Raw genomic sequence first — 56,118 nt, forward strand, 5'->3', positions numbered from 1 at the left:
GCAGGCGCCGTCGCCCACATGTCCCTTCATCTAAAACCTACAATGTCAAAGATCCACCAGACAAAAAACCCGGACAACCAGCATTCCCCGATTTTGATCTCGAGGAGCATGTTGCCCGTCATGTCTTGGCGACCGCTGCTAAACCAGGTGGTCCGCTGCGGTGAGAGGCCCTCTAGGACCCACTCACGATTCGGTCAACACGCTAATTTCAAAAAAACGACATTTTTCCAAAAACACACGGGTTTTCGGGATTTCTGGAATGCCCATCCTTCGATCGCCCTCGCCAGATACGATTTGGGCCGGAGCAAAAAGGGATTTGCTCCGGCCCAAACGATAACGATCCTGCTTCTGGTCCCGATCAGAGACCGGGAATCAAATGCCAGGCCTTGGCGATGCTGAAGGCGCTCGTGGCGATCAGGACGAGCGCGACCGCAAAAAGCAGCACGCGCGGCGGAATCCTCTTCGCCAGCAAGGCCCCGAACGGAGCTGCTATGACGCCGCCCACGATCATCCCGATCGTCACTGCACTGAAGGCACTGAAGCCCAGCGCGCCGATGAACGAGATCGAGATCGAGAGCGACAGCAGGAACTCGGCCGTATTGACGGTGCCGATCACCTTGGCCGGATCTCCGCCCTGTACCAGCAGGTTGGAGGTCACGACCGGCCCCCAGCCGCCGCCGCCCGCCGCATCGAGGAAGCCTCCGGTAAGAGCGAGCGGCCGGGTCATGCGAGGGTCTTCGAAGCGCGGCTTCGACATGCGGATCGCCTTGACCAGCAGATAGAAGCCGATGCCCGTCAGATAGAGCATGATATAGGGCCGGGCGACCGAGGCATCGATATTCGACAGCACATAGGCTCCCAGAACACCGCCCACGATGCCGAAGGGAACCAGCCGCTTGAACAGCCCCCAGTCGACATTGCGATGGACGATATGGCTGGCGCCCGAAGCCCCGGTCGTGAAGATCTCCACGAGGTGGGTGCTGGCCGAAGCCGCCGCCGGTGCGACCCCGAGCACGCTGACGAGCATCGTCTGCGAGATCACACCGAAAGCCATGCCCAGGGCGCCATCGATGACTTGCGCGGCAAATCCGACGACGATGAAGGGCACGACGTCCCACACGCCTATTCCTAGATCGAACATGAGGTTGTCCTCCCTGTTCCTGAAGTTGCGGAGATCAGAAGCCGTACCGGACGGTCAGGCCCCAGGTACGCGGGTCGGCGGGAAGCCCTGCGATCAGGCCGGTGTTGCCGGGACCGACGAAGAGCTGGTCGAAGTAGTTCTGATCGAAAGCGTTGCGGACCCAGCCATAGATGTCAAACCCGTTGTCCGTACGGAAGCCGAGGCGGAAGTTCGACAGGCTGTAACCGTCGATCCAGGTATAGGCCGAAGGCGACGGGTTCGACGAGAAGTTCGAGCGATAGCTGCCGTCATAGCCGAGGTAGACTTCGCCTTCCTGGCCGAGCAGGGTCGCCGGCTGGTTGACTTCCGCCCCGAACGAGAACGACCACTTCGAGACGCCCGGCAGGCGCTGGCCCGAGATGTTGCAGTTGGCGGGGCTGAGCGCACCCGGGACGCCTGCGGCTCCGGGGGTCTGCGTGCCGGTGGCGGTGGTGCCGCCCGAAAGCTCCGGCGGGCAAGGCGCATCGACGAAGCGGCGATAGGTCGCATCGGTGTAGGCACCGTTGACATAGGCATTGAAGCGCTCGCTCGGCCGGATCGAGAAGTCCGCCTCGACACCCTGCGAACGCACGGCGCCCGCATTGGCGAGATAACCGCGCAGCACGCCGAACTGGCCGTTGTTCACGTTGGCCTGGTAGTCCTTGATGTCGGTGCGGAAGATCGAGACGTTGAGCGTGGCCTTGCGATCCCAGAACTGCGACTTGATGCCCGCTTCGTAGTGGTTCACGTCTTCCGGCTTGACCGTGGCCGCCGCCAGGATCGGGTTGTTCTGGGTGTCGGTGGGGACGCCGTTCTGGTTGATGCCGCCCGACTTGAAGGACTTGGCATAGGTCGCATAGACCAGCACGTCCGGCGCGACCTTGTAGCTCGCGGTGAAATCGTAGCTGAAGTTCCAGTCGCTGAACTCGGGCGAGATTTCCTGCGGGGTGAAAATCGCCAGCTGCGCGGTCTTCACCGCACTCGACGGGCCGGTGGTGAGCACCGGGTTGCCGGCACCGTCGAACACGCGGCGCTGGTAATAGCCTTCCTTCTTGTCATAGTTCAGGCGCACGCCCGGCTGGATCGTCAGTTCGGGCGTCAGATGCCAGCTCAGCTGTCCGTAGAGCGCCGCGCTGGTGTTCTTCAGATACTGGGTATTGTAGGCGACGAGACCGTTGAGCACCGAAGGATCGTTCGACAGGGCATTCGACGGCGCGATGTTCCAGCGGCTGGATGCCGTGCCATGCGCCTCGGTGCCCTGGGTATCGATCCGCTGGTAGAAGCCGAAGGCGCCGACCACGAAATCGATCTTGTCGCTGCTGTAGTTGTAGCGCAGCTCTTGGGTGTACTGGTCCTGCTGCGAGGGGTTCTGCGACAGCGCGACGATCGGCAGGCCGGTGAAGTCACGGTCGTTCGACGGGTCCCAGTCCCAGAAGCGCCAGGCGGAGATCGACGTCAGCGTGCCCTGCCCGAGGTCCCACTTCACGCGCAGCGAGGCGCCGCCGATCTTGTTCTTGGCGCGCAAGTCGGTGTCGAGGTCGGTCAGGCGGTCGAAAGCGTTCCGGCTCGGCGGGGCATAGCCCAGCGCGGCGGACAGGGCTTCGAACTGGCGGTTGAGCGCCCGCTGGGTCAGCCCGGTGCGGACATAGACCGAGCCGCAGCAGTTGGCGTCCTGCGCGCTGAAATCCCCCGCGAGCGTGACTTCCAGATCGTCCGTGGGCTTCCAGAGCAACTGGCCGCGCAGGCCCAGGTTGTCCTGGCCCTGGATGTGCTCGCCGGTGACGACGTTGTAGATCGTGCCCTTGCGGCTGGTCGACGAGATCGCGAGACGCGCGGCCAGTTTGTCGGTCAGCGGACCGGAAACGGCGGCCTTGGCCTGCTTGAAATTGTAGTTGCCGATCGAGACCTCGGCCTTGCCCTCGAAGTCGAAGGTCGGCTGGTTGGTCGTGATGTTGATCGCGCCGGCCGTGGTGTTCTTGCCGTAGAGCGTGCCCTGGGGCCCGCGCAGAACCTCGATCTGGGCGACATCGAGGAAGTCGAACGTGGCCGAGGCGACGCGCGAGTTGTAGACGTCGTCGACATAGATGCCGACACCCTGCTCGATGCCGTCGTTGGTCAGGCCGAACGGCACGCCGAGGCCGCGGATATTGACCGCGGTATTGCGCGGGTTCGACGAATAGAACTGCAAGGTCGGCGTCAGCTGTTGCAGGCGGCCGACGTTGAACGAGCCGGTGGAGTCGATGTGCTCTCCGCCCACCACCGAGATCGCCAGCGGCACGTCCTGGCTCGATTCCTGACGGCGGCGTGCAGTCACGAAGATTTCGCCGCCGCGATCGTGGGCGCCGGTGCCGACCGAGGTCGGCGGCACTTCATCGTCGCCCGTACCTGACGCAGCGACAGCGGCTTCGGCTGCGGTCGCAACGGCAGGCGCAGCGGACTTCTCCGCCGCAGCCTCCTTGGCCAGAGCCGGCGTTGCGGCCAGCATCAGCGTGAACGACAGGCAGGCGAGCGGAAGCGGGGCCGGCAGCGGCCCGCGAATGGTCTTTCTCATGTGATCCCCCTTGTTGTTATGTCCGAGGGCCTCACATCCGGCGGTCCGGTCTGCGCGGCTGGGTGCGGTTCGTTCGGTGGCGCGCCTTACGAGGCGAAGCGCCGCCGTTCGGTGATGTCGAGCTGAACCAGCTTCCCATCGTGGACTGTCAGTTGGATGACGCCATAGCGCATCTGGTCCAGAGCATCGGCGACCACCTGAAGCGGTGCCGCCTTGGGATTGCTTGCGGATTCCCTGGCGAGGTGCAGTCCCGATCGCTGGTTGTCCGATGACGGTTGAGACATTGCGAATCTTCCTCCGAGCGCGGCTTTTTCGCCGCCATCCGCACTCGTATTCTCAACTTAAAAAGTTGACAATATCCCTAGCCGAAAGTTTCTCGTTTCCACGCCCAAGCAAAATCTTTTTACGCCGAAGCGATATCGCACTGCCCCGTTTGATCCGGGCGGCAAATTCGAGGGACCGCAAGTGCTGCCGTGCTAAAAATGCGCGGCAATTACTCATTTTATCAATAACTTAATTGAAAATGCGGTGCCCGGCAGAGACCCGGCAATGCTCAGTCCTCGCCGTCGGCCTGTGCCGGAACGAGTTCGATGCGATCCGACAGGCGTACTCCATCGAGCAGTTCCGCCGTGCGATCGCGCACTTCGAGCATCAGCGCGCGGGTGCGGCAATTCTCTTCTTCGAGGCAGTTCTTGCACTTTTCATGCGCGAACCGGCTGGCGCAGGGCACCAGGGCCAGCGATCCGCGCATCAGCCGGATCAGGTCGCCATACGTGATGTCGATCGGGGAGACCGCCAGCCGGTAGCCGCCGTCCTTGCCGCGCTGCGAATCGACGATGCCGAAGCGGCTCAATTCGGACAGGATCGTGGTCAGGAACTTGGCGGGAATGTTCTGTGCTTCCGCGATCTGCGCGAGCTGGATCGGACCCTGCCCGTAGTTGTCGGCAAGATGCTGCATGGCGCGGATGGCGTAGCGGGTTTTCTGCGAAAGCACGCCTCCGTCATGCCGCAGCACGCGCGCCCATGGCAAGGCCGCCCGGCGGCGAATTCGCAGATTGTCAGTCTCTTCGGTTGACAACTTGAAGCGGGACCGGGCGGTGGAAATTGTCCTCCGTTCCTTCGCGGCTTGACGCGGGAGGCCCTTGGCCGCCGCCTTTCGCAGTGCAAAAGCCGGATCGCCTCCCCACATAGCCCGTCCACGCCGCAAGGAACCCGTGAAAATCGCGATTTCTTGCATCCGGATAGCGGCCCGCCGGGGGCCTCCGATCAAGTACTTATTCGCAAATGCACAAGACCCATTCCACGCCCCGCGCCAGATTTTCCGTCAAGCGGCCACATGCACGAACGAGCCGCGCAACCGGGAATCGGTCTGACTTTGTTCGGGGAACTACCATGATCAGCAAGTCACGAATCGCCTATGCGCTCGCTTCGAGCGTCTCGCTTCTCGCGTTCGCATCGGGCACGGCGCATGCGGAAGACGCCGATGCAGCCGCTGCAGCGGCCGCCGTCGCGGCTCCGGCGGAAGGCCTCACCGATATCGTCGTCACCGCCGAGCGCCGCGACGTCAGCCTCCAGCAGGCGCCGCTCTCGGTCAGCGCGATCACGTCCGAAACGCTGAAGGCCGCAAACATCAACGACATCACCGGTCTCAACGGCACGGTTCCCGGCCTGGTCGTGGCCAAGAGCGGCGGCGGCGAGCGCATCATCACCATTCGCGGCGTCGGTTCGGAAACCCCGGAGAACACCAATACCCAGCCGGGCGTCTCCTATCACATCGACGGCGTCTACATCTTCAACTCGATCGCCGCGAGCGCAGCCTTCATCGACGTGGCGCAAGTGGAAGTGCTGCGCGGCCCGCAGGGCACCCTGTTCGGCCAGGGATCGACCGGCGGCACCATCAACGTCGTCTCGATCGAACCGAGCACCGAAAGCGTGAGCGGCAACGTCAATGCGGGCTACGGCAACTACAACTACATGGAAGGCTCGGGCGCGCTGAACGTGCCGCTTTCCGATACCCTGGCGGTGCGCGGCGCCTTCCAGTTCACCAAGCACGACGGCTATTCCCACGCCACTGAAGTGCCCGGCTTCCGCAAGTACGACCTCGACGATCAGGACGAGACCGGCTGGCGCCTCGGGGCCAAGTGGCAGCCCGCCTCCAACTTCTCGATCGTGCTGAACACCGTGCAGTTCACCAGCGAGACCAACGGCCCGGCGCAGAAGAACATCCTCGATCCGAACCCCGACCCGCGCGAGCTGACCCAGGATTATCCCGGCCGCTCGGTGGTGAAGACCCAGCTCTATACCGGCGTGATGAAATGGGAGACGCCGTTTGCCACGATCAAGTCGATCACCGGCTATCAGAAGCTTCACTCCGAACAGGCCTGGGACGCCGACGGGCTGGATACCACGCTGTTCTATGCCCAGACCTACAACCCGATCAGCTTCACCGGCACCGCCTACGACCACGTTCCGCTGTGGGAATCGGATACCAAAAGCTGGAGCCAGGAAATAAACCTGACCTCCAACGGCTCCGGCCCGTTCAGCTGGGTGCTCGGCGGCGTCTACCTGCACTCGTCGAACAGCCAGTACGTCAACGAATACCGCAGCGACGACGACAACTTCCTCCAGGAAGCCCTGCCCTCCGATACCGCCTGGAACGATCCGCTGGTCGCCAATCTGACCTATGCCGAACTCTCCACGATCAAGCGCGATCTCTACGCCTTCTTCGCGCAGGGCACTTACAGCCTGACCAGCCGGCTCAAGCTGACGGCAGGTGCGCGCTACAACCATGACAAGTCGACCGGCACTTACGATTCGATGTCCGGCGGTGCTTCCGGTCAGACTTCGGGCGCCTACCTCCAGCCCAGCCCGACCGGCAGCCGCAAGGGCGACGCCTGGACCGGCAAGGTCGCGCTCGACTACCAGATCACGCCTGCCAACATGGTCTATGCCAGCTGGACGCGCGGCTTCAAGCCGGGCGGCATCAACTCCGCCGCCTCCACCGGAGGCAGCTATGCGATCCTGCCGACCTATCGGCAGGAAACCGTCGATTCCTTCGAAATCGGCACGAAGAACCGCTTCCTGGGCGACACGCTCCAGATCAACGGCTCGGCCTTCCTCTACAATTACAAGAACATGCAGTTCCTGGAGGAAGACCCGATCCTCTACGGCGAAGGCATCAGCAACGCCCCCAAGGCGCGGGTCTACGGCCTGGAACTCGAAGGCTCGTACATCCCCACCGAGGGCCTGCGCTTCGATGCCTCGATGTCGTATCTCGAAGGCGAGTTCACCTCACACTACCTCGCGCTCGATCCGACCAATGCCGCCAATGCCCAGAATGCGGCGGGCTATCCGGACTACCTGTTCTGGAGCAATTTCTACCCGGCCATGCTCGCCCGCGACGCCGCGCGCGCGGACATCAAGGGCAACCGCGTCCCCAAACTGCCGCGCTGGCAGGGCAACGTGGCGGCGACCTGGAACGGCAAGGTCGGACCCGGCGAACTGACCGCCCGTGCCCAGCTGATCTATCGCGGCAAGTACCAGTACCGCCTGTTCAACGAAGGCGACGTGGACCTCACCCCCTCGTACACGCAGGTCAACGCCATGCTGAAGTACGAGCCGGAAGGCACCAACACCAACGTGACGCTGCGCGTCATCAACCTGTTCGACAGGAACGGCATCAACTCGCGCTTCTCGGACCCTTACGGCAGCGCCCAGGTGATGGACACCTATATCCCGCCGCGCCAGGTGATCCTCTCGGTGGGCTACAAGTTCTAAGCGTCCAACGGGTCGCACCGTTGCCTTTTCAGGGATGCGCGGGTCGCCGGACCCGCGCATCCCTTCGCTTTTGGACGCCAGGCAGCAAATCAATCCCGCGAAACCCCAAGCACGACAGGGACAGGAATGTTCGGACTGTCGGCCCTCCGGCCCGGACGGCTATCATCGCGCCGTCGCGGGGCCGGACCGGCCGCGCTCCGCTGCCATGGAGGCCGCCATGTCCGCCAGACTGAGCCTGTTCTACGGCCTGCTCGGCAAAGTGCAGCCCTATTTCCGCGGCGCCCGCATGGGCCGCTTCGAAGCCGCGCTGGCCCCGGCCACGGGCGCCCGCGTGCTCGATCTCGGCGGCACGACCGAGATCTGGAATCTCGTCCCGACACCGCTGGACATCACCATCGTCAACCTCCCCGGGGTGCCCCGCCACGAAGAGGTCGCGAGCCACCACCGCTTCACCTTCCTCGACGGCGACGCCACCCGGCTCACCCAGTTCGCCGACAATGCCTTCGACGTGGTGTTCTCCAACAGCGTGATCGAGCATGTCGGCGGCCCGGAAAAGGAGCGCCTCTTCGCCGGGGAAGTGCGGCGGCTCGCCCCGGCATACTGGATACAGACTCCCTCGATCTGGTTCCCGCTGGAAGCCCATACCGGACTGCCGTTCTGGTGGTTCGCGCCCGCCCGCCTGCGCGCCGCGCTGCACCGGCGCTGGGAACGCATGCTGCCCGCCTGGAACGAGATGGTCGCGGGCACCACGGTCCTGGGCCGCAAGCGGCTGCGCTCCTACTTCCCCGATGCCGAGCACGGCATCGAATGGGTCGCGGGCTTTCCCAAGTCCTATTTCGCCTTCCGCACCGCATGACCGGCCTTCTTGTTTCGCGGCAGCGATCAACTATCTAGGCGCGGGTCATCAAGAGTGTGCAGCCGCAGCATGAGAGCCTGCACGGCGTGTCAGTCCGGCGATTCCATCCCGGACGGAGCCCGCAGGAGTCGCAATGCCGCGCAGTGTCCTCGTCCTATTCGCCGCCTCGCTGGGCTTCTTCTTCGTGACGGCGACGACGTTCACCTCGCTGGGCTACGTGCTCTACACCATGGTGGCGCAACTCGGCTGGTCGAAGGCGGCGGCCGGTCTCAGCTTTTCGCTGCTCGGCCTCGCCTGCGGCCTCGCCAGTCCGCTGCCGCCGCTGCTGATGAAATCGATCGGCACCCGGCTGACAATGTTCGCGGGCTGCCTGGTGCTCGCCGCCGGGTTCTTCATCGCCTCGCAGATCGAGCACCTGACCCTGTTCTTCGTGGCGACGACGCTGATGGGCGTGGGTTTCTCGCTGATCGCCCCCTCGCCCGCCGTCTACCTGCTGGCGACGTGGTTCCCGCGCACTTCGGCACGGATGATCGGCTTCTACTTCATGTCCGGCGCGGCAGGCGGCATTGCCGGACCGCTGATCGTCGGCGCCATCGTCGGGATGACCGGCGACTGGCGCCTGCACTGGATGGTCATGGCGGTCAGCGCCGTGGTGCTCGGCCTGATCTGCCTCGTCTGCATCCGCGACGCCGTGAAAGTGGAAAGCGTGGAGCAGGTGAAAGGTGCGGGCCATGAGCAGGACGTTCCGGCCGAAAAGAGCCTCTGGACCGTGCGCCAGGCGCTGAGGACGCCGAGCTTCCTGATCCTCGCCCTCGTCATGACCGTGGTGCAGACCGCCGTGACCTCCGCCCACTCCATCCTCGTTGCCCATATCGCCAACCTCGGCGAGGGTGCCGCGCCCGGCGCGTTGGCCATGAGCCTGCTGGCTTTCGCGGGTACCGGCGCCAAGGGCCTGACCGGCACCCTGTCCGAGCGCATCGACCCGCGCCGCATCCTCATTGCCGGCCTGGCCTTGCAAGCCATCGCAATGGCCCTGCTGTGGTCGACCTCGATCGTGCTGGTGGCGACGGCAGCCGCGACGCTGTTCGGCCTCGGCTGGGGCATGGCCTGGCTTTCCGCCCATATCCTGCTGCTGCGCTACTTCGGCGCGGGCATCGCCGGCGACATGACCGCCATGGCCACCACCGCCACGACGTTCGCGGTGCTCGGCCCGATCCTGGCAGGTCGGATCGCCGACGTGACCGGCGGCTATTCGCTGGCGATCCTGATCTTCGCGCTGCTGCTGGCCGCCTCCACGGTCGTCGCGGTCCTGTTCCTGCGCGCTCCGGTGCAGCGTCCGATACCGGAAACCGACATGATCGAAGACGGCGAACTGGTTCCAGCCGAATAAAAGCGCTGCTCCTGCAAAGGCCCCGGTGCGCGCGACAGCCGCACCGGGGCCTTTTCGCGTTCGGGCACTCTGCCAAAAGACACTGCGCCCAGTGCAAAGCCCGCTCCGTCCGGCCCCGCTAGTCTGTCCGGGTTGCGGGAGGACGCGAGGACGTTCTCCCCGGTCTCACCGATACGGGGATCAGGCAGGAATGACTCTACTCAACGACCAGTTCTTCGACAGCCTGGGCAGCTCCATCAAGGACACGCTCGAAGCCGATACGCTGCCCCCGGCCTGCTACACCGACGAGGAATTCCACCACTTCGAGAAGGCCGCACTGTTCGAGCATGAATGGCTCTGCGTCGGCCGCGCCGAATGGCTGGAAAATCCCGGCGACTTCTTCACCGTAACCCGCGCCGACGAGCCGATCATCGTCACCAAGACCCGCGACGGCACCGTCAAGGCGCTCTCGGCGGTCTGCCAGCACCGCGCCATGCTGGTCGCGGAAGGTCACGGCAATGCCCGCGCCTTCGTCTGCCCCTATCACCACTGGACTTACGACCTCGACGGCACGCTCGTCGGCGCCCCGGCGATGAGCCGTACCTGCAATTTCGACAAGAAGGCCGCCAGCCTGCCCGAGATCCGCCACGAGATCTGGCACGGCTTCGTCTTCATCAACCTCGATCCCGCAGCCCAGCCGCTGACCCCGCGCCTGTCCGGCCTTGAGGACGTCGTCGCCAACTACGACTTCGCCAGCCTGCGCGGCCCCCGTCCCGAGGAAGCCACCGTGTTCCCGTGGAACTGGAAGGTCATGCTGGAGAACAACAACGACGGCTATCACGCCAGCCGCCTCCACGCCGGGCCGCTGCACGACTTCATCCCGAGCGGCCTCGCCACGTTCCCCGAAGTGCCGGAGGATTCGGCGGGCTACTACCGGCTCAACGGCACGCTCCACAAGAACGCCGCCTTCAACGCCACGCAGAAGTCGGTCTTCCCGGTGTTCCCCAAGCTTACCGAGGAGGAGCAGAACCGGCTGCTGTTCGTGAACCTGCCCCCCAGCCTCTCGCTGGTCGTGCTCAACGACACCGTGCTCTATCTCATCATGGACCCGCGCTCGGCCCAGTCGCACGCACTGACGATCGGTACGCTGATGGTGCCCGAAGCGATGGACGATCCGCTGTTCGAGCTGAAGATGAAGATGAACGACACGGCCGTCGAAGAGATCGTCAGCCAGGACTTCCACGTCGACGAACTCGTCCAGCAGGGCCTGCGCTCGAAGTTCGCACCGCGCGGACGCTATTCCTGGCAGGAAGGTGCGCAACGCCTGCTCAACGTCTGGCTGGTCGAACGCTATCGCCGCGAATGGGACCGCCGCCGCGGGCCTTCTGCCCCGGTTACGCGCCTGCGCGCCTGATTCACGAGAGTTTTACCGTCACCCATTCCCGACGGTCTGCGGCGTCCGGTCTCGTACCGGGCGCCGCCTTTTCTTAGGCGCGCGAGGAATCAACGATTCGTGCGCGGCATGGCGAGCGCCCGCTCAAGCGCCCGCTACCCCTTGCGTGTCAGCGGCGGCACCGGTCCGCGCCTCCACCCGATCTTCCTACGGGATAGGCTCTGGGAGGTCGGGTGGGGGCGCGGGCCGGTGCCGCTAAAATCCGCCGAAGGCGGATTTTCAAACAGACGGGAGCCAAGACCTTATGACCAACACCCTCATCTTCGTCGATTTCGCCACCGACGATCCCGCCAAGGCCGGAGAATTCTACGCCGAAGTCTTCGGCTGGGAGAACGACGCGCGGCCCCACGGCATCTACCACCGCATGGTTCCCGGCGGCTTCTTCCAGCACAAGGACGGCAGCGACAGCCAGATCGGCAATCTCCACCTCGGCGTGTTCGATGCGAACAACGCCCGCCCGCATCCCAATCCCGAAGGCGTGGAGCCGCGCACCCTCGCCACCGAGGGCCGCAAGGCGCGCATCTGGGTGCTGATCGGCGACGACGACAGCGAAGAGCGGATCCTCGCCACCGCCGAGAAGCTGGGCGGCAAGGTGCTCTGGCGCAATCACTACTGGAAGGAGTTCAACGGCTACAACCACGCCTTCGCGGACCCCTGGGGCAACGAGATCATCCTCTGGGGCAAGGCGGGCGAAAACCCCGAGATTCCGGCCGACTACACCCGCGAATAGGCCCAGCTCCCCGGCGGCGCGACAAGTTCTTGTGCGCGCCGCCGCAAGACCGCCCGGCCCCCTTCTCCATAGCCTGCAAGCCATAGACCTTCATCCGGAGCCAGACGCACAATGAGCCGCCTCCCCATCGTTTTCTTCGGACATGGCAGCCCGATGGTGGCGCTGGAGAAAAGCCCCGTCACCCGCAGCTGGAACCAGATCGCGACGAACATCGGCAAGCCGCGCGCGATCCTGTGCATCTCGGCCCATTGGCAGACGCGCGGCACCGCCGTCACCGCCATGGCCCAGCCGCGCACCATCCACGACTTCGGCGCCTTCCCGCAGGCCCTGTTCGACGTGCAGTACCCTGCCCCCGGCGATCCGGAACTGGCGGCGCGCGTGCGCGAACTGCTCAGCCCGATGCCGGTGAGCATGGACGCCAACTGGGGCCTCGACCACGGAACCTGGTCGGTGCTGGTCCATGCCTATCCCGAAGCGGACGTGCCGGTGATCCAGCTCGGCATGGACCTGGGCAAGAGCGCGGCCGAGCACTGGCTGGTCGGCCGCATGCTGCGCCCGCTGCGCGACGAGGGCGTGCTCATCATGGGCACCGGCAATATCGTCCACAACCTGCCCGCCATGGACTGGGCCAACCCCGCCGCCGATCCCTATCCCTGGGCCGAGCAGTTCAACGCGACCATGTGCAAGGCGATCGCCTCCGACGATCCCCAGACCGTGATCGATTACGAGGCGCTGGGCGAGGCCGCCCGGCTCTCGGTGCCGAGTTCCGACCATTTCCTGCCGCTGCTCTACGTTCTGGGCGCCCGCCACGAGGACGAAGCGGCAACCTTCGAACCCGATTTCATCCAGCACAAGTCGCTCAGCATGACGAGCGTGCGGATCGGCGCCGCGTAAACCCGCGCGCCTGTACCTCTTTCCTTCCCAACAGGAGTTCCGATGGCACTGATCAGCCTAAAGCCCGAGCCAGCAAGGGAGGCCGCCCTCCAGCCGTCGGCCCTGCACCACCTTCGGGCCACACCGGAAACGGTGCACTGGGGCTACTTCTCGCCCGAGATCAAACCGGCGCTCTATGTGAAGAGCGGCGACCTGATCCAGGCGCAGGCCGTCACCCACCACGCGGGCGACGATCCGGACCTGATGTTCGACGACGACATCCGCCGCATCTTCACCGAGATCGACCCCGCCACCCGCGCGCCCGGCTGCCACATCATGACCGGCCCGATCTTCGTCGAGGGCGCGGAACCCGGCGACATGCTGGAAGTGCGCTACATGGCGATGCGCCCGCGCTTCAACTACGGCTCGAACCTCGCGGCCAACTGGGGCCATCTCTACCAGGAATTCGGCGAGACCGAGCGGGTGACGATCTACAAGATCGATCCCAACGCCAACACCGCCAGCGCGCTCTATGCCTATGACGTGGACGAGAAGTACGTCGTCCCCGGCCGCATCACCCATTGCCCGGAATGCGACCGCTCCACCGCGCTGCCCGGCATCACCATCCCGGCCCGCCCGCACCTCGGCACTGCCGGTGTCGCGCCCGCCGTCAACGAGGCGGTGAGCACGATTCCCCCCGGCCTCCACGGCGGCAACATCGACAACTGGCGCATCGGCGCGGGCGCAACGATGTACTACCCGGTGCAGGTCAAGGGCGGCCTGTTCTCGATCGGCGACCCCCACATCAGCCAGGGCGACGGCGAGATCAGCGGCACGGCCATCGAAGCCTCGCTCGACGTGCTGTTCCAGATCGTGCTGCGCAAGGACTTCTCGTTCCCCTCGCCGCTGCTGGAGACACCGGACTGCTGGATCGTCCACGGCTTCGGCGAGAATCTCGACAAGGCGATGAAGTCCGCCTCGATCGACATGCTCCACCTCCTCACCGAGCATCAAGGCCTTTCCCGCAACGACGGCTACTCGCTGATGAGCGTCGCCGCCGACTTCGGGGTGACTCAGGTGGTCGACGGCACCCAGGGCATCCACTGCCGCATCGAACGCCGCATCTTCCCCGAGAAAGGTAGCGTGCGCGATCCCGAATAAGACACCGAAACGCACCGGGTGCGAGAGCCCTCACTCCGCATCCGGTGCGTGCCCGAGAAGACAGGAACCGGAGCCCGACAATGGGTTATGAAACGATCAACGTCCGCCCCATGACCAAGCGCATCGGCGCGGAAATCTTCGGCATCGACTTGCGCCAGCCGCTCGGCAACCAGGCGTTCGCCGAGATTCACGACGCGCTGATGAAGCACCAGGTGGTGTTCTTCCGCGATCAGGACATCGATCACGAAGCCCACAAGGCGCTGGGGCGCGCCTTCGGCCAGCTTGCGATCCATTCCGGCGTCGCGGGCCTGCCAGACCATCCCGAAGTCGTCGCCATCCACGCCGACGAGAATTCGAAATTCGTCGCAGGCGAGAACTGGCATTCGGACCTCTCCGCCGATGCCGAGCCGCCGATGGGTTCGATCCTGCACATCCACACCCTGCCCGAGCACGGCGGCGATACGCTGTTTGCCAGCATGTATGCCGCCTACGAAGCGCTGTCCCCGGCGATGAAGGCCTTCCTCGATCCGCTGACCGCCGTTCACGATGCCAATCCCGTCTACAAGGCGATCTTCCCGGATTCGACCAAGACCTATCCCTGCAATGCGCATCCGGTGATCCGCACCCACCCGGTGACCGGCCGCAAGCTGCTCTTCGTGAACTCCTCCTACACGACGAAGATCAAAGAGTTGTCCGGCCCCGAGAGCAAGGCCGTGCTCGATTTCCTGTTCGACCATGTGAAAGACGCGAACTTCCACGTCCGCTTCCGTTGGCAGAAGAACTCGGTGGCTTTCTGGGACAACCGCTGCACCCAGCACTTCGCGGTCTGGGACTATTTTCCCGAAGTCCGCTCCGGCTACCGCGTAACGGTGGCGGGAGATCGTCCGTTCTAATTCTCCCGTGAGACTGCGCTGTTAGCGTTGGTCACGGCTTTCACGGGGTAACTGGCCCCCGGTTCGAATTTCCGTATAGTGCCCGGCATGAGCGACACATCCCCAGCCGCCGTCCCGAAATCCGCAACCTTTCCGTTTTTCGGCCTCGCCCCCTGGGCCATTGTCGTTCCCTTCCTTGCTTTCGTGGCCGTCGCGTTGGGCAAGCCTTCCGGCATTCCCATGGCGATCGTGCTGGCTCTGGTGCTTGGGGGCGCGATCATGTCGGCGGTCTATCATGCCGAAGTGATCGCGCACCGCGTGGGCGAGCCGTTCGGCACGCTGATCCTGGCTTTCGCCGTCACCGTGATCGAGACCTCGCTGATTGTCTCGATCATGCTCAGCGACGGCAACGGCACCCAGACCCTGGCGCGCGACACCGTGTTCGCGGCGGTGATGATCACGATCAACGGCATCGTCGGCGTCTGCCTGCTGCTGGGCGGCGGGCGCCATCACGAGCAGGGCTATACGCAATCGGGGGTCAACCACGGGCTGGCGATCCTGGCGACGCTCTCGGTCCTGACCCTGGTCATGCCGAACTACACGACCAGCGAGGCCGGGCCGTTCTACAACGCCAACCAGCTGATCTTCGTCGCGGCGGATTCGCTGATCCTCTATGCGACTTTCGTGGTGGCCCAGACCATCCGCCACCGCGACCACTTCCTCTATCCCGAGGAAAGCGACGGTGCCCACGACACGGTTCCGCCCGCCAAGGCGATCGCGGCGGGCGTCATGCTGCCGGTGGCGCTGATTCCCGTGGTCCTGCTGGCCAAGGCGCTCTCGCCCTCGATCGAGGCGGGCGTGGCGGCGCTGGGCGCGCCCCATGCCATGGTCGGCATCATCATCGCCGCGCTGGTGCTGGCGCCGGAAAGCCTGGCCGCCCTGAGCGCGGCGCGGGCCAACCGCGTGCAGACCAGCCTCAACCTCGCGATCGGCTCCGCGCTGGCCACCATCGGCCTGACGATTCCCGCAGTCGCCATAGCCTCGATGGCGATGGGGCTGGACCTCGAACTCGGCCTCTCGTTCAAGTCAATCGCCCTGCTCGGCCTGACCTTGCTGGTGGCGACGATGACCCTCAGCACCGGGCGGACCACACTCGTTCAGGGCATGGTCCACCTGGTGATCTTCTCGACCTACCTGTTCACGACGCTGGTGCCGTAAGCGGGATTCAATTCCGGTAGAGTGCGTCCATCCGCTCGCCGTAGCGCTCCTTGAGCTTGTGGCGACGGATCTTGAGGCTGGGGGTCATTTCCTCGTTCTCGATGCCGAAAGGCTCGTCGGCGAACGTGTATTGGCGCACCTTCTCGATCACCGAGAGATCCGCGTTCACCCGGTCTATCGCGCCGCGGATTTCAGCGCGGAAGGCGGGGAGGCCCTGAAGCGCCTTGAAATCGAACTTCTCGCCGTTGGCCTTGGCCCATTCCAGCGCCCAGTCGGCATCGGGAACGATCAGGCCGACGATGTAAGGGCGGCGGTCGCCGAGCACCATGGCCTGCGCGATCTCCGGCTGGAGCGTCAGCATCGACTCCACCTTCTGCGGAGAGACGTTGTCGCCCTTGTCGTTGACGATCATGTCCTTCTTGCGGTCGGTGATCATGATCCGCCCGCGATCGTCGATGTGGCCGACATCGCCGGTGTGGAGCCAGCCATCCTTCATCACCGCCTCGGTGGCGGCGCCGTTCTGCCAGTAGCCTTCCATCACCAGTTCACCGCGCACGAGGATTTCCCCGTCCTCGGCGATCCGCACTTCGACCCCGCGCAGCGGCGGGCCGACGGTGTCGTGCTTGATTCCGGCCGCAGGGCGATTGCAACTGATTACCGGGCCGGCCTCGGTCTGGCCGTAGCCCTGGAGCAGCGTCAGCCCCATCGCATCGAAGAACGCGCCGATCTCGGGATTGAGCGGCGCCCCGCCGGAGACGAGCGCCTTGATCCGGCCGCCGAACTTGGCGCGCACCTTGGGGCGCAGGGTCCGCTCGATCACCATGTCGAGCGGATAGTCGAGCAGGCGGCGGCGTCCGGCCTGCTCGCGCCCGGCGATGCCCATGGCGATTTCCATCAGCCGCGCCGGGATCGCACCCTGCTTCTCGATCTGCTTCATGATGCGCGTGCGCAGCACTTCGAACAGGCGCGGGACGACGACCATGATCGTCGGGCGCACTTCCTCGATATTGGAGGCCAGCTTGTCGAGGCCCTCGGAGTAGTAGATCTGTCCGCCCATCGCGATCGGCAGGAACTGGCCGCCGGTATGCTCGTAGGCGTGGCTGAGCGGCAGGAACGAGAGGAAGATCTCGCCCTCGTCGCAGCCGAAGTCGTCGAAGATGATCTGCGCCGCGCCCGCCACGTTGGTCAGGATCATGCCATGGTGCTGACGCACCCCGCGCGGGGCGCCGCCGGTGCCACTGGTATAGATGATGCAGGCGAGATCGCGGCGCGTGAACGTCGCTACTCGCGCATCCACTTCCGCCCGTGCCGCCTTGGCATCGCCCTCTAGCAGCGCGGCCCAGTCATGCCTTTCGTAGACGCCGCCCTGCATCGGCGGCAGCGCCTCCATGCCGATGACATGGCGGCAGAGATCAGTCTGGACGATCGCCGGAAGCAGCGCCTTGCCCAGCTTGGCAGTGGAGACGATCGCCGCGCGGGCGCCCGAATTCTCCAGGATATGGATGTGGTCGCGCGTCGTGTTGGTCGTGTAGGCAGGCACGGTGACGCAGCCTGCCGCCATGATCGCGAGATCGGCGAGGCACCATTCCGGCCGGTTTTCCGACACCACCATGACCCGGTCGCCCGGCTGAAGCCCCATGCGCCGCAACGACGCCGCGATCAGGCCGACCTGGCGCGCCGCTTCCGCCCAACTCGTGGAATACCACTTGCCGTCCCGCTTGGCCCAGAGCATCGGCGCGTTGCCGAGCCTGTCGGCCTGCGTGAGAAACAGCGATACCAGGTTGGTGCACTTGTCGAAGTCACCAAGATCCATGCCGGGCTCGTCCTCTCTTGCCATGCGGAATTGTCCGTTCTGATCAACGTTTAGGCGTGTGCGGAGGTTGCGACAAGCAAAGCCGCATCCCGACGCACCCCGGTAACACCGGTTTCGGCGTTATTCGGTCCCGACCGCCTCGGCGATCGAGGCGAAGCCGTCGCGCTTCATCAACGCTTCCAGGCCCTTGCAGAGCGCCTTGGCCATGCCCGGTCCTTCGTAGACCATCGCGCTATAGACCTGCACCAGGCTAGCCCCGGCGCGGATACGCGCCCAGGCGTCCTCCGCCGTAGCGATGCCGCCGACGCCGATCAGCGGCACCGCGCCGCCGGTCGCCTTGCGGAAGTCGCGCAGGCGCTGCTGGGCAAGATCACGCAAGGGCGCGCCGGACAGGCCGCCGGTCTCGCCGCGATGCGCCGATCGCAGGGCCGGGCGGGAAATGGTGGTGTTCGACACGATCAGCGCGCCGAGGCGCTTCTCGATGGCGATGCGGGCGATGGCATCGATATCGGCGGGTTCGAGATCCGGTGCCACCTTGAGGAACACCGGCGGGCCATCCGTGCCGCAAACCTCGGCGCGGGCTTCCAGCACCGCGTCGAGCAGGCCGGTCAGCGCCGATTCGTCCTGGAGCGCGCGCAGGCCCGGCGTGTTCGGGCTGGAGATGTTCACCGCCAGATAGGTCGCCAGCGGGGCCATCAGGCGCGCCATCGTCGCATAGTCGGCGATGCGGTCGTCCGCGTCCTTGTTGGCGCCGATGTTGATGCCGACGACGCCGGGGCGATTCTTGCGCGCCGTCAGTCCCTGCAACGCGACCTCGGCACCCTTGTTGTTGAAGCCCATGCGGTTGATCACCGCGCGGTCCTCGACCAGCCGGAACAGGCGGGGCTGCGGATTGCCCGCCTGCGGCAGCGGCGTGATCGAGCCGACTTCGGCAAAGCCGAAACCGAGGCCCAGCAGGGCGTCCGGAACTTCGCCGTCCTTGTCGAACCCGGCCGCCATGCCCACGGGGTTGGGGAAGGCGATTCCCGCCACTTGCGTCGCCAGCGAGGCCGGGAACGCCGGGGCGCGGCTGGGTCCGGCCAGTTTCAGCGCCTTTAGCGCGAGGCCATGCGCCGATTCGGCGTCGAGACGGAACAGGGCGGGTCTGATCAGGGAATAAAGCACGGAGCCGCGCATAGACACCTCAGGGCTGTTGCTCAAATGCTTCTTATCCTGCGCAACGCGCGCAAAATCGCTTTTTCGGCGTCGCCCGGGGGGCTCACGTGTCGCAATTATACAATAAATTGGCGGAGGGGCGGCATAAACGGGACTTGCGACCCGAAGGGCTCGTAGCGGGATGCGCACGAGTTCTTTATTACCTAACGGCGGTTCCCGATCTGATCGGGGGCCGCCTTCTTTTATCGGGAATCGCCTGCACGGCGCTGGAAGCGATTGTTTTGCGACAGGTCCATCGGTTTTGTCGCAAGAACCCCTGCGAAACGCCATTGAAACCGGAGGGGTCCTGCACTAGGTGGCACAAATCGGAAAGATTTGATCCACTTTAACCGCAAGAGACGCGAAAGCCGCTGATATGCGCCTGTCCAGCATGGCCGACTATGCCGTTGTCATCATGTCCGCCGCGACTCGGCACTCGGGAACTTGCGCGCATCACCCGGAAGATTCGCGGTTGAGCCGCATCTCGGCGGCGCAGCTTGCGGAAGATACCGGCCTTCCCGCACCGACGGTGCAGAAGCTGGTGAGCAAGCTGACCGCCGCGGGATTGCTGCAATCGACCCGCGGCGTGGGCGGAGGGCTGAAACTGGCCCGCGCCCCCGAAACGATTTCGATTGCGGATATCGTCGAGGCAGTGGAAGGGCCGATCGCGCTCACCGCCTGTCTCGAACAGGGCAAGCACGAATGTACGCTGGAAGGCGGATGCAGCGTGCGCCCGCACTGGCCGCAGGTAAACGCGGCCCTGCGCGGCGCATTGGCGCAAGTGGTCCTGACCCAGCTCGTCGAGGAAGTATGAATGACTGAGGAAACCTCCCCCGAGGGCACCATCGAGGTGCGCGAAGTCCATGGGGACGATCTGCGTGACGTCGAAGTGCGCGATCAGGCCGCGCGCGAGGCTGCGGCCCGCGTGGCCGACTACGAGCACGGCTGGGTTGCCGACATCGAGCAGGAATATGGCCCCAAGGGCCTGTCCGAGGACACCATCCGCTTCATCTCGGCCAAGAAGGACGAGCCGGAATGGATGCTCGAATGGCGCCTGAAGGCCTATGCCAGGTGGCTGGAGATGACTCCGCCCGACTGGGCCAAGCTGAACGTGCCGCCGATCGACTACCAGGAAGCCTACTACTGGGCCGCGCCCAAGAAGAAGCCTTCGCTGTCGAGCCTCGACGAGGTCGATCCCGAAATCCTCAAGGTCTACGAAAAGCTCGGCATTCCGCTGGAGGAGCAGAAAGTGCTCGCCGGCGTCGAGGGCGCGCGCAAGGTGGCCGTGGACGCGGTGTTCGACTCGGTCTCGGTCGCCACCACCTTCCGCAAGGAGCTGGAGCAGGCGGGCGTGATCTTCCGCTCGATCTCCGAGGCGATCCGTGAATATCCGGAACTCGTGAAGAAGTGGCTGGGCAAGGTCGTGCCCGTGCAGGACAACTACTTCGCGGCGCTGAACTGCGCGGTCTTTTCGGACGGCACTTTCGTCTACATCCCGGAGGGCGTGCGCTGCCCGATGGAGCTGAGCACCTATTTCCGCATCAACGCGGAAAACACCGGCCAGTTCGAACGCACGCTGATCGTCGCCGACAAGGGCGCCTACGTCTCCTACCTCGAAGGCTGCACCGCGCCGATGCGCGACGAGAACCAGCTTCACGCCGCCGTGGTCGAACTGGTCGCGCTGGAAGATGCCGAGATCAAGTACTCGACCGTGCAGAACTGGTACCCCGGCAATGCCGAGGGCAAGGGCGGCATCTACAACTTCGTGACCAAGCGCGGCCTCTGCCAGGGCGCCCGCTCGAAGATCTCGTGGACCCAGGTGGAAACCGGCTCCGCCATCACCTGGAAGTACCCCAGCTGCGTCCTCAACGGCGAGGATTCGGTGGGCGAGTTCTACTCGGTAGCCGTCACCAACAATTACCAGCAGGCCGATACCGGCACCAAGATGATCCACAACGGCAAGGGCAGCCGCTCGACGATCATCTCCAAGGGCATCTCGGCCGGCAAGAGCAACAACACCTATCGCGGCCTCGTCCGCGTGGCCGCCAATGCCGAGGGCGTGCGCAACTTCACCCAGTGCGATTCGCTGCTGCTGGGCAAGGAATGCGGCGCCCACACTGTGCCCTATATCGAGGTGCGCAACCCCAGCGCCCAGATCGAACACGAGGCGACCACCAGCAAGATCAGCGACGACCAGCTGTTCTACGCCATGCAGCGCGGGCTCGACACCGAGCAGGCGGTGGCGCTGATCGTCAACGGTTTCGCCAAGGAAGTGCTCCAGCAGCTGCCGATGGAATTCGCCGTCGAAGCGCAGAAGCTGCTGGGCATCAGCCTTGAAGGAAGCGTGGGCTGACGATGGCCCGCTTCCATACACGCAAGACATTCAAAGGAATCCCCGCATGACCGCCGCCCGCAAGACCCTCGGCATCAGCAAGGACGCCGCGCCGAAGGCGGACGCCAAGGCCAGCTTCAACGTCACCGGCGCGCGCCTCGAAACGCTCAAGGAGCGGGCCAAGGAAATGCGCCGCAATCCCAGCGATGCGCAAAAGGCACTCTGGGCGGAACTCTCCGGTTCGAAGCTGGGCGGCGTGAAGTTCATTCGCCACTCGGTGGTCGGATCGACCATCGTCGATTTCGCCTGCCCCTCGCGCTGGATCGTCGTGCAGCTCAGCCCCGAGGATTCCAACCCGGACGTGAACGAGTTGCAGGACCGCAAGCTGATCGAAGTGGGCATTCGCGTGCTGCGCTTCTCCGAAGACGAAGTGCTCGACCGCATCGAAAGCGTCGTGCGCGAGATCACCACTGAACTCAACGTGCCTTTCGACAAGCGCTCCGCGCGTCGGAAGGCCGGTGCCACTGCCACCCCTCGCTTCGATGAGGGCGCCGAAGGATGACCATGCTCAAGATCGATAACCTTCAGGCCAATGTTGCCGACAAGCCGATTCTCAAGGGTCTCTCGCTGACGATCAATCCGGGCGAGATTCACGCGATCATGGGGCCGAACGGCGCGGGCAAGTCGACGCTGGGCTACACCCTCGGCGGCCGTCCGGGCTATGAAGTGACCGGCGGATCGGTCGATTTCCTGGAGCAGGACCTGCTCGAACTGGAACCGCACGAGCGCGCCGCCGCCGGACTGTTCCTGGGCTTCCAGTACCCGGTCGAGATTCCCGGCGTCTCCTTCGTCCAGTTCCTGCGCGAGGCGGCCAATGCCCAGCGCAAGGGCCGGGGCGAGGAACCGCTGTCGGGCGGCGAATTCCTGAAGCTGGCGCGCGAAAAGGCGGGCCTGCTGCGCATGGACATGGACATGCTGAAGCGCCCGGTGAACGTCGGCTTCTCCGGCGGCGAGAAGAAGCGCGCCGAGATGGTGCAGATGGGCATCCTCGATCCCAAGCTGGCGATCCTGGACGAGACCGACTCCGGCCTCGACATCGACGCGCTGCGCATCTGCGGCGAGGGCATCAATGCGATCATGCGCGCGCCCGACAAGGCCGTGCTGCTGATCACCCACTATCAGCGCCTGCTGGACTACGTGAAGCCGGACTTCGTGCACGTCCTCGCGGCGGGCCGGATCGTCAAGACCGGCGGCCCGGAGCTTGCGCTGCGGCTTGAGGAAGAGGGCTACGAAGCCGTCGTGCAAGAGACCGCCGCATGAGCGAAGTCGCTGCTCTCCCGACGCGGAAGCACGAAGACTTCCGCTATTCCGACATCGACGCGCTGGCCGGTGTCTGGCCGATCGCGCGCGAGGAGATCGTCGTGGCCGATGGCGGTGACGAGTCGCTCCAGATCGTCGAGGACGGCGCTGCCGCAGTGGCCCGCCACCTCGTGATCTCGCTGGGCAAGGGCGCGAAGTTCGATCTTCGCGTGCTCTCGGCGGGGCCCGTCTATGGCCGCATCGCGGTCGACGTGCGGCTGGCCGAAGGCGCCGACTTCACGCTGGGCGCGGCGCAGCTCGCCACCGGCAGCGAGACGCTGGAAGTCGTCACCGAAGTCACCCACGCCGGGCTGAACGCCACGTCCAGCCAGATCGTGCGCACCGCGCTGGCGGGCCATTCGGTCGGCACCTATCTCGGCCGCATCGCGGTGGAGCGCGGAGCCGACGGCACCGATGCCGAACAGTCGGTCCGCGCCATGCTGCTGGACCGCACGGCCACCGCCAATGCCCGGCCGGAGCTGGAAATCTACGCCGACGACGTCAAGGCCGCCCATGGCTGCGCGGTGGGCGAACTCGACGCCAACGGGTTGTTCTACCTGATGAGCCGTGGTCTCACTCCGCCCGAAGCCAAGCGCCTGATGCTCCAGGCCTTCATCGCCGAAGCCTTCACCGGCGCCCCCGGCGAAGCGGAACTGAGCGAGGCCGCCATCGCCCGGCTGGAGCAGATCCTGTGAGTACCGATACGCTCGTCCTCAAGGACCAGTTCCCCGGGCTCGCCGGAAACTGGCACTACCTCGACACCGGCGCGACCGCGCAGAAGCCGCAGGCAGTGATCGACGCCACCGTGAATGCACTGGGCCGCGACTATGCGACCGTGCATCGCGGCGTCTATGCCCGCTCGGCCGAAATGACGCTGGCCTTCGAGGCCGCGCGCCGCAAGGTTGCCGCATTCCTGGGCGGGCACGAGGACGAGATCGTCTTCACCCGCGGCGCGACCGAGGCGATCAACCTCGTGGCGCAGACCTGGGGCATCGAAAACCTGAAGGCGGGCGACCGCATCCTGCTTTCGACGTTGGAACATCACTCCAACATCGTGCCGTGGCAGCTGCTGCGCGACCGTACCGGCGTCGAGATCGACGTCTGCCCGTTGACGGCAGACGGCCGGATCGACCTGGAAGCGGCCGAACGCATCCTCACCCCCGCGCACAAGCTGGTGGCCTTTGCCCACGTTTCCAATGTGCTGGGTTCGGTGCTTCACGTGGAACATGCCGCGAAGCTGGCGCACGCGGTCGGCGCGAAGCTGCTGATCGACGGTTGCCAGGCCGCCCCCCGCATTGCGCTCGACGTGACCGCGATGGACTGCGACTTCTACGTCTTCTCCGCGCACAAGCTCTATGGTCCCACCGGGATCGGCGCGCTCTGGGCGAGGAAGGCGCTGCTCGATGCCATGCCCCCGTGGCAGGGCGGCGGGTCGATGATCGACCGCGTCACCTTCGAGAAGACCACTTACGCCCCGGCGCCGCAGCGTTTCGAGGCGGGCACGCCGATGATCGTCGAAGCCCTGGGCCTTGCCGCCGCCATCGACTGGCTGACCGCGCAGGGCCTCGACCGGGCCGAGCGCCACGAACGCAATCTGGCCGCGAAGCTGCGCGCCGAACTGGCCCGGCGGAACGACGTCACCCTGTTCGGCCCAGCCGATTCGGTCGGCATCGTTTCTTTCGCGATGGACGGGGTGCATCCGCACGACCTCGGCACCATATTGGACGAAGAAGGCGTCGCGATCCGTGCCGGCCACCACTGCGCACAGCCGCTGATGGACCACCTTGGCGTTCCCGCCACGGCCCGCGCCAGCTTCGGCCTCTACAGCGACGACAGCGATATCGAGGCGCTCATGAAGGGTATCGAGCGCACCCGGAGAATTTTTGGATGAACGACGAGAAGCCTAGTTTCACGGTCGAGGAAGTCGATTCGGTGAATCCTGCCCCGCGCGCACGCGTCGAGGACGTGCCTGTTCCTGTCGAACGCAAGCGTGACTATCTGGACGGATTCCTCGCCGAAAAGCCGCAGGGCATCGACCCCGCCCAGCCCGGCGGCGCGATCTACGACGGCGTGATCGACGCGCTGAAGGAAATCTTCGACCCCGAGATTCCGGTCAACATCTACGATCTCGGCCTGATCTACGGCGTCGAAGTCTCGCCCGAGGCTTCGGTGGCAGTGACGATGACGCTGACCACGCCGCATTGCCCGGTGGCGGAATCGATGCCCGGCGAAGTCGAGATGCGCGTGGCCGCCGTACCCGGCGTGCGCGATGCCGAGGTCAATCTCGTCTGGGACCCGCCGTGGGACATGGCGAAGATGTCGGACGAAGCGAAGCTCGAACTGGGCATGCTCTGATGGCGACGCTTGCCCCCACCCTGACCGCGGAAGTCACTGTTCGTCTGGCGGACTATGCCGACGCGGCCGATGCCGCGCGCGTGGTCGCGCTGCTGGACAGCTATGCCCGCGATCCGATGGGTGGAGGCAAGCCGCTGTCGGAAGACGTGCGCGAGCGGCTGGTGCCCGGCCTTGCCGCGCACCCCGGCGCCTTCTCGCTGCTGGCCTTCGCCGGTGACGAGGCGCGGGGTCTGGCAAACTGCATCACCGGATTCTCGACGTTCGCCGCGCGTCCGCTGGTGAATATCCACGACATGGCCGTGCTGCCCGAGGCGCGCGGCAAAGGTCTGGGCAAGGCACTGATGCTCGCGGTAGAGGCAGAGGCCCGCAAGCGCGGCGCCTGCAAGATCACGCTCGAAGTGCTGAGCGGCAATGACACGGCCAAGGGCCTCTATGCCGCGCTCGGCTACGGCGACTACGCGCTGGACCCGCAGGCGGGCACCGCGCTGTTCTGGGAAAAGAAGCTATGACCACCACCACTGAAGTGAAGCCCGTCCGCCAGCGTCCGGCCGCCGTGCTCCTCACGCCCAATGCCGAGGCCCGCATCGCCAAGCTGATGAGCGAAGCGCCCGAAGGCACGATCGGCGTGCGCCTCTCCACCCCGCGCCGGGGCTGCTCGGGCCTGGCCTATTCGGTGGACTACGTCAGCGAGGAAAAGGCCTTCGACGAGAAGATTCAGACCCCCGGCGGCCTGTTCTACATCGACGGCGCCTCGGTGCTCTACCTGATCGGCAGCACCATGGACTGGGTGGAAGACGATTTCACCGCCGGATTCGTCTTCGCGAATCCGAATGCCAAGGGCTCGTGCGGCTGCGGCGAAAGCTTTACGGTTTAAAATACCTACTTGCGCAGCGCCGCGATGCAGGCTGCGCGATCGACATCCTGCCCGTCCGAAACCCGCCGCGCGTCGATATAGGACGCGCGCGGCTCCTTCGCGGAAGTCGAGGGATAGAGGTAGATGTCCAGCAGGCAGGCCTTGCCGGTGAACTGCAACTTGCGCGCATCGCCTTCCCAGACGTTGAGACGCGGCTCCCCGAACATCCGCACGAGCTGGCTTTCGTTCGATCCGATCACCCCTTCGGCACCCGGAATCGCCTGAAAACTGGGATCGCGCGCGGTATGGGTGGGCTGTCGGACATTGGGAATCTGCGTTCCGCGCTTGGGCGGATGCGGCGTGCTCGCCACCCCGCCGCCGGACGTGCTGGCGCACCCCGCGAGCAAGACCGCTAGCCCCGCGGCCGCGAGGGCGCCCCGGATGCGGGTTGGCTGAATCATCGAAATGCCAGTCGGCGCCGAACGGTCGTGAGTCATGATCGCGCCCCGCATCGCCCGCCCCCGGAGCGCTGTCAACTCTCGCCGCGCTTGCGAAGCGGCGGCCCGCGCGCTACGCGCGGTACAACTTCCAGACAATCCAAGGACTCCTTTTCGCATGGCTGAACCCACCGTGCCGCCCACTTTCGACGTGATTGCCATCGGCAATGCCATCATCGACGTGATCGCCAACTGCAACGACGCGCTGATCGAGGACCTCGGCCTCTCGCGCGGCGGCATGATGCTGATCGACGCCGAGCAGGCCGAGAGCCTCTACGCCGCCATGGGCCCGGCCCGCGAGATCTCCGGCGGTTCGGCCGCCAACACCCTGGCCGGCCTCGCCGCGCTGGGCGCCAAGTGCGCGTTCATCGGCCAAGTCGCCGACGACCAGCTGGGCGAAGTCTTCACCCATGACATCCGCGCCGGTGGCATCGCCTTCGACGTTCCGGCCCGCGTCGGCATCCCGACCGCGCGCTGCCTGATCTTCGTGACGCCGGACGGCCAGCGCACGATGAACACCTTCCTGGGCGCATCGCAGCACCTGCCCGCCGAAGCGCTGGACGAAACCGCCATCGCCAACGCCGCCGTGCTCTACCTCGAAGGCTACCTCTGGGATCCCGAGGAACCGCGCGCCGCGATGCGCAAGGCCATCGAAGCCGCCCGCGCCGCCGGTCGCAAGATCGCCTTCACCCCGTCGGAATGCTTCGTGATCGACCGTCACCGCGCCGACTTCCTCGACCTGATCGAGACCGGCAAGATCGACGTGCTGTTCTGCAACGAGCACGAGATGGCCGCCCTTGTCGGCCATGACGATTTCGAAAAGGGCATCGCCCAGCTCGCGCCGCAGATTCCCGTGCTCGTCGTCACCCGCGGCGCCGAAGGCGCGGTCGCGATCTCGGGCGGCCAACGCGCCGAAGTCGGTGCCGAGGCGATCGATCGCGTCGTCGACACCACCGGCGCGGGCGACCTCTTCGCCGCCGGCTTCCTGTTCGGCCACGTGCGCGGCAAGAGCCTCGAAGAGTGCCTCCAGTACGGCGCGATCTGCGCCTGCGAGATCATCTCGCACTACGGCGCCCGCCCCGAGGCCGACCTCAAGGCGCTGATCGCCGAGCGCGTCGGCTGATTTCGCCAAGCCTCAAAAACCAGGAAGGGCTCCGTTCGCAGGAACGGGGCCCTTTTTGCATTTCGTCGTCCCGAACCTGATCCGGGACGACGTTGACGCCCCTCTGTTTCCGCGACAGTCTGTCCATCCTTCCAAACGGAGCGCCGAAGGCCCACCACGCGCGCGAGGACGCGAAACGTCTGGCGCTGGCCGTCAGCCTGCTGATCGAGGAACAACCTGCATGAACTTGCGCGAAGCCCTGTCGGTGCGCATCCACGTCCCGGTCTCGCCGGAGAGTTTCCGGGCCATGCTCGCGGGCGATATCGCCGCCGGAGAGCGCGATCCCGTCCTCGCCGCAATCCTTGCCATCGTGCGCGAGGACAATCCGCTGGGAGATTTCGATCTCTACAAGGGCGTCGCGGAAATCGGACTGGGCTGGGAGAGCTTTACGCCGGGGCCGGACGCTAGACCCACGTTCGGAGAAGCGGCCCTGACCAGCCTCTCGCCCACCGTGATTCTCGCGGTCCATGCCCCGTGCAGCGAGGAAGACCCCGGATTCCTGGAAGCCATGGACCGCATCCTGGCCGTCCATCCCTGGGAAGTCCCGGTGATCGAGATCGCCCCGACCTGGCTCGCCGAACGGGGTTAGGCGGGTTCAGTAGGTATCGGGCGGCGGCGGTGCCTGAGCGGGCATCAGCTGCGACAGATTTTGGGGCTGAGCGCCCGGCTGGTTTTGGGGCTGAGCGCCCGGCTGGTTTTGGGGCTGAGCGCCCGGCTGGGCCGACTGGAAACGCGCCAGACACTCCGCCTTGCGCTGCTCGCGCGCGTCCGAATAGCTCTGCGCCGTCTGTCCGGGCAGCGCGCAGTCCCGTTCCGGCCGGACCGGCACTTTGGCGCGGCAGCCGTCCTCGGTCGCGAAGAGATTGTCGGCACAGTCGGCCAGAGCCGCCAGGTCCGCATCGTGCTGCGCGCGGCAGCTCGCAGTCCAGCGCTGCTTGTAGGAGAGTTCCGCGAAGTTCAGGCAGTCCTGATATTCCTGCTGTGCGGCTTCCTGACGGCGCGACTGCTCGGCCTGCTCGCGCTGCTGCGCCTTGGCCTGGGCGTCCTCCTGCTTCTGCCGGGCTTCCTGCACCGCCAGTTCGCGGGCTTCCTGCCGGGACGCCTGTCCGGGCAGGAAAATGCCGTAGTAGAAGCCCACCCCGGCGCCGGCGAACACCGCCGCCGCCGCCAGCGCGACCTTCAGGATCGAGTCCGCCTTACTGGCCATGGGCTTTCTCACGGGCCACTTCACGCCAGCCGATGTCGCGGCGGCAGAAGCCGGTGGGAAAATCGAGCGCATCCACGGCGGCATAGGCCTTGGCCTGCGCCTCGGTGACCGAAGCCCCGCGCGCGGTCACGTTGAGCACACGACCACCACTGGCGACCAGCACGCCGTCATTCAGCGCCGTGCCCGCATGGAAGACCTTGGCATCCTTCGCCTCGGCCGCCGCAATGCCGCCGATCGCGCCGCCCTTCTCGGGCGTGCCGGGATAGCCGTTCGCAGCCATCACCACGGTCAGCGCGGTATCGTCACTGAAGCGCGGCGGCTGGATGGCGGCCAGACGATTGTCCGCGCAGGCATGGAGCAGTTCGACGAGATCGGATTCAAGGCGCAGCATCATCACCTGGCACTCGGGATCGCCGAAGCGGCAGTTGTATTCGATCAGCTTGGGGCCTTCGTCGGTCAGCATGACGCCAAGGAACAGCACGCCGGAGTAAGGCGTGCCCTCGTTCTCAAGCTGGCGCACGGTCGGCGCGATGATGCGTTCGAGCACTTCGGCTTCCAGCATCGGCGTCAGCACCGGAGCCGGGCTATAGGCGCCCATGCCGCCGGTGTTCGGGCCGGTGTCGCCGTCTCCCACCCGCTTGTGGTCCTGCGCGGAGGCGAAGGGGACGATGGTGGAACCGTCGGTCAGCGCGAAGAAGCTGGCTTCCTCGCCTTCCATGAACTCCTCGATCACCGCCTCGGCGCCGGCCTCTCCGAAGCGGCCCGAGAAGATCTCGCGCACGGCTTCCTCGGCCTCGACCATGGTCATGGCCACGGTCACGCCCTTGCCTGCCGCAAGGCCGTCCGCCTTGATGACGACCGGGGCGCCGAACTTCGCCAGCGCCGCCATGGCATCGGCTTCGGTCGAAACGCGGTCGTAACCGGCGGTGGGAATGCCCGCGCGCTCGCAGAGGTCCTTGGTGAAGCCCTTCGAACCTTCGAGCTGGGCCGCCGCCTGACTCGGGCCGAACACCGAAAAGCCTTCCGCGCGCAGGGAATCGGAGAGACCATCCACCAGCGGCGCTTCCGGGCCGATCACCACGAGGCCGACGACATTGGCCTCACAGAAGGCGATGACCGCCGCATGGTCGGTGACATCAAGGTCGATGCAGCTTGCCACGTCGGCAACGCCCGGATTACCGGGGGCAGCCCAGAGCGTCTCGCAGAGCGGGGATTGCGCCAGCTTCCAGGCCAGCGCATGTTCGCGGCCGCCCGAGCCCAGAAGAAGGATGTTCATTAGCCGTGCCTTTCGATGACGACGAATATGACGATGGTCGTTCGGGTGGGCTGGTAGCGAAGCAAGCGGCCGGGGACAACGCTGCGCCGCTCTCGATCAGCGAGATTTCGAACCTTTTAAAACGCACCGTGGAGGACCGCTTCGGCTTCGTGCGCCTGCGGGGCGAGCTTTCGGGCGTGAAGCGGGCGGCATCCGGCCACCTCTATTGCGCGCTGAAGGACGACAAGGCGGTGATCGACGGCGTCATGTGGCGCGGCGGCGCGCAGCGGCTCGCCTTCCGCCCCGAAGACGGCGTGGAAGTGATCGCCACCGGCAAGCTGACCACCTATCCCGGCCGCTCGAAATACCAGATCGTCATCGAAACGATGGAGATCGCGGGCGAAGGCGCCCTGCTGGCGCTGCTGGAAAAGCTGCGCGCGCGCCTCGCCGCAGAAGGCCTCTTCGCCCCCGAGCGCAAGCGCGAGCTGCCGTTCCTGCCGCAGGTCATCGGCGTGGTGACATCCCCCACCGGCGCAGTGATCCGCGACATTCTCCACCGGCTGGACGACCGCTTCCCCAGCCACGTCCTCGTCTGGCCGGTGCTGGTGCAGGGCGAAGGCTCGGCGCAACAGGTCGCCAATGCCGTGCGCGGTTTCTCCGCGATCCAGCCCGGCGGCCCGGTGCCGCGTCCCGATCTGGTGATCGTGGCGCGCGGCGGCGGGTCGATCGAGGACTTGTGGTCGTTCAACGAGGAAATCGTCGTGCGCGCCGTCGCCGAATCGTCGATTCCGGTGATTTCCGCCGTGGGCCACGAGACCGACACCACGCTCTGCGACTATGCGGCGGATCGCCGTGCCCCCACCCCCACCGCCGCCGCCGAAATGGCCGTGCCGGTGCGTCTGGATCTGGCCGCCACGCTCGACGAACTGGCCTATCGCAAGCGCCGTTGTGCGCTCCGCCCGGTCACGCTGGGCCGCGAGCGTCTGGAAGCGCGCGTCCAGCGCCTGCCCAAGCCGGAAGCCATCCTTGCCGCCAAGGCCCAGAAGCTGGACGACCTGTCCGAACGCCTGCGCCGGGGCCTGCGCGACGAAGCCGCCGCCAAGCGCGAACAACTGAGCCGCACCGCCTCGCGCCTTTCTCTGCCGCTGCTGCGTCACCGCATGGAGCGCAGCGAGGAGCGACTGTCCCGCACCGGCCTGATCCCGCGCCTGCTGACCCGCCGCTGGACCATGGCGCGCGACGGCCTTGCGCCCGTGTCCCGCGTCCTGCCGCAACTCGACCCGAAGCGCCCGCTGGAGCGGGGTTATGTCCTCGCCAAGGGGCCCGACGGACGTGCCCTCACCAGCCGTGAAGCCGCCGCCCGGGAAGCACTGCTGACGCTGGAGTTCCGCGACGGCGAACTGACGGTGGCCGTGGGGTCCGAGGCCCCTGCCCCGGTCGCCAAGGCCCCCGAACCCACCCCTGAGGCGAGCGCCGCGAAGCGCCCAGCAAGGCCGAAAGCGGACGAGACGAGGCAGGGCGATTTGTTTTGACCGCCGCGCTCTGCTAGGATTTCGCCCATGCTTATGTCTTCTGCCGACCGCCCCGCCAAGCTCGCCTACGGACCCAACGGATTCCGGGTGTTGAGCGGCGGACATTTCGTGCTCTGCGCCGTCACCGGCGAGAAGATTCCGCTGGAGGAACTCCGCTACTGGAGCGCCGAATTCCAGGAACCTTACGCCTCCGCCGAAATCGCCACCAAGCGCCTCACCGGAAAGGCATGAACGCCCGCAAGGTTCTGCCGCCCGCGCTGATTTTGGGCGGTGCGGTCGTCGCCTCGGTTCTGGCATGGGCCGGGTTGGGCGCGCAATCGACCGCCTCCGTCGCTGCGACTTCCGGAAACCTGACTTACAGCGGCGAGCTGACCGAGGGCGGCTGGATGCGCGGCAAGGCCCCGGCCGGCACGAGCGCGCTGGCGCTGAACGGCCAGCCGGTGTCGATCGCCTCCGACGGTGCCTGGTTCGCCGCCTTTGACCGGGACGCGGGCACCATCGCCACGCTCACTGCGACGCAGAACGGCCGCAGGATCTCCCAACCCGTCTCGGTCTCGCCGCGCGCGTGGCAGATCGAGAACATCAATATTCCCCGCAAGCCCGGCGGCGCGACGGAAGCCTTCATGGCGATTCGCCGCCCCGAGCTGGACCGCATCAATGCCGCCCGCACCATGAAAACGGACGCGCAAGGCTGGCGGCAACACTTCATCTGGCCCGCAAAAGGGCGGATTTCCGGCCGTTTCGGCTCGCAGCGTATCTATCGGGGCGAACCGGGCGCCTATCATTCGGGTCTCGACATCGCCACCGGCACCAGCGGCACGCCTTTCGTGGCTCCCGCCGACGGCGTGGTGATCCTCGCCGCCGAGAAGCCCTTCACGCTCGAAGGCAACCTGCTGATGCTGGACCACGGCATGGGGCTAAACAGTGCCTTCCTGCACTGCTCGCAGATTCTGGTGAAGCAGGGCGATCACGTCCGGCAGGGGCAGGTCATCGGCAAGATCGGCATGTCCGGCCGCGCGACGGGGCCGCATCTGCACTGGTCGATCAAGTGGAACGAGGCCCGGCTCGACCCGATTCTCTTCACCGGACCGATGAACTGAACGACCAATCGGGGCGATTCCGGGCAGTTACGCCGAAACCGGGTTGCGGGCTTCGCGGGAATGCTTATCCCGCCCCTGTGCGCCGCGCCATTGCCCTTCTCGTCCTGCTGGCCCTGCTGCCGCTCACCTGGGGGCACGCGCCGCATCAGCCGAAGTTCAAGCGCTTCGAGCTTTCCTTCAGCCCACTCCCCCTGCCGCCCGCCGCGCAAGCGAAGCCGCGCCTCGGCGCGTTCCGGCTGGAAGAAGTCTGGCAGGCGCATAGCCGCACCCACTCGTTCGGCTCCTACTCGGCCCTCCTGCTCCGCTCCGGCGGAACGATGCTGGCGATCAGCGATTCGGGCGGCTTCCTGGAGTTCAAAGCGCCGGGCCAGTCGCAGGCGGAAAGCCGCATGGGCGACCTGCCCCTCTCCAGGGACGCGGACAAGGCCGCTCGCGATGTCGAATCGGCAACGCAGGACGAACACGGCATGATCTGGCTGGGTCTGGAGGGGCGCAACGCCATCTACCGGATGAATCCGGACTACAAGATCGAGCGCAAGGCCAGTCCGGCCATCATGAAGGACTGGGGCGTGAATTCCGGTCCCGAAGCGCTGACCCGCCTGCACGACGGCCGATTCGTGACGCTGCGTGAAGGCTATGTGGGCTGGAGCGACCACTTGCACCAGGCCGCGCTGTTCGGCGGAGACCCCACCGAGCACCCGGACGGACAGGGCTTCACGCTGGATGCGCCCACGGGTTTCAGTCCGACCGACATGGCGCAATTGCCGGATGGCCGTCTGCTGATCCTGATGCGGCGGCTGATCTGGCCCATGCCGCAGCGCTTCGCAGGCCGCATCGCGATCGGCGACCCGAGGGCGATTCGCCCGGGTGGAACCTGGAAGGTCACCGAAGTGGCGCGACTGTCTTCCGACCTGCCAATCGACAATTTCGAGGGAATCGCCATCGCCCCCCGGTCTGACGGGCGGGTGACCGTATGGCTGATCTCGGACGACAACTACTCGCCGCTCCAGCGCACGATACTCTGGAAGATGAGCGTGGACCCGGCCGACCTGCCTTAAGCGAAACAAGTTCAGGATGACGTGGGTTCATACGCAGCCCCAGCCACGAAGATCCCGGACACGCAAAAAGGCGCGCAAGCCAGCTTGCACGCCCTTCGCGAGACTCTGCATTTCACGCTCCCCTGAGGGAGCGCGAAAAATCAGGCTGCTACGGCCTGGGTCTTCTTCAGCTCGCGCTTCACCTTGAGGGCGCGCGTCGAGAGCTTGGCATCCGAGGTCTTCAGCAGCCAGTTGTCGAGGCCACCGTTGTGCTCGACCGAGCGCAGGCCGTGGGTCGAGACGCGGAACTTGAAGCTGCGCTCAAGACCGTCCGACAGCAGCGTGACGTTCTGAAGGTTGGGAAGGAAGACGCGCTTGGTCTTGTTGTTGGCGTGGCTGACGTTGCAGCCGACCTGGCGGCCCTTGCCGGTCAGTTCGCAGATGCGGGACATGTCTCTAACTCTCGCTCGAAAAAATTCTGTGGCCGTAGAAACGGGAAGGCGCGCCCTTAGCGATTCCCGGGGGGAAGGTCAAGTTGCGCACAGCTTTTTGAAGGTCTAGCGCTTGGCCATGACCCGTTGGCCTCTCCCCGAATACATGGAACTCGCGCTCGCGCAAGCGCGGGAAGCCGCCGATTCCGGCGAAGTGCCGATCGGCGCGATCGTCGTGAAGGACGGAAAGGTGATTGCCACCGGTCGCAACGGCCCGCGCGAGCGCCATGACCCTACCAGCCATGCCGAAATCGAGGCGATTCGCGCCGCTGCACGGATTCTCGGCAACGAACGGCTGGAGGGATGCGAGCTATGGGTGACGCTGGAGCCCTGCGCCATGTGCGCGGGCGCGATCGTCCACGCGCGAATCGCCCGGCTCTATTACGGCGCCTCCGATCCGAAAGGCGGCGCAGTCGAACACGGCGCGCGGGTGTTCGAACACGACCAGTGCCTCCACAAGCCCGAGGTCTATTCGGGAATCGGCGAATCGGAAGCCGCACAGCTGCTGCGCGGCTTCTTCCGGGCGAAGCGGTGATCGGCGATCAGCTGAAGATGCTTTCGTCGTCCGCTGCCGCACCGCCCTTGCGGGCGAACCATGCCTTGGCGTCCGCGCGGAACAGGAACACCACTGCGATAATCTGAAGCACGGTGATGACCACGACGGCGGCCGTGCTCAACAGCCCGCGTCCGGCCAGTGTCGGCAGCGTGGGAAGCGTCATGAGCACACCCAGCACGGTCAGCACCGTCAGGATCCACTTCGCCACGTTGCTGGCGTTGCGGGAAATGAAGAACCACAGAAGCAAAATCAGCGCGAAGCTGAACACCTGGACACCCACGACGAAGCCCAGCCCCAGACCGGATCCCGCGATCCTCGGATCGGACAGCGTGTCCTGCATCGAAAAGGCGGAATTTATTACCGCCAGCACCAGAGAGCCGAGATAGAAGCGATCGAACTGGATGATGGAATTCGGACGCACGTCGATGTCCCCCTATTGACCCCATCCGCACTGGAAGGGGTCTGCGGAACATGGAGGAGCGCTACCGCGTTCGCAACCGCCTCTAAAGCGGCGAGAAATCCAACCCGATATCGGCAGCAGGCGCGCTCTGGGTGAGGCGGCCGACGGAGACGTAGGTCACGCCCGAAGCAGCAATCGCGCCGATGGTGGAGAGGTTCACCCCGCCCGAGGCCTCGGTCGGCACGCGCCCGGCCACGATGGCCACGGCCTCGCGCAGCTTGTCCGGCCCCATGTTGTCGAGCAGCAGATGATGCGCCCCGGCAGCGATGGCCGGTTCGATCTGGTCGAGGTGGTCGACCTCGCAGATGATCTGCGACACGCCCGCCGCCCTTGCGCGGGCCACCGCCGGACCGACACCGCCCGCGACGAGGACGTGGTTGTCCTTGATCATCGCCGCGTCCCACAGGCCCATGCGGTGGTTGCGGGCGCCGCCCATGCGGGTTGCGTACTTTTCGAGGTGGCGCAGGCCGGGAATGGTCTTGCGGGTGTCCAGCAGCGTCGCGTGCCCGGCCATGGCGTCCACATATTCGCGGGTCATCGTCGCGATGCCGGAGAGGTGCTGGACGGTGTTGAGCGCGCTGCGCTCGCCGGTCAGCATGGCGCGGGCATTGCCGGTGAGGCGCATGAGCTTGGTGCCCGGTTCGACGCGGGCGCCTTCCTCGACCAGAACCTCGATCTCCATCGCCGGATCGAGCTTGCGGAAAAAGGCTGCGGCGATCGGCAGGCCGGCGACGGTTATCGCATCGCGCGAATCCATCACCCCGGAGAACCGGGCATCGGCCTCGATCACGCTTTCGGAGGTCACGTCGCGGCCACCGCCCGGAAGGCCGACGCCGAGATCCTCGGCCAACGTTGCATCGACGAAAGTGGCGAGGTCGAAACCGGGGATCGCGAATGTGCTCATGACCCGCGTCTTTCGCGCGTTCGAATCGGATTGTCGAGGGCTACGAAAAAGGGCGCGGAGATCGTCTCTCCACGCCCTTCTCAAAACTGGCCGTTTTCGAAATCAGTGAACGAAGCGGGCGATCACGTCGCGGTAGGAGCGGCTGACCTTCACTTGCGCACCCGAATCGAGCACCAGGAAGCATTCACCGTTGGTGTGCGGCTTGACCTGACGAACCTGGTTGAGGTTGACGATGGTCGAGCGGTGGACGCGCTGGAACACGCGCGGATCGAGGCGGCGTTCGAGGTCCTTCATCGTTTCGCGCAGGATCAGCGAATTGTCGGCGGTGCGGATGCACATGTAGTCGCCGGCGGCTTCGATATGCTCGATCGAATCGACGTCGATCCGGAAGATCTGGCCGCGATCCTTGATGTTGATGAGCTTTTCGTAGCGGTCCGCGTTGGGATCGCTTTCCTCGGGGATGTGCTCGATCGCGTCGGGGGCCACTTCGGCCAGCACCGTCTTGAGCTTTTCCGCCTCGTCCGACGAGCGCTTCTCGGCCAGGCGCTGGCGCACGCGGGCGAGCGTGTCGTCGAGCTTGGTCTCGTCCACCGGCTTCATCAGGTAGTTCACCGCGTTCGCCTCGAAGGCGCGGACGGCATGTTCCTGATAGGCGGTGACGAAGACGAAGAGCGGCGGCTCAATCTCCATCACGCCCTTGACCACCGAGAAGCCGTCGAAACCGGGCATCTGGATGTCGAGGAAGACGAGGTCGGGCTTTTCGGTCTTGATCTTGCGGATGGCCTCGCGGCCGTTCGAGCAGGTATCGATGATCTCGACATCCGGATACTTCTCCAGGCGAAGCTGAAGGCCCTGAATGGCGAGTTTCTCGTCGTCGACGAGGATGGTGCGAATGGTCATCAGTTACGTTCTCCGGCCCGGCTAACGCTTGTGGGCCAAATATGTTTCATCGCGCGGCGAAAACAGGCTGCCGCGGCTGCTCGATCATGTCTTCCGGGGTGGGTTGGCGTTCTGCGGGGAGTTCGATGAGCACGGCGAAGCCGCCTTCGATCGGCTCTAGCGTCTCGAACCGGTGATGCTCGCCATAGGCCTGGGAAAGACGGTCGCGGATATTCGCCAGGCCGACGCCAGTGGAGACCGGCTCCCCTCCATCGTAAGTCATGCCCGACAACCTGTTGTCGGTCGTCGGACTTTGCAAGCCCGGCCCGGTGTCCGAGACGGTGATGCGAAGCATCGGCCCGACGAGTTGCGTGACGATCGTGATCTCCGCCCCGGATTCCTGCGGAGTCACAGCATATTTGATCGAATTTTCGACCAGCGGCTGGAGCAACAGCGAGGGCAGAAGGCAGGTCTCGGTTTCCGGGTCGATGTTGAAGGTGGTGCGCAGGCGTTCCTCGAATCGCATGAGTTCGATGTCGAGGTAGAGCTTCAGCGTCTCCACTTCGGTCGCCACCGTCACGCGGGCCGAGGGCTTGTTGATGAGGGTGTAGCGCAAGAACGAGGACAGGCGGCTGAGCATGGCGTTGGCCGGCTCGGTCTGCTTGAGCAGCACCAGCGTCGAGATCGAGTTCAGCGTGTTAAACAGGAAATGCGGGTTGAGCTGGTAGCGCAGCATGGCCAGCTGGGCCTGCGTCGCCTGATTCTCCAGCCGGATCATCTGGTCGTTCTGCTCTTCCACCTGGAGGTAGAAGTTGATCGCATAATAGAGTGCCGACCAGGCCCCCAGCAGGGTGGCATCCAGGTAGAAGATCCCGAGGAACAGCTGGGTGAAGCTGGAATCGCTGTCCGTGCGGTAGAGCGAGACCACCCAGGCATCGATGAAGGCGTGAAGCCCCACCGCGAAAGGCAGGATCAGCGCCGTCACGCCCCAGGTTATCAGCGCCCGCTTGGTGATCAGCGAACGATAGACGACCGACAGCACCAGCGAGATCGAGAAGCCCGTGACCGTCGCGATCAGCACCAGGACCAGCGAGGACAACGGCTGGGCATTGGCGATCGTCGACATGGTGCGAAGCAACATCGCACCGCTCCAACCGACGAACTGAAGGCGCCAGAAGGCCTTGTCCTTGTTGGCAAAGAACGGAATGGGCTGGATCGGCAGGACGCTCATGAGCGCTTCCTAGCCGAATTCTTACCGAAGCGGAAACTCTCGAAAACGGCGCGCCTCCGTTGCCGTCAGCTCTTTTTGCCGCCGCCCCTCGCTTCGGCGACTGCCTGCGACAGCTGATCGACGCCGACCGCGCCGGAAATCAGCCGTTCGCCTGCCACCCAACTCGGCGTACCGCCGAATCCGAGCCTTCCGGCGATTTCCAGGTTGCGCGACAGTTCCTGCTCCACGGCCGGCCCTGCCGCGACCTTGCGGGCGCGCTCCATGTCGAGACCGGCCTTCTGCGCGGCGGCCTTGATGCTCTGGCCGTCCACCTGGCCCATGGCGAACATGGCGTCGTGGAACTGCGGGAACTTGCCCTGCTCGGCGGCGGCGAGCGCCATCTTGGCGGCGGCGGGGCTTTCCGGGCCGATGATCGGCAGTTCGCGCACGACGATGCGCAAGTCCGGATTGCTCTTCAGAAGCTGCGCCACGTCCGGCAGACTGCGGCGGCAATAGCCGCAGGCATAGTCGCTGAATTCGACCAGCGTGACCTTGCCGTTCGGATTGCCCAGCACCGCGCCGGGGAACGGCGTCTCAACGTTCTGGCGGACGCCGGAAAGCTGCTGGCTGGCCTGCTTGCGCTGGAGATTGTCCATCGCCTGGGGCACGATCTCGGGATGTTCGAGGATGTAGTCATGCACGACTTTCTCGACCGCGATGCGGCCGCCGAACCAGCCGCCGATACCGACCAGAGCGACGCATCCGGCGATCACTGCGAACTTCGTGCCATTACCCATCGTCGTCGAAAATCCTGTAGAGTTTAGGGTTCGCCCTTAGCGGAGGTCGGCCCCGACGGCCATAGCCGAGCGGGGAATCGGCGGCCATAGCCGCTGCGTTTTCAGCGCTTCTTGCGTTCCAGTGCGGCCCGCGCCTGCATCTCGATATCCTGCGCCCGCAGCCAGTCGGGGGAGTTGCTGGGCAAGCCCGCTTCGGCGGCCTGCGCGCTCCGCAGCGCGGCGTCCATCTGCCCGGTGAGCGACTGCTGCTCGGCACTGGCCAGCCGGGCGCGGGGCATGTCGCCATTGGCGGCGTAGATCGTGCCGAGCTGATACCAGGAGAACGGATTCTCCCGGTCGCGCGCGACCGCGTTCTTCAACACCGTCTGCGCCTCGGCGAAATGGGCCGGGTCCTCGGTGGCGATCAGCGCGTGGCCGAACAGCGTGGCGATCAGCGGCTGGTAGCCGGTCAGTTCGGTCGCCTTGCGCAGCGGCACCAGGGCCTCCGCGGCCTGCCCCGCCTCCAGCAGGATCTGGCCTTCGAGTTCCAGGAAATAGGGGTCGTTGGCATCGACCTTGAGCAAGGCATCGGTCTCGGCCCGCGCGCGGTCGAGCTGCGACTGGCGGTGATAGGCATAGGCGCGGGCATAGTGCGCGGGCACCGAATTGTCGGTCTCTGGGTAGACCCGGAACACGTCGCGCGGCTCGGCCAGATAGCCGAACAGCTTGGCCTTGATCCGTATGAAACGCTGCTGGATCTTCGGATCGTCCGGCCGGGTCCAGGCCGGGTCCTTCTCGTAGACGTCCTGAAGCGTCTGGATACGGTCTCCGGTCAGCGGGTGGGTGGAGTAGAACTCATCCCCGCTCTGCGGCCGATAGCCGTAGCGGAACTCCAGATTCTGGAGCTTCTTGAAGAACTCCACCGAACCCCGGCCGCTGATTCCCGCCGTGGAAAGGTACTGGGCACCGGCGGCGTCGGCTGAGGCTTCCTGCGAGCGGTTGTAGGCGAGATACTTGCCCATGGCGGCCTGCTGCCCGGCCATGATGACGCCCAGCGCCGCTTCTCCCCCGCCCGCGGCAGCGGCAGCGGCGCCCAGCAGGAGCGAGAGGATCGAGATGTTGGTGGCAGGCCTGGCGCCCTGATTCAGCACGGCATGACCGCCGGTGACGTGGCCCAGCTCGTGCGCGATCACGCCCTGCACTTCGGCGGCGGTATCGGCCTGGTTGATGAGGCCGCTGTTGACGTAGACCGCCTGCCCGCCCGCCACGAAGGCGTTGACCGAGGAGTCGTTGACCAGAACGATGTCGACGTGATTGGGATTGAGCCCGGCCGCCGTGATCAGCGGCTTGGCCATGTCCTTGAGCAGGGCTTCGGTCTCGGCATCGCGCAGGATGGACTGCGCGCTCGCCGGCGCGGCGGACCAGCCGAGCAGTGCCAGAATGCTCAGGAAGAGTGCGGCAATTCGCGCGAGGGACATGCTCTCTCTTGGGGCCTCCGGGCCTGAACCGGCGCTGAAGGCAGCCGGTTTGCAAATGCCGCCCAGCCTAGCGGCGGGGAACACGCTGGCAAGGGTGCTCGCTCAAGTCCGGTCAGGCCAACAGGCGGCGCGCCGTGCGGTCGAGAAGCGCTTCGTCGTCCGCCACTTCGCCCAGCAGCACCAGTTCGCCCGCCGCGTTGCGCCGAGCCAAGATCACGGTGAACTCGCCGGAGCGGCCAAGCTCGTCCGGCGACCGAGACGGGAGCGCGCGCAGCGTCTCTGCGGTGGCGAGCAGCCCATCCGCCGGACCGTCCGCCCATTCGGTGAGCGGCGCGGATTCGCGCGGCAGGAGGGGACGGTCGAGCGGGATACAATCGTCCTGCGAAGGCGACTGGGCGATGCCGGACGAAGCCCCCTGCTCCTTCCAGTTGATCACCCCGTAGATGCAATCGATCGCCAACTGGTCGCGCGAGAAGGGCAGCAGGATGCCGCGATAGAGAATCGTCGCGCCATGCCGATTCACGAATTCCGCCTCGAACCCGACCGGCGCCTGATTCGCCAATATCTGCATATAATGATCGGTGATGCGCGACAGCAGCGAGCGGCTGGGCACGTCGTTCAGCCGCTGGATCGTGCCGGCGGCGCCGCATTCGTCGGCCAGCGCCGCGCCGAGCCAGACGATCGCCGGGTTCTCCACCCCGTCCGAGAAGTCGAGAAGAACGCCGTGCGGGCCGAAATCGGGCAGGCTGGCCGGGTCGAGGTCGGCGGCGTCAGGGAAGGCCCGGTCGCCCAGCAGGCTCGCCCAGAAATTGTAGGCACGCACCTGCATGCGGCGCTCGTTGCCCCCCGCGCGCGGGGTTTCCGCAAGGTCGTTCGTTTCGGGACAGGCCGTGATCGGCGCATCCCTGTCGCAAAGTTCGCCGCGCACCCTGTCCATCATGCCCCCTGCTGGTCGTCGCTCCCTTGTGACGGGGCGCGGTGAAATAAAGTTTAAGCCCCTTCGCGAGCGTTACAGCAGATAGCGCATCTTGATCGTCATGCGGGTGTTCTCGGTGCCGACGTCGAAAGCGGCCTTGTCGAAGCGCGGCGGCCCCATCCGCACCGGTGCATCGCGGGAAAAGCCGAAGCCCTCGCGCGGGATCATCAGCGCGGTGTCGAGCTTGCCGTTGCCGTTCTCGTCGTGAACCAGCGAGATGGCATAGCGTCCCTCGGGAACCCGTCCGAAATCGAGCCGTATCTCGCCGCTGACCGGAACCGTCAGCTTCCGTGCCTGCGGATCCTTGTCGCAGTTCGGAAAAGTCCGGGCATCGGTGGTCAGACAGGCGAGAATCTGCCCCTTCTGCGAGCGCAGACCGGTAATGGAGACGGTCACGTCCGACTGCGCGCCGGTCGCACCGAGCACCAGCGGCGCGGCAAGCAGCAAGGTCAGGGCGCCGAAACGCCCCGATCGGTGCCGCACAGATGATCCCAGAACCGGAAGTAGAGTCCGTAATTGCATCGATAGAACTCATGATGGCGGTGATGGTGGCTGGCGGTGATCAGCCAATGCCCCAGACGCGAGTGGACGAGGCGGCGGGGAAACATTTCCCAGCCCATGTGATTGGCGATTCCCATGACCGTCATGATGGTCAGGACCAGTCCCAGCACGCCGACATGGATCGGCACGAGGAACACCAGCGCCGGGACGACGACCGCCCCGGTCACGGCTTCGAGCGGGTGGAAGCTCATCGCCGCCCAGGCCGTCGGCGGGCGGCTGGCGTGGTGGACGGCGTGCATCAGGCGAAACACGCGCGGCCGGTGCATCCAGCGATGGGTCCAATAGAACCAGGTATCGTGCAGGAAGAGATAGAGGAACAGCGAGACCGGCATCCACCACAGCGGCCGCGCGGCGGGATCGCTATAGATCAGCGTCCAGCCATGCGCCTGCCAGCCCCAGGCGACCACGCCCGCGGGAATGCCGTAGATCGCCGAGGAGGCCAGCGACCAGCCGATCTCGCCGCGGATCTGCCGGTCCATGCCCTTGTAGAGCCCCGGCCTCACCCGCGCGGTGATCCAGGCGAAGAGACCGGACGTGCCCAGATAGCGCAGGCCGACGATCGCCGTCATCGTGACGGCGGAAACGCAGAGCGCCCACAGGCCGGGAGCGGAAATCGAGGACATCTCGGGGGTTATGCTCCGCTACGGGCCTTATGACCAGAGAGACTCAATCCAGGGAAACCCGGATCGGCGGCAGCACGTCGATCCCCGCCGCGCCGGCTTCGTCCACCAGACCCTCGGGATCGGGGTGAATCAGGATCTCGGTATCGGGAAACTCCGCCGCGAGCCGGTGCTCCAGTTCGTCCATCACCCGGTGCGCCTCGCGCACGGTCATCTCCGGATCGACCCAGACGTGGAACTGCACGAAATCCCGGTTGCCCGAGGTCCGCGTACGCAAGTCGTGGACGCCGGTAATGTCGGGATGACGGGCGAGCACCTGGAGGAAGCGGTCCTTCTTTTCCTCCGGCCACTCGTGATCCATCAACTGGTCGAGCACGTCCTGCGAGGCATTCCAGGCGCCCCAGCCGAGCCAGGCGGCGATGCCCAGCCCGAACAGCGGATCCGCTCCTTTCAGCCCGGCATACTGGTCCAGCACCAGCGCGACGATCACCGCCACGTTGAGCAGGAGGTCCGACTGGTAATGAACGCTGTCGGTCTGGATGGCGATGCTGCCGGTCTTGCGGATGACGTGCCGCTGCCAGGCGACCAGCGCCAGAGTCGCCACGATCGCCACGGCCGACACGGCAATGCCGCTCTCCGCACTCTCCACCCGGCTTTCGGTGAGGAATTCCTCCACCGCACGGCTCGCGATGGCCAGCGCCGAGATCGAGATCAGCACGATCTGGAACATCGCCGCGATCGCCTCGGCCTTGCCGTGGCCGAAGCGGTGCTTGTCGTCCGCCGGCTGCGCGGCGATCCATACGCCGAGCAGGGTGGCGATGCTGGCAACGAGATCGAGCGTGGTGTCGGCCAGGCTGCCGAGCATCGCCGTCGATCCGGTGGACCAGGCCGCCCAGCCCTTCAGGCCGAGCAGGAGCACCGCCACGCCGATACTGGCGAAAGCGGCGCTGCGGGTGAGATGGGCGTGTTCGTGCAAGGGCGGCCTCAGGGATAGAGCAGCGAGCTGACCCAGCCGCCGGGGGCATCGTCATGGCGCACGAAACGGCGGCGCTCGTGGAGGCGATAGGGCCGGTCCTGCCAGAACTCGATGGCGGCGGGCACCACGCGGAAGCCGGTCCAGTGCGCGGGGCGCTCGATCTCGCCCTCGCCGAAGCGGGCGCGAACGTCCTCGTAACGGGCCAGGAAAGTCTCACGGCTGTCGAGCGGGGCAGACTGGTCGGAAGCGACCGCGCCGAGCTGCGAATCCCGGGCACGCGAATGGAAATAGGCGTCGGCCTCCTCGGCGGTCACCGGCACCAGTTCGCCCTCGATGCGGATCTGGCGGCGCAGGCTCTTCCAGTGGAACAGCAGGGCGACGTGGGGATTGGCGGCGATTTCCTGCCCCTTGCGGCTGTGGCCATTGGTGTAGAACACGAATCCTTCCGGCCCGTAGCCCTTGAGCAGGACCATGCGCACCGAAGGCAGGCCGTCCGGCGTCGCGGTGGCCAGCGCCATGGCGTTCGAATCGTTCGGCTCGGTCTCGCGCGCCTCTTCGTACCAGGCCCTGAACAGGGCGAGGGGATCGCCGTGGGGGATGACTTCGCGGGCCTGTTCAGCTTCCATCTGCGTTTCCTGACGAATTGGGCATGAGGTCTCTATAGCCGCGCCCTGATGCTCCTTGCCGGAAACCACCGATATCGCGGCAATTCCCGTGGGCCTTCGGGCACATGGCCGGTGCATAGACGCGCTGCCCGAAGGAGAAAAGCTCCGCTTGCCGTAAGCCGCGTCCGCACCTAGCTAGGGAGCCATGGCAGCAGACCCTTATTCCACCCTTGGCGTATCGCGTACGGCCAGCGAGAAGGACATCAAGTCCGCCTATCGCAAGCTGGCGAAGGAACTTCATCCCGATACCAACAAGGACAACCCCAAGGCCGCGGAGCGCTTTTCCGAAGTGACCGGCGCCTACGACCTGCTTTCCGACAAGGACAAGCGGGCCAAATTCGATCGCGGCGAGATCGATGCCGAAGGCAATCCCATGGGCTTCGGCGGATTCGGCGGCGGTGGCGGCGGCTTCGGCGGTGCCGGGTTCGGCGGTGGCCCCGGTGGACAGCGCGGCTTCTCCGGCGGGTTCGGCGGCAACGACGGCATCGACCTGGAAGACCTGTTCGGCGGTATCTTCGGCGGCGGCAGCCAGCGCGGTGGCGGTGGCTTCGGCGGGATGGGCGGCGGAACCCGCACCCGTGCCGCCCCGCGCGGCGGCAACGTGAACTACCGCCTCGCGGTCCCGCTCCCCGACGCGGCAGAGCTGAAGCCCCAGCGCATCACCCTCTCCGACGGCAAGACGATCGACCTCAAGCTGCCGAACGGGCTGGAGGACGGCACCCAGATGCGCCTCGCCGGCAAGGGCGAGGCGGGCCCCGGCGGCGCCGGCGATGCCATCGTCACCATCCAGATCCAGCCCCATGCCTTCTTCCGCCAGGACGGCGACGACTTGCGCGTCGATCTGCCGATCACCCTCGACGAGGCGCTGAACGGCGGCAAGGTCAAGGCGCCCACAGCCGCCGGGGCAGTGATGCTCTCGGTTCCCGCCGGAGCCAGCTCGGGCAAGGTCCTGCGCCTCAAGGGCCGCGGCATGACCCGCAAGGACGGCACCCGCGGCGACCTGCTAATCAGCCTCCAGATCGTGCTGCCCGAAAGCGATGCCGATCTCGCCAAGCGGCTGGAAGGCTGGAAGGATTCGCGCGACGTGCGCGCCCGGCTCGGAATCTGACGGGAGGGGCGGGGATGGTTTTCCGTTTCGCCCCTCCTGAATTCCTTCGAAATTTGAACATCCTGCCCGCAGCGCCTATCTCGGCCCGGTGAAAGCCGTTCCGCCACCAGACACACCCGCCGCGATAAGGCCCGAGGACCGGCGCCGTGCGGCCTTGCGCTGGCAGGAGATGCAGGAGCGGTTCCCCCGGCCCGATCCCTCCGGCCGGGCCTATGTCGTGGTCAAACGCGTCATCGCCGGTACCTGGGAAGACGGCTTCATCCACGCCGGCAACTTCGCCTACATGACGATCGTCGCGCTGTTCCCCTTCTTCATCGCCCTCGCGGCGATCTACTCGGCGCTGGGCGAACAGGGACAGCTGGAAAGCGCGATCGACGCGGTGCTCAACGCCCTGCCGCCGCGCGTCGAGGATGCCCTTGCCCCGGTCGCCCGCGATGCCGTCGCGGCGCGGCACGGCTGGCTGCTGTGGGTCGGCGGCGTGCTGGGCCTCTGGACGGCGACCAGCCTGATCGAGACCATCCGCGACATCCTCCACCGCGCCTACGGCACGACCAAGAGCCTGAAATTCTGGCGAAACCGGCTCGCATCGAGCGGGTTGATCTTCGGATCGGTACTGCTTCTGTTGCTTTCCCTGTCATCGCAAGTGCTGATTTCGCTGATCGAGGACGTGCTGCTGACGCTGTTTCCGGCGCTCAAGGCCTTCAACTACCAGATCGGCGTGTCCCGCGCGGTCACGGCGGGCACTCTGTTCGCCTCGCTCTACGCGCTGTTTTTCCTTTTGACGCCAAGTCGTTATCAGGCGAGACGCTATCGGAAATGGCCGGGGCCGCTGTTCGTCGCGACCTGGTGGCTGGGCGCCGCCTGGCTGCTGCCGAAAGTGTTGCGCAATTTCATCGCTTACGATTTGACGTACGGAAGTCTCGCCGGAGTGATGATCGCGCTTTTCTTTTTCTGGCTTGTCGGACTAGGGATGGTCGCGGGCGCGGAACTCAACGCCGCCCTTACCGTCAGTCCCGAGGAGCAGGAGATGCTTGCCGGGGGCCCGGACGGGAAAAGCAGCGCCGCTGCACAGAACAACGAAGTACAGGAAGAACAAGAATGACCGGTCTGATGCAGGGTAAACGCGGCCTGATCATGGGCCTTGCCAATGACAAGTCCCTGGCCTGGGGCATCGCGAAGAAGCTGCACGAACAGGGCGCCGAGCTAGCCTTCTCCTATCAGGGTGATGCGCTGGCCAAGCGCGTGAAGCCGCTGGCGGAAAGCCTCGGCAGCGATTTCCTCATCGATTGCGACGTTTCGGACATGGCGGCGCTCGATGCCGCGTTCGAGACGCTGAAGGCGCGCTGGGAGACGATCGACTTCGTCGTCCACGCCATCGGCTTCTCGGACAAGAACGAACTGCGCGGCAAGTATGTCGACACCAGCCTCGACAACTTCCTGATGACGATGAACATTTCGGCCTACAGCCTCGTCGCCGTCACCAAGCGCGCCGAACCGATGATGCGCGAGGGCGGCTCGATCCTGACGCTGACCTATTACGGCGCCGAGAAGGTCGTGCCACACTACAACGTCATGGGCGTTGCCAAGGCGGCACTGGAAACCTCGGTGAAGTACCTCGCCAACGACCTCGGCCCGCAGAACATCCGCGTGAACGCGATCTCGGCGGGTCCGGTGAAGACCCTGGCCGCCAGCGGCATCGGCGACTTCCGCTACATCCTGAAGTGGAACGAGCTGAACTCGCCGCTGCGCCGCAACACCACGATCGAGGATGTGGGCGGTTCGGCCCTCTACTTCCTGTCGGATCTGTCGGCGGGCGTGACCGGCGAAGTCCACCATGTCGATTCGGGCTACCACCTCGTCGGCATGAAGCAGGAAGACGCACCGGACATCGCGCTGAGCTGATCGGCGGCTTTCCGAATACGAAAAGGGGCCGGGAGGAAACTCCCGGCCCCTTTTTTGTGTCCCGTTCAGAGCCAAACCCCTGCCCCACTCCCGTGGCGCTCCGGAACCGGGACTGACCTCAACTCATCAAACGCGGCACCGAGACCGAGAACACATCGAAGTGCGCATCCGGATGCTCGGCCTGCCCGTCGCGTGGGGCCTGACGGACCTGCACCACGCCGTTCTTGCCGAAGCCGTCCACCACCGGGCGCCCGGCATCGCGGCTCAGCCAGAGGCGCAGAAGGTGACGCTTGCGCTGCGGCTCCGGCCAGTCCCAGAACGTGGTGCGGGCATGGAGCGCGGCGTAGTTCGACAGCCACTGGATGTCGCCGGGGCGGAAATCCATCTCGATGGCCATGCCCTCCTCGTAGGTGATCGTGTCGAAGAGTTCGAGCACCTCGACCTGCTCCGGCGTCAGCCTGGGCACGCCCTCGTATTCCTGCGCGGTAAGGATGTAGAGCGAACCCGCATACATCGAGAACACCCCGTCCACGAGGCTGACGATCGGCGAGGTATAGGTATCCGCCGGAGCATTGTGGTCCTGCCGGCGCCAGTCCCAGTGGAACGGTTCGAGCAGCAGCGGCGCCAGGTCCGGGCGGCGGCGCAGGATCTCGTTGTAGATTTCCGCGCCCGAGACGAGGCAGGAGAGCCCCCCTTCCTTGGCCGGACGCAGGCACATGAGCGCGACGATGTCCGAACTGTCCGAGTGATAGACCAGCTTGTCGCGCACTTTGGAGGAGAGCGCAGTGGGATCGTCCATGGTCTTGTCGCTGGTGGCGTAGACGTGGTCGATCAGGTCGCCCATCTCGTTCTGGCGGATCGGATCGCCCATGTGCAGGCCGAGAATGTAGTAGATCGCGCTGGACAGCGCATCCGAATAGAGCTGCGTGCGCAGGCCGCGCACCAGCACGAAGCCGCGGCCGTAGTCGACATCCTCGCCCCAGGATTTCACTGCATCGGCGCAGGCCGCCAGCGGATAGTCCTCGGCCGTGACGGTGCGCAGGTCCGGATTTTCGGCGAGGAAACGGGCGCCGAGCGTTTCCAGTTCGGAGATCTGCGCCTCGGAAAGCAGGTAGATCCACTCATCGGTTCCGGCCAGCCGGTCTCCCCGCCAGGCTGCAGCGGTAGTGACGGGCGGGACGGCCTCCAGCGGCGCGGGAGCGGAACTGGCCATGCTTCGTGGGTCCTTCTCTGGATCTGCAAGTGTGATCCCGACCCTAGGCCGAACGCCTCGGGATGACTTGGCGCGCGATGCCCGAAACCTTTTCCCCATGCGCATCCCAAACGGAAAGCGGAGTTCGATTGCATGGGACAGGAATAGAACATAAAAGGAACATATGTTCGATTCGAGTCGCTTCAAACGTGCCGCGAGCCTTGTGCAGGCCTCTCCGGAGGGCTGGCCGGACGCACCTTTGCAGCAGGACGGCGTGCATGAATTCTACGCAGCACAAGGACAGGGCGGCAACGCCGCGCTGGCCCCGGTCCTGGCCCCACCCCTCGCTCTGGCCCTGCTCTGCGCGGTCCAGGCGCGCCAACCGGGGGAGACCCTGCTCTGGCTGAGGCTAGCGAAGGGGAAGCAGGCGCGGCAGCGTCCTTATGCCCCCGGGCTTGCCGAACTCGGCGTCGATCCCGCCGCGATCGTGCTGATGCGCCTGCCCGACCTCCAGAGCCTGCTGCGCGCGGGCGTGGACTGCGTGCGCCACGGCGGCGCGGCCACGGTGGTCATGGAGGTGGACGGCCGCGCCCCGGCCTTCGATCTGACCGCCTCCCGCCGCTTCGCGCTGGCGGCGGAGCGGAGCGGCACCATGGTCCTGATCGTGCGCAGCGGCGCCGATCCCGCCCCCAGCGCCGCCCATAGCCGCTGGCAGGTCGCCAGCGCGCCCTCGATGCCGCTGCCCGCCGATGCACCGGGAGGACCGGTCTTCGACGTGACCCTGCTGCGCCAGCGCGGCGGGCGGGAAGGACTCAACCTGCAACTGGAATGGGATCGTGAGCAAGGCATGTTCCGCGCGCCGCTATCTCGCGGTCGTCCTGCCCTTCCTGCCGTCCGAACGGGCGATGCGGGAAGGCGCAGCGCGGCCTGACGCGGCTTTCGCGCTCATCGCGAAGCAACGCGGGGCGCAGCGCATCATGGCGCTGTCCCCCGCCGCGCTGAAACTCGGTCTCGCCGCAGGCATGATGCTGGCCGACGCCCGCGCGCAGGAACCCGATCTCGCCGCGCTGGAGCACCGCCCCGAGGCGGATCATGCCCTGCTGCTGCGCCTTGTAGAGGCCTGCGAGCGCTATACCCCGATGGTCGCGCCGCAAGGCGACGATGCGCTGGTGCTGGATCTCACCGGCTGCTTCGACAGCCTCGCCATGGACGAGAGTGAAGTCCGGGACGATCTCGCCAGCCGCCTGTCCCGGCTCGGCTTCCACCCGCTGACGTCCTGCGCCGGAACCCCGGATGCCGCGCTGGCCCTCGCCCGCTTCGGCAAGCGATCCTTGCGCGAACTGCCGGTGGCCGCGCTGGGGCTGGAAGGCGACGCCCACCTCGCGCTTGGACGCGCCGGACTGCGTACCATAGGCCAGCTCGCGGACCGCCCCCGCGCGCCCCTTGCAGCCCGCTTCGGCAAGGCGATGTCGGTCGCCCTCTCCCGCCTGCTGGAAGAGCAGGACCGACGCATCACCCCGCACCGCACCCTGCCCCCGATCTGGGTCGAACAGCGCTTCGCCGAGCCGATGGCCACGGTGAAGCCCCTGCTCGGCGTGATCGAATGGCTGGCCGGACAGGCGCGTGACCTGCTGGTCGCGCGCGGACGCGGCGGGCGGCGCTATGAAGTCTCCCTGTTCCGCACCGACGGCCATGTCGCCCGCCTTGCCGTCGACAGCGGACTGCCGTTGCGCGATCCCGCCGATGTCGTCCGGCTGTTCCGCGAACGCATCGAATCGCTCGCCGACCCGCTCGATCCGGGCTTCGGCTACGACCTCCTGCGCCTGTCCGTCCCCCTGCACGAGGACGTGAGCGAGGGGCAGGAGCGGCTGGACGAGGACAGTTCCGGCAGGCCCGACCTCGCCCCCCTGCTCGACCGGCTGCAAGTGCGTTTCGGGGCCGATTGTCTCCACCGCTTCGCCCCGCGCGACGAGCACTTGCCGGAATATGCCGACCGGCTAGTCTCGGCCGCGTCTCGTCCCGAAGCCTGGCCCCAGCCGGAAGCGGGCGAGCCGCCCCTGCGCCCGCTGTTCCTGTTCGAGCCTCCCCAGCCGGTCACCGTCCTCGCCGAAGTGCCCGACGGCCCGCCCCGCCGGTTCGGCTGGCAAGGACGGCAGCACCGGGTCGTGCGACAGGAAGGCCCCGAACGCATCGCCTATCCCTGGTGGAAGACGGTCGAAGCCACAGGCCCGACACGCGACTACTACCGGATCGAGGACGAGGAAGGCTGCCGGTTCTGGCTGTTCCGCCACGGCCTCTACGGCAGCGAGAAGGCCGACCCGCGCTGGTATCTCCACGGCGTCTTCGCATGAGCGAGGGACCGCCCGCTTACGCCGAGTTCGCGACGACGACCGCCTATTCGTTCCTGCGCGGCGCGAGCACGCCGGGCGAGATGGCCCTCGCGGCCCTGGCCCTCGGCCACGCCGGCATCGGCATTGCCGACCGCAACACCGTGTCCGGCGTCGCCCGCGCCCTCGCCGCCCTGCGCCAGTTCGCGGAAAAAGTGAGAGCGGAAAGGCAAGAGCAAGGCATGGAAGAGGAAGAGGAAGAGGAAGAGGAAGAGGAAGACGAAGAAGATACCCTAAAATTTCGCCTGATGGTCGGCGCGCGGCTGGTCTTCGCCGACGATACCCCGGAAATCCTCGCCTACCCGACCACCCGCTACGGCTGGGGCCGCCTCACCCGCCTGCTCACCACCGGGAACTTGCGCACCACCAAAGGCAATTGCGTACTGTATTTCGGCGACCTCCTGGAATTCCTGGAGGACATGCAACTCATCGTCGCCACATCCGCCTCCGACGAAGTGCTGCGCCGACTCTCGAATGCCGCCCCCGGCAAAGTCTGGCTGGGTGCGACGATGCTGCGTCAGGGCCGCGATGCCCGCCGCCTCATGGCCTTGCGCGAGCAGGCAGCCTCCACCGGCGTACCGCTGATCGCCATCAACGATGCCCAATACGACACGCCCGAGAGCCGCCCCCTGCACGATGTCATGACCGCGATCCGCGAGAAGACCACGGTGCAGGCCGCCGGTCGCCGCCTCGCCGCCAATGCCGAGCGGCACCTGAAGCCCGCCGCCGAAATGGCCCGCCTTTTCGCCGCCGCCCCGGAAGCCATCGCCGCCATCGAAGACTTCATGAACGGCATCGCTTTCAGGCTCAAAGACCTCAGTTATACCTATCCCCATGAGCCGATCCCTTATGGCTACACCCCGCAAGGCTGGCTCACCGAACTCGTCTGGAGCCGGGCAAACGGCCTCTACCCGCAAGGCATTCCCGAAAAGCTGACTCGCCTGCTCACCGGGGAACTGGAGATCATCGGCTCGCAGGACTACGCCGCCTACTTCCTCACGGTCCACGATATCGTCCAGTGGGCGCAGGGGCAGGGCATCCTCTGCCAAGGCCGGGGATCGGCGGCCAATTCCGCGGTCTGCTTTGTGCTCGGCGTCACCGCCGTCGATCCGGTGAAGCATACCCTGCTATTCTCCCGCTTCATCTCCACCGAGCGCAAGGAGCCGCCGGATATCGACGTCGATTTCGAGCACGAGCGGCGCGAGGAGGTGATGCAGTATATCTACAAGCGCTATGGACGCGAGCGGGCCGGGATCGCCGCCACGGTCATCCACTATCGCTCGCGCAGCGCCGCCCGCGACACCGGCAAGGCGCTGGGCCTGAGCGAGGACGTGACCGCCCGCCTCGCCAGCACCGTCTGGGGCAGCCATGCCGCGAAATACGACCGCAACCGCTGCCTCGAAGCCGGACTCGATCCCGACAACCCGACGATCGCGCGGGTGAATCGCTTCACCGAGGCGATTCTGGAGTTCCCCCGCCACCTCTCGCAGCACGTCGGCGGCTTCGTCCTGACTCAGGACAGGCTGGACGAGACCGTGCCGATCCACAACGCGGCCATGGAGGATCGCACCTTCATCGAGTGGGACAAGGACGATATCGACACCCTCCGCCTGATGAAGGTCGATATTCTGGCGCTCGGCATGCTGACCTGCATCGGCAAGGCCCTCGCCATGATCGAGACTCACATCGGCAGGCAGTATCAGCTGAACTCGGTGCCGGGTGACGTCGGAGCGGGAGGGGACGAAAACCCTCACCATGTCAAAGCGGTCTACGAGATGCTTCAGAAGGGCGACAGCATCGGCGTCTTCCAGGTCGAGAGCCGCGCCCAGATGAACATGCTGCCCCGGCTGAGACCCGAGAATTTCTACGATCTGGTCATCCAGGTCGCCATCGTCCGTCCCGGACCGATTCAGGGCGACATGGTGCATCCCTATCTGCGCCGCCGTCAGAAAATCGAGGAACCGGAATTCCCCTCACCCGCTCCGCCGCACGATCCCGAAGAATTGTATGGTGTCCTCGGCAAGACGCTGGGCGTCCCCCTGTTTCAGGAACAGGCGATGAAGCTTGCCATCACTGCTGCGAATTTCTCCGATGTCGAAGCGAACAAGCTTCGCCGCGCCATGGCGACATTCCGCAACCTCGGCACGATCGACGAATTTCGCGACAAGATGATCGGCGGCATGGTCGCGCGCGGATACCAGAAGAACTTCGCCGAGCGCTGCTTCAAACAGATCGAGGGCTTCGGCAGCTACGGCTTCCCGGAAAGCCACGCCCTCGCCTTCGCGCGGCTGGTCTGGGTTTCGGCCTATATCAAGCACCACTATCCGGCAGTTTTCGCCGCCGCCCTGCTAAATTCGCAGCCCATGGGCTTCTACGCTCCCGCCCAGATCGTCCGCTGCGCACAGGAGCACGGCGTGGAAGTGCGCCCCGTCGATGCAAACCACAGCGAATGGGACTGCACTCTGGAGCGGAGCGGAAAAGACGAACTCGCGCTGCGCCTCGGCCTGCGCCAGATCCACGGCTTCCGCGAGGACTGGGCCGAGACGATCAAGGACCACCGCCCCTACGCCAACCTCGAAGACCTCGCCCGCCGAGCCGAACTGCCGCAGCGTGCGCTCAACCTGCTGGCCGATGCCGACGCCCTGCGCTCGATCGGCCTCGACCGGCGCGAGGGTCTCTGGGAAGCCCGGCGCACGCCCAGCGGAGAGCTCCCCCTCTTCGCCGCCGCCCGCGCCCGCGAACTGGGCGACGAGCCGCCTGCCGCCCTGCCCGCCATGCCTTTGTCGGAACAGGTCGCGGCCGACTACCAGACCACCCGCCTTTCCCTGAAGGCCCACCCGATGGACTTCCTGCGTCCGGTCTTCGCGGCGGAAGGCGTGCTGAGCTGCGCCGAACTGGCGCAAGCGAAACCCGGAAAGCGGGTGAAAGTCGCGGGCGTGGTACTGGTCCGCCAGCGACCGGGCGAAGGCAAGGCGATCTTCGTCACGCTGGAAGACGAAGGCGCCATCGCCAACGTGGTGATCTGGGAAAGGCTGTTCGAGACCTACCGCCGCCCTGTGATGGCCGCGCGGCTGATGGTGGTGGAGGGCCTTGTCCAGCGCAGCCCCGAAGGTGTGGTCCACCTCATGGCCCAGCGCATCCACGACCGCACACCGGAACTAAGCCGCCTGTCCGAAGACCACGAAGAGCACCCGCAACGCGCCGACGCAGACGAGATCGTCCGTCACCGGCACCCCCGCAACGTGCGGATCCTGCCCCGCTCGCGCGACTTCCACTGACGCACGAACAAGAAATTCCGTGATTTTCTAAAGACATGAACCTATCGCTGCGCCCTTCTCTTATCGAGGGGGGTTATCGATGTCCGACAACAATTCACAAAACGCAGCGATGGCGGGCCTGCTCTACCAGGCGAACGCAAAGTCCACCGGTGTGACCTATCTCCTGTGGTTCTTCCTGGGCGCCCTGGGCGCGCATCGCTTCTATGCCGGAAAGACCGCGGGCGGCATCGTTCAGCTCGTGCTGTTCCTGCTCGGTTGGGCGACCATCTGGGTTTTCGGCTTCGGTCTGCTGTTCCTGATCCCGCTCGGATTCTGGGTGCTCGTGGACGCCTTCCTGATTCCCGGTTGGCTGCGCCAGTTCAACACCAACCTGGTGCACCGCGTTCTCGCCTGAATCATGACTCCGGGCGGCGCACAGCGTCGCCCGACAAGGTCGGCCCTCAGCCGAAACCGATCCAACATCCGAATTTTGGGAAAATGGTGCACCCGACAGGATTCGAACCTGTGGCCTCTGCCTTCGGAGGGCAGCGGTTCCGACTTCCCAGCTGTTACCCCGGATTGATCGATATAGCTAGAACCAACGCAAATCCTACATTTTCCAACCTACGGCCCTTGCCTTGAATTCCCGGTCATGGCATCGAATTACCCGCACCGTGCTACCCCGGTGCTACCCGCAAAGGTGATCCGATGGCCAATGGTAAGCTGACTAAATCAACGGTGGACGGCTTGGAGCCTAGGCCGAGTGACTATGTTCAATGGTGCGGGCAGCTACCCGGCTTTGGCATTCGGGTTCGCCCAAGCGGCTCTAAATCCTTCATCGTCCAATACCGTATTGGCGGGCGAAATAGCCCTACTCGCAAGGTGACTGTCGGCACCTATGGTAAGCTTACCGTTGAACAGGCTCGCGAAGCTGCAAAGGCAATTCTGGCCAAGGCCGAGCTTGGCGAGGACGTTGCCAGTGACCGGGCCAAGCGGCGGGCGGAATTGACCGTTGCCCAACTTTGCGATGAATATTTGGCTGAAGGTTGCGACCGCAAGAAAGCGTCTACTATCGCAACGGACACGGGCCGGATTGAGCGGCATATCAAACCGCTGCTTGGCCGGAAGCGGGTAAGCGAAGTGACGCGCGGCGACGTTGAGAAGTTTATGCGCGACGTAGCCAAGGGAGCTACGGCCACCGACGAAAAGACCCGCAAATTCGGGCGCGCTATCGTGACTGGCGGTAAGGGCACGGCTACTCGCACGGTGCGGCTGTTGGGCGGCATATTCACCTATGCCGTTGACCGGGGCTATATTGAAACCAACCCCCGGCTTGGCGTCAAAGTCTATGCGGACGGCAAGGGCGAAAGGTTCCTTTCGGCTTCCGAAATAGAAAAGCTTGGTGAAACACTAAGGCTTGCCGAAACTGATGGCTTGCCTTGGCAATTCAATGACGGCGCCAAAGCTAAACATCGCCCGGTCAATGCTGAAAATCAGCGAGAGAAGCTATGCCCACATGCCATTGCGGCCATTCGGTTGCTACTCCTAACCGGCTGTCGTGCTGGCGAGATACTTAATCTCAAGTGGAAAGATATCGACTTTGACCGGGGATTTATCAACCTCCCCGATTCTAAGACTGGCTCCAAGCCTGTTTTGATTGGCGCGCCAGCCCTTCAAATCTTGGCCACCCTGCCCCGTATTGCTGACAACCCTTACGTGATCGTCGGCAGCAAGCCCAAGGAACCCCGAAGCGATCTCAAGCGGCCATGGGCGCGGGTCACGGCGCACGCTGGCTTGCCCGACTTAAGGTTGCATGACCTTCGCCATAGCTACGCCTCAATTGGCGCGGCATCCGGCATGGGCCTGACCATTGTGGGCAAGCTGCTTGGCCACGCTTCGCCCGCGACCACCGCCCGTTATTCGCACTTTGCCGATGATCCGTTGCGCCGAGCCTCTGACAACATCGCTGGCCAGATTGCGGCGGCTTTGGGCGGCTCGAAAGCTG

At 65.5% G+C, this 56,118-nt stretch carries 55 protein-coding genes (1 of these 55 only partly in view); 33 read left to right on the forward strand and 22 right to left on the reverse strand.

The annotated features are described in order from the left end of the window. Window positions 1-358: 358 nt before the first annotated feature. From V7066_RS11385 to V7066_RS11400, 4 genes are all read right to left on the reverse strand, one after another. The gene (locus tag V7066_RS11385) at window positions 359-1,141 is read right to left on the reverse strand and encodes a sulfite exporter TauE/SafE family protein (protein ID WP_334183159.1); all 783 of its coding nucleotides are present in this window, start codon (window positions 1,139-1,141) and stop codon (window positions 359-361) included. 34 nt (window positions 1,142-1,175) lie between these two features. Continuing rightward, on the reverse strand, window positions 1,176-3,644 hold the full coding sequence (locus tag V7066_RS11390) for a TonB-dependent receptor (RefSeq protein ID WP_334183293.1): 2,469 nt from the start codon (window positions 3,642-3,644) through the stop codon (window positions 1,176-1,178). Between the two features lie 152 nt (window positions 3,645-3,796). Continuing rightward, window positions 3,797-3,994, reverse strand: a complete 198-nt coding sequence (locus V7066_RS11395; protein ID WP_334183160.1) for a YezD family protein — start codon at window positions 3,992-3,994, stop codon at window positions 3,797-3,799. Window positions 3,995-4,263: 269 nt separating this feature from the next. Further along, window positions 4,264-4,704 carry an RrF2 family transcriptional regulator gene (locus V7066_RS11400; RefSeq protein WP_334183161.1) on the reverse strand — a complete coding sequence of 147 codons (441 nt, stop codon included), beginning with the start codon at window positions 4,702-4,704 and terminating at the stop codon, window positions 4,264-4,266. A 398-nt stretch (window positions 4,705-5,102) separates the two neighbouring features. Here V7066_RS11400 and V7066_RS11405 point away from each other — a divergent pair, with 398 nt between their 5' ends. The 9 genes from V7066_RS11405 (at window position 5,103) to V7066_RS11445 (ending at window position 16,019) form a co-directional block, all read left to right on the forward strand. Further along, window positions 5,103-7,487 (forward strand): TonB-dependent receptor, encoded by a 2,385-nt coding sequence (locus V7066_RS11405; RefSeq protein WP_334183162.1) that lies wholly within the window; start codon window positions 5,103-5,105, stop codon window positions 7,485-7,487. Between the two features lie 217 nt (window positions 7,488-7,704). Then, the gene (locus V7066_RS11410; RefSeq protein ID WP_334183163.1) at window positions 7,705-8,343 is read left to right on the forward strand and encodes a class I SAM-dependent methyltransferase; all 639 of its coding nucleotides are present in this window, start codon (window positions 7,705-7,707) and stop codon (window positions 8,341-8,343) included. 133 nt (window positions 8,344-8,476) lie between these two features. After that, window positions 8,477-9,733: an MFS transporter gene (locus V7066_RS11415; RefSeq protein WP_334183164.1), complete on the forward strand. Its 1,257-nt coding sequence runs from the start codon at window positions 8,477-8,479 to the stop codon at window positions 9,731-9,733. A 190-nt stretch (window positions 9,734-9,923) separates the two neighbouring features. Beyond that, window positions 9,924-11,126 carry an aromatic ring-hydroxylating oxygenase subunit alpha gene (locus V7066_RS11420; RefSeq protein WP_334183165.1) on the forward strand — a complete coding sequence of 401 codons (1,203 nt, stop codon included), beginning with the start codon at window positions 9,924-9,926 and terminating at the stop codon, window positions 11,124-11,126. Between the two features lie 283 nt (window positions 11,127-11,409). After that, the gene (locus V7066_RS11425) at window positions 11,410-11,895 is read left to right on the forward strand and encodes a VOC family protein (RefSeq protein ID WP_334183166.1); all 486 of its coding nucleotides are present in this window, start codon (window positions 11,410-11,412) and stop codon (window positions 11,893-11,895) included. Window positions 11,896-12,006: 111 nt separating this feature from the next. Continuing rightward, entirely contained in the window at window positions 12,007-12,789 is a 783-nt protein-coding gene (ygiD, locus tag V7066_RS11430) for a 4,5-DOPA dioxygenase extradiol (protein WP_334183167.1), read from the forward strand. Between the two features lie 42 nt (window positions 12,790-12,831). Next, window positions 12,832-13,929, forward strand: coding sequence for an acetamidase/formamidase family protein (locus V7066_RS11435; protein ID WP_334183168.1), 1,098 nt, complete (start codon window positions 12,832-12,834; stop codon window positions 13,927-13,929). Window positions 13,930-14,009: 80 nt separating this feature from the next. Then, the gene (locus V7066_RS11440; RefSeq protein ID WP_334183169.1) at window positions 14,010-14,822 is read left to right on the forward strand and encodes a TauD/TfdA dioxygenase family protein; all 813 of its coding nucleotides are present in this window, start codon (window positions 14,010-14,012) and stop codon (window positions 14,820-14,822) included. 87 nt (window positions 14,823-14,909) lie between these two features. After that, window positions 14,910-16,019 (forward strand): calcium:proton antiporter, encoded by a 1,110-nt coding sequence (locus V7066_RS11445; protein WP_334183170.1) that lies wholly within the window; start codon window positions 14,910-14,912, stop codon window positions 16,017-16,019. A gap of 7 nt (window positions 16,020-16,026) precedes the next feature. Here the strand turns inward: V7066_RS11445 and V7066_RS11450 are convergent, their stop codons facing one another. Next, on the reverse strand, window positions 16,027-17,832 hold the full coding sequence (locus tag V7066_RS11450; protein WP_334183294.1) for an AMP-dependent synthetase/ligase: 1,806 nt from the start codon (window positions 17,830-17,832) through the stop codon (window positions 16,027-16,029). 120 nt (window positions 17,833-17,952) lie between these two features. Then, window positions 17,953-19,008 (reverse strand): quinone-dependent dihydroorotate dehydrogenase, encoded by a 1,056-nt coding sequence (locus V7066_RS11455; protein ID WP_334183295.1) that lies wholly within the window; start codon window positions 19,006-19,008, stop codon window positions 17,953-17,955. Window positions 19,009-19,402: 394 nt separating this feature from the next. Between V7066_RS11455 and V7066_RS11460 the strand changes: the two genes are divergently transcribed. The 9 genes from V7066_RS11460 to V7066_RS11500 are packed head-to-tail and all read left to right on the forward strand — an operon-like array spanning window position 19,403 to window position 25,946. Then, the gene (locus V7066_RS11460) at window positions 19,403-19,840 is read left to right on the forward strand and encodes an SUF system Fe-S cluster assembly regulator (RefSeq protein WP_334183171.1); all 438 of its coding nucleotides are present in this window, start codon (window positions 19,403-19,405) and stop codon (window positions 19,838-19,840) included. Next, window positions 19,841-21,379 carry a Fe-S cluster assembly protein SufB gene (gene sufB / locus V7066_RS11465; protein WP_334183172.1) on the forward strand — a complete coding sequence of 513 codons (1,539 nt, stop codon included), beginning with the start codon at window positions 19,841-19,843 and terminating at the stop codon, window positions 21,377-21,379. Window positions 21,380-21,425: 46 nt separating this feature from the next. Then, window positions 21,426-21,920 (forward strand): endonuclease domain-containing protein, encoded by a 495-nt coding sequence (locus V7066_RS11470; RefSeq protein ID WP_334183173.1) that lies wholly within the window; start codon window positions 21,426-21,428, stop codon window positions 21,918-21,920. Window positions 21,921-21,922: 2 nt separating this feature from the next. Next, window positions 21,923-22,678, forward strand: a complete 756-nt coding sequence (gene sufC, locus V7066_RS11475; protein WP_334183296.1) for a Fe-S cluster assembly ATPase SufC — start codon at window positions 21,923-21,925, stop codon at window positions 22,676-22,678. Next, window positions 22,675-23,412: a SufD family Fe-S cluster assembly protein gene (locus V7066_RS11480; protein WP_334183174.1), complete on the forward strand. Its 738-nt coding sequence runs from the start codon at window positions 22,675-22,677 to the stop codon at window positions 23,410-23,412. Before sufC ends, V7066_RS11480 begins: the two co-directional genes overlap by 4 nt. Beyond that, window positions 23,409-24,608: an aminotransferase class V-fold PLP-dependent enzyme gene (locus V7066_RS11485; RefSeq protein ID WP_334183175.1), complete on the forward strand. Its 1,200-nt coding sequence runs from the start codon at window positions 23,409-23,411 to the stop codon at window positions 24,606-24,608. The genes V7066_RS11480 and V7066_RS11485 overlap by 4 nt, the downstream gene beginning before the upstream one ends. Further along, window positions 24,605-25,072: an SUF system Fe-S cluster assembly protein gene (locus V7066_RS11490; RefSeq protein ID WP_334183176.1), complete on the forward strand. Its 468-nt coding sequence runs from the start codon at window positions 24,605-24,607 to the stop codon at window positions 25,070-25,072. Before V7066_RS11485 ends, V7066_RS11490 begins: the two co-directional genes overlap by 4 nt. Next, a complete protein-coding gene (locus tag V7066_RS11495; protein ID WP_334183177.1) occupies window positions 25,072-25,581 on the forward strand; it encodes a GNAT family N-acetyltransferase in 510 nt (169 codons plus the stop codon). The genes V7066_RS11490 and V7066_RS11495 overlap by 1 nt, the downstream gene beginning before the upstream one ends. After that, window positions 25,578-25,946, forward strand: a complete 369-nt coding sequence (locus V7066_RS11500) for a HesB/IscA family protein (protein WP_334183178.1) — start codon at window positions 25,578-25,580, stop codon at window positions 25,944-25,946. Before V7066_RS11495 ends, V7066_RS11500 begins: the two co-directional genes overlap by 4 nt. A gap of 5 nt (window positions 25,947-25,951) precedes the next feature. Here the strand turns inward: V7066_RS11500 and V7066_RS11505 are convergent, their stop codons facing one another. After that, a complete protein-coding gene (locus V7066_RS11505; protein ID WP_334183179.1) occupies window positions 25,952-26,386 on the reverse strand; it encodes a hypothetical protein in 435 nt (144 codons plus the stop codon). A gap of 154 nt (window positions 26,387-26,540) precedes the next feature. On the opposite strand from V7066_RS11505, the gene V7066_RS11510 reads away from it, so the two are divergent. Both V7066_RS11510 and V7066_RS11515 read left to right on the forward strand, forming a co-directional pair. Then, complete coding sequence (locus V7066_RS11510; RefSeq protein WP_334183180.1) at window positions 26,541-27,545, forward strand: adenosine kinase; 1,005 nt, start codon at window positions 26,541-26,543, stop codon at window positions 27,543-27,545. Window positions 27,546-27,765: 220 nt separating this feature from the next. After that, the gene (locus V7066_RS11515) at window positions 27,766-28,173 is read left to right on the forward strand and encodes a hypothetical protein (RefSeq protein ID WP_334183181.1); all 408 of its coding nucleotides are present in this window, start codon (window positions 27,766-27,768) and stop codon (window positions 28,171-28,173) included. Window positions 28,174-28,179: 6 nt separating this feature from the next. Here V7066_RS11515 and V7066_RS11520 read toward each other — a convergent pair whose 3' ends face one another. Next, on the reverse strand, window positions 28,180-28,791 hold the full coding sequence (locus tag V7066_RS11520; RefSeq protein WP_334183182.1) for a hypothetical protein: 612 nt from the start codon (window positions 28,789-28,791) through the stop codon (window positions 28,180-28,182). Beyond that, the gene (gene purD / locus V7066_RS11525; RefSeq protein WP_334183183.1) at window positions 28,781-30,067 is read right to left on the reverse strand and encodes a phosphoribosylamine--glycine ligase; all 1,287 of its coding nucleotides are present in this window, start codon (window positions 30,065-30,067) and stop codon (window positions 28,781-28,783) included. Before purD ends, V7066_RS11520 begins: the two co-directional genes overlap by 11 nt. A 5-nt stretch (window positions 30,068-30,072) precedes the next feature. Between purD and xseA the strand changes: the two genes are divergently transcribed. The 4 genes from xseA to V7066_RS11545 all read left to right on the forward strand — a co-directional run bounded on the left by xseA (window position 30,073) and on the right by V7066_RS11545 (window position 33,736). Next, window positions 30,073-31,578: an exodeoxyribonuclease VII large subunit gene (xseA, locus tag V7066_RS11530; protein ID WP_334183184.1), complete on the forward strand. Its 1,506-nt coding sequence runs from the start codon at window positions 30,073-30,075 to the stop codon at window positions 31,576-31,578. 27 nt (window positions 31,579-31,605) lie between these two features. Continuing rightward, complete coding sequence (locus V7066_RS11535) at window positions 31,606-31,809, forward strand: DUF2093 domain-containing protein (RefSeq protein WP_185998315.1); 204 nt, start codon at window positions 31,606-31,608, stop codon at window positions 31,807-31,809. Beyond that, on the forward strand, window positions 31,806-32,678 hold the full coding sequence (locus V7066_RS11540; RefSeq protein WP_334183185.1) for a M23 family metallopeptidase: 873 nt from the start codon (window positions 31,806-31,808) through the stop codon (window positions 32,676-32,678). Before V7066_RS11535 ends, V7066_RS11540 begins: the two co-directional genes overlap by 4 nt. 77 nt (window positions 32,679-32,755) lie before the next feature. After that, window positions 32,756-33,736, forward strand: coding sequence for an esterase-like activity of phytase family protein (locus tag V7066_RS11545; RefSeq protein WP_334183186.1), 981 nt, complete (start codon window positions 32,756-32,758; stop codon window positions 33,734-33,736). 140 nt (window positions 33,737-33,876) lie between these two features. On the opposite strand, the gene rpmB is transcribed toward V7066_RS11545, so the two are convergent. After that, the gene (gene rpmB / locus V7066_RS11550; protein WP_021233867.1) at window positions 33,877-34,167 is read right to left on the reverse strand and encodes a 50S ribosomal protein L28; all 291 of its coding nucleotides are present in this window, start codon (window positions 34,165-34,167) and stop codon (window positions 33,877-33,879) included. Window positions 34,168-34,285: 118 nt separating this feature from the next. Between rpmB and V7066_RS11555 the strand changes: the two genes are divergently transcribed. Beyond that, window positions 34,286-34,741 carry a nucleoside deaminase gene (locus V7066_RS11555; protein ID WP_334183187.1) on the forward strand — a complete coding sequence of 152 codons (456 nt, stop codon included), beginning with the start codon at window positions 34,286-34,288 and terminating at the stop codon, window positions 34,739-34,741. A gap of 7 nt (window positions 34,742-34,748) precedes the next feature. Here V7066_RS11555 and V7066_RS11560 read toward each other — a convergent pair whose 3' ends face one another. The 11 genes from V7066_RS11560 to pdxH all read right to left on the reverse strand — a co-directional run bounded on the left by V7066_RS11560 (window position 34,749) and on the right by pdxH (window position 44,228). Further along, on the reverse strand, window positions 34,749-35,183 hold the full coding sequence (locus V7066_RS11560; protein ID WP_334183188.1) for a hypothetical protein: 435 nt from the start codon (window positions 35,181-35,183) through the stop codon (window positions 34,749-34,751). An 82-nt stretch (window positions 35,184-35,265) separates the two neighbouring features. Continuing rightward, window positions 35,266-36,126, reverse strand: coding sequence for a carboxylating nicotinate-nucleotide diphosphorylase (nadC, locus tag V7066_RS11565; protein ID WP_334183189.1), 861 nt, complete (start codon window positions 36,124-36,126; stop codon window positions 35,266-35,268). A 102-nt stretch (window positions 36,127-36,228) separates the two neighbouring features. Continuing rightward, window positions 36,229-37,026: a LytR/AlgR family response regulator transcription factor gene (locus V7066_RS11570; RefSeq protein ID WP_132269936.1), complete on the reverse strand. Its 798-nt coding sequence runs from the start codon at window positions 37,024-37,026 to the stop codon at window positions 36,229-36,231. A 46-nt stretch (window positions 37,027-37,072) separates the two neighbouring features. Next, window positions 37,073-38,236: a sensor histidine kinase gene (locus V7066_RS11575; RefSeq protein ID WP_334183190.1), complete on the reverse strand. Its 1,164-nt coding sequence runs from the start codon at window positions 38,234-38,236 to the stop codon at window positions 37,073-37,075. A 65-nt stretch (window positions 38,237-38,301) separates the two neighbouring features. Beyond that, window positions 38,302-39,012, reverse strand: coding sequence for a DsbA family protein (locus V7066_RS11580; RefSeq protein WP_334183191.1), 711 nt, complete (start codon window positions 39,010-39,012; stop codon window positions 38,302-38,304). Between the two features lie 101 nt (window positions 39,013-39,113). Beyond that, entirely contained in the window at window positions 39,114-40,469 is a 1,356-nt protein-coding gene (locus tag V7066_RS11585) for a M48 family metalloprotease (RefSeq protein WP_334183192.1), read from the reverse strand. Between the two features lie 112 nt (window positions 40,470-40,581). Continuing rightward, the gene (locus V7066_RS28790) at window positions 40,582-41,409 is read right to left on the reverse strand and encodes a PAS domain-containing protein (protein ID WP_442947323.1); all 828 of its coding nucleotides are present in this window, start codon (window positions 41,407-41,409) and stop codon (window positions 40,582-40,584) included. 69 nt (window positions 41,410-41,478) lie between these two features. Next, window positions 41,479-41,928 carry a DUF2141 domain-containing protein gene (locus V7066_RS11595; RefSeq protein ID WP_334183193.1) on the reverse strand — a complete coding sequence of 150 codons (450 nt, stop codon included), beginning with the start codon at window positions 41,926-41,928 and terminating at the stop codon, window positions 41,479-41,481. After that, window positions 41,895-42,629, reverse strand: a complete 735-nt coding sequence (locus V7066_RS11600; protein WP_334183194.1) for a sterol desaturase family protein — start codon at window positions 42,627-42,629, stop codon at window positions 41,895-41,897. Before V7066_RS11600 ends, V7066_RS11595 begins: the two co-directional genes overlap by 34 nt. A 43-nt stretch (window positions 42,630-42,672) precedes the next feature. Further along, entirely contained in the window at window positions 42,673-43,602 is a 930-nt protein-coding gene (locus V7066_RS11605) for a cation diffusion facilitator family transporter (protein WP_334183195.1), read from the reverse strand. Between the two features lie 8 nt (window positions 43,603-43,610). Further along, window positions 43,611-44,228 carry a pyridoxamine 5'-phosphate oxidase gene (gene pdxH / locus V7066_RS11610; protein WP_334183196.1) on the reverse strand — a complete coding sequence of 206 codons (618 nt, stop codon included), beginning with the start codon at window positions 44,226-44,228 and terminating at the stop codon, window positions 43,611-43,613. A gap of 184 nt (window positions 44,229-44,412) precedes the next feature. Here pdxH and V7066_RS11615 point away from each other — a divergent pair, with 184 nt between their 5' ends. From V7066_RS11615 to fabI, 3 genes are all read left to right on the forward strand, one after another. Beyond that, window positions 44,413-45,375, forward strand: coding sequence for a DnaJ C-terminal domain-containing protein (locus tag V7066_RS11615; protein WP_334183197.1), 963 nt, complete (start codon window positions 44,413-44,415; stop codon window positions 45,373-45,375). 169 nt (window positions 45,376-45,544) lie between these two features. Further along, window positions 45,545-46,477 (forward strand): YihY/virulence factor BrkB family protein, encoded by a 933-nt coding sequence (locus V7066_RS11620; RefSeq protein ID WP_334183198.1) that lies wholly within the window; start codon window positions 45,545-45,547, stop codon window positions 46,475-46,477. After that, entirely contained in the window at window positions 46,474-47,277 is an 804-nt protein-coding gene (gene fabI / locus V7066_RS11625; protein WP_086490790.1) for an enoyl-ACP reductase FabI, read from the forward strand. Before V7066_RS11620 ends, fabI begins: the two co-directional genes overlap by 4 nt. Window positions 47,278-47,395: 118 nt before the next feature. On the opposite strand, the gene V7066_RS11630 is transcribed toward fabI, so the two are convergent. After that, the gene (locus V7066_RS11630; RefSeq protein ID WP_334183199.1) at window positions 47,396-48,490 is read right to left on the reverse strand and encodes a TauD/TfdA family dioxygenase; all 1,095 of its coding nucleotides are present in this window, start codon (window positions 48,488-48,490) and stop codon (window positions 47,396-47,398) included. Between the two features lie 163 nt (window positions 48,491-48,653). Here V7066_RS11630 and V7066_RS11635 point away from each other — a divergent pair, with 163 nt between their 5' ends. The 5 genes from V7066_RS11635 to V7066_RS11655 form a co-directional block, all read left to right on the forward strand. Continuing rightward, window positions 48,654-49,400 (forward strand): ImuA family protein, encoded by a 747-nt coding sequence (locus V7066_RS11635; RefSeq protein ID WP_334183200.1) that lies wholly within the window; start codon window positions 48,654-48,656, stop codon window positions 49,398-49,400. Then, the gene (locus tag V7066_RS11640; protein ID WP_334183201.1) at window positions 49,306-50,820 is read left to right on the forward strand and encodes a Y-family DNA polymerase; all 1,515 of its coding nucleotides are present in this window, start codon (window positions 49,306-49,308) and stop codon (window positions 50,818-50,820) included. Before V7066_RS11635 ends, V7066_RS11640 begins: the two co-directional genes overlap by 95 nt. Continuing rightward, window positions 50,817-54,134 (forward strand): error-prone DNA polymerase, encoded by a 3,318-nt coding sequence (locus V7066_RS11645; RefSeq protein ID WP_334183202.1) that lies wholly within the window; start codon window positions 50,817-50,819, stop codon window positions 54,132-54,134. The genes V7066_RS11640 and V7066_RS11645 overlap by 4 nt, the downstream gene beginning before the upstream one ends. A 79-nt stretch (window positions 54,135-54,213) precedes the next feature. Continuing rightward, window positions 54,214-54,528: a TM2 domain-containing protein gene (locus V7066_RS11650; RefSeq protein ID WP_334183203.1), complete on the forward strand. Its 315-nt coding sequence runs from the start codon at window positions 54,214-54,216 to the stop codon at window positions 54,526-54,528. 293 nt (window positions 54,529-54,821) lie between these two features. After that, window positions 54,822-56,118, forward strand: the 5' portion of a protein-coding gene (locus V7066_RS11655; protein ID WP_334183204.1) for a tyrosine-type recombinase/integrase. It continues 47 nt past the right edge of the window; 1,297 of the gene's 1,344 nt are visible here — the first part of the coding sequence; its start codon is at window positions 54,822-54,824; its stop codon lies beyond the right edge, outside the window.

This window comes from Novosphingobium sp. (assembly GCF_036820275.1).
Classification (GTDB): domain Bacteria; phylum Pseudomonadota; class Alphaproteobacteria; order Sphingomonadales; family Sphingomonadaceae; genus Novosphingobium.

Bases quoted from the DNA above. Each gene is read 5' to 3' on its own strand.
- V7066_RS28790 (WP_442947323.1), bottom strand. From the start codon at position 41,409: ATGATGGACAGGGTGCGCGGCGAACTTTGCGACAGGGATGCGCCGATC.
- V7066_RS11435 (WP_334183168.1), top strand. From the start codon at position 12,832: ATGGCACTGATCAGCCTAAAGCCCGAGCCAGCAAGGGAGGCCGCCCTC.
- V7066_RS11515 (WP_334183181.1), top strand. From the start codon at position 27,766: ATGAACTTGCGCGAAGCCCTGTCGGTGCGCATCCACGTCCCGGTCTCG.
- V7066_RS11440 (WP_334183169.1), top strand. From the start codon at position 14,010: ATGGGTTATGAAACGATCAACGTCCGCCCCATGACCAAGCGCATCGGC.
- V7066_RS11540 (WP_334183185.1), top strand. From the start codon at position 31,806: ATGAACGCCCGCAAGGTTCTGCCGCCCGCGCTGATTTTGGGCGGTGCG.
- V7066_RS11450 (WP_334183294.1), bottom strand. From the start codon at position 17,832: ATGGATCTTGGTGACTTCGACAAGTGCACCAACCTGGTATCGCTGTTT.
- V7066_RS11495 (WP_334183177.1), top strand. From the start codon at position 25,072: ATGGCGACGCTTGCCCCCACCCTGACCGCGGAAGTCACTGTTCGTCTG.
- V7066_RS11445 (WP_334183170.1), top strand. From the start codon at position 14,910: ATGAGCGACACATCCCCAGCCGCCGTCCCGAAATCCGCAACCTTTCCG.
- V7066_RS11585 (WP_334183192.1), bottom strand. From the start codon at position 40,469: ATGTCCCTCGCGCGAATTGCCGCACTCTTCCTGAGCATTCTGGCACTG.
- fabI (WP_086490790.1), top strand. From the start codon at position 46,474: ATGACCGGTCTGATGCAGGGTAAACGCGGCCTGATCATGGGCCTTGCC.
- V7066_RS11480 (WP_334183174.1), top strand. From the start codon at position 22,675: ATGAGCGAAGTCGCTGCTCTCCCGACGCGGAAGCACGAAGACTTCCGC.
- V7066_RS11410 (WP_334183163.1), top strand. From the start codon at position 7,705: ATGTCCGCCAGACTGAGCCTGTTCTACGGCCTGCTCGGCAAAGTGCAG.
- V7066_RS11630 (WP_334183199.1), bottom strand. From the start codon at position 48,490: ATGGCCAGTTCCGCTCCCGCGCCGCTGGAGGCCGTCCCGCCCGTCACT.
- V7066_RS11385 (WP_334183159.1), bottom strand. From the start codon at position 1,141: ATGTTCGATCTAGGAATAGGCGTGTGGGACGTCGTGCCCTTCATCGTC.
- rpmB (WP_021233867.1), bottom strand. From the start codon at position 34,167: ATGTCCCGCATCTGCGAACTGACCGGCAAGGGCCGCCAGGTCGGCTGC.
- V7066_RS11395 (WP_334183160.1), bottom strand. From the start codon at position 3,994: ATGTCTCAACCGTCATCGGACAACCAGCGATCGGGACTGCACCTCGCC.
- V7066_RS11600 (WP_334183194.1), bottom strand. From the start codon at position 42,629: ATGTCCTCGATTTCCGCTCCCGGCCTGTGGGCGCTCTGCGTTTCCGCC.
- V7066_RS11390 (WP_334183293.1), bottom strand. From the start codon at position 3,644: ATGCTGGCCGCAACGCCGGCTCTGGCCAAGGAGGCTGCGGCGGAGAAG.
- V7066_RS11650 (WP_334183203.1), top strand. From the start codon at position 54,214: ATGTCCGACAACAATTCACAAAACGCAGCGATGGCGGGCCTGCTCTAC.
- V7066_RS11580 (WP_334183191.1), bottom strand. From the start codon at position 39,012: ATGGGTAATGGCACGAAGTTCGCAGTGATCGCCGGATGCGTCGCTCTG.
- V7066_RS11505 (WP_334183179.1), bottom strand. From the start codon at position 26,386: ATGATTCAGCCAACCCGCATCCGGGGCGCCCTCGCGGCCGCGGGGCTA.
- V7066_RS11420 (WP_334183165.1), top strand. From the start codon at position 9,924: ATGACTCTACTCAACGACCAGTTCTTCGACAGCCTGGGCAGCTCCATC.
- V7066_RS11510 (WP_334183180.1), top strand. From the start codon at position 26,541: ATGGCTGAACCCACCGTGCCGCCCACTTTCGACGTGATTGCCATCGGC.
- sufC (WP_334183296.1), top strand. From the start codon at position 21,923: ATGCTCAAGATCGATAACCTTCAGGCCAATGTTGCCGACAAGCCGATT.
- V7066_RS11555 (WP_334183187.1), top strand. From the start codon at position 34,286: ATGACCCGTTGGCCTCTCCCCGAATACATGGAACTCGCGCTCGCGCAA.
- V7066_RS11535 (WP_185998315.1), top strand. From the start codon at position 31,606: ATGCTTATGTCTTCTGCCGACCGCCCCGCCAAGCTCGCCTACGGACCC.
- V7066_RS11570 (WP_132269936.1), bottom strand. From the start codon at position 37,026: ATGACCATTCGCACCATCCTCGTCGACGACGAGAAACTCGCCATTCAG.
- V7066_RS11460 (WP_334183171.1), top strand. From the start codon at position 19,403: ATGCGCCTGTCCAGCATGGCCGACTATGCCGTTGTCATCATGTCCGCC.
- V7066_RS11520 (WP_334183182.1), bottom strand. From the start codon at position 28,791: ATGGCCAGTAAGGCGGACTCGATCCTGAAGGTCGCGCTGGCGGCGGCG.
- V7066_RS11635 (WP_334183200.1), top strand. From the start codon at position 48,654: ATGTTCGATTCGAGTCGCTTCAAACGTGCCGCGAGCCTTGTGCAGGCC.
- sufB (WP_334183172.1), top strand. From the start codon at position 19,841: ATGACTGAGGAAACCTCCCCCGAGGGCACCATCGAGGTGCGCGAAGTC.
- V7066_RS11415 (WP_334183164.1), top strand. From the start codon at position 8,477: ATGCCGCGCAGTGTCCTCGTCCTATTCGCCGCCTCGCTGGGCTTCTTC.
- purD (WP_334183183.1), bottom strand. From the start codon at position 30,067: ATGAACATCCTTCTTCTGGGCTCGGGCGGCCGCGAACATGCGCTGGCC.
- V7066_RS11490 (WP_334183176.1), top strand. From the start codon at position 24,605: ATGAACGACGAGAAGCCTAGTTTCACGGTCGAGGAAGTCGATTCGGTG.
- V7066_RS11575 (WP_334183190.1), bottom strand. From the start codon at position 38,236: ATGAGCGTCCTGCCGATCCAGCCCATTCCGTTCTTTGCCAACAAGGAC.
- nadC (WP_334183189.1), bottom strand. From the start codon at position 36,126: ATGAGCACATTCGCGATCCCCGGTTTCGACCTCGCCACTTTCGTCGAT.
- V7066_RS11455 (WP_334183295.1), bottom strand. From the start codon at position 19,008: ATGCGCGGCTCCGTGCTTTATTCCCTGATCAGACCCGCCCTGTTCCGT.
- ygiD (WP_334183167.1), top strand. From the start codon at position 12,007: ATGAGCCGCCTCCCCATCGTTTTCTTCGGACATGGCAGCCCGATGGTG.
- V7066_RS11470 (WP_334183173.1), top strand. From the start codon at position 21,426: ATGACCGCCGCCCGCAAGACCCTCGGCATCAGCAAGGACGCCGCGCCG.
- V7066_RS11500 (WP_334183178.1), top strand. From the start codon at position 25,578: ATGACCACCACCACTGAAGTGAAGCCCGTCCGCCAGCGTCCGGCCGCC.
- V7066_RS11425 (WP_334183166.1), top strand. From the start codon at position 11,410: ATGACCAACACCCTCATCTTCGTCGATTTCGCCACCGACGATCCCGCC.
- V7066_RS11615 (WP_334183197.1), top strand. From the start codon at position 44,413: ATGGCAGCAGACCCTTATTCCACCCTTGGCGTATCGCGTACGGCCAGC.
- V7066_RS11405 (WP_334183162.1), top strand. From the start codon at position 5,103: ATGATCAGCAAGTCACGAATCGCCTATGCGCTCGCTTCGAGCGTCTCG.
- pdxH (WP_334183196.1), bottom strand. From the start codon at position 44,228: ATGGAAGCTGAACAGGCCCGCGAAGTCATCCCCCACGGCGATCCCCTC.
- V7066_RS11645 (WP_334183202.1), top strand. From the start codon at position 50,817: ATGAGCGAGGGACCGCCCGCTTACGCCGAGTTCGCGACGACGACCGCC.
- V7066_RS11620 (WP_334183198.1), top strand. From the start codon at position 45,545: ATGCAGGAGCGGTTCCCCCGGCCCGATCCCTCCGGCCGGGCCTATGTC.